Raw genomic sequence first — 55,505 nt, 5'->3', positions numbered from 1 at the left:
GGCGCTCTGGCACGAACGCGACATTTCCCATTCTTCGGTCGAGCGGATGATCGGCCCCGATGCGACGATCACGCTGGATTTCGCGCTGGCGCGCCTCGCCGGCGTCGTCGACAAGCTGCTTGTCTATCCCCAAAACATGCGCAAAAACCTCGACCAGCTCGGCGGCCTCATCCATTCGCAGCGCGTGCTGCTCGCGCTGACCCAGAAGGGCGTTTCGCGCGAGGAGGCCTATAGTCTCGTGCAGCGCAATGCGATGCCGGTCTGGCGCGGCGAAGGAGACTTCCTGACTCTGCTGAAAGCCGACAAGGACGTGATGAAAGCGCTGAGCCCGAGCGAGCTGGAGGGGCTGTTCGACCTTGGCTATCATATGAAGCAGGTCGATTTCATCTTCGGGCGGGTGTTTGGGTGAACGCTTAAGAGCGGGGAATAGGCATGGACCTCAATCTGACGGGCAAGGTTGCGATCGTCACCGGCGGCAGCCGCGGCATCGGCAAGGCGATCGCGCTACAGCTCGCGCGCGAAGGCGCCGAAATCGCCATTGTCGCGCGCGGGAAGGCGGCGCTCGACGAGGCGGGCGCCGATATCGCGCGGCGGACCGGACGCGCGGTCAAGGCGATCGCCGCCGATACGGGCGACGACGCCTCAGTGAAGGCGATGGTCGCGGCGGCGCTGGCGACCTATGGGCGCGTCGACATTCTGGTGAACTGCGCGGCGCAGCCGGCCGGACAGGCCAAGCCGCCGGCGCTGGCCGAAATCACGACCGAGGATTTATGGGCCGACGTCAATGTCAAAGTGATGGGCTATATCCGCACCGCCCGCGAGGTCGCGGGACCAATGGCGGCGCAGGGGAGCGGACGCATCATCAACATCAGCGGACTGGCGGCGCGCGCGACCGGCAGCATCATTGGCTCGATTCGCAATATCAGCGTGGCGGCGCTGACTAAAAACCTCGCCGAGGAACTTGGACCTAAAGGCATTACGGCCGTATGCGTGCATCCCGGCCTCACACGCACGGAAAAGACGCCCGACGTGGTCGCGCGGCGGGCGGCGGCGCAGGGCGTGGCCGCCGCCGAAATCGAGAAGCAGATGGCCGCCATGAATCTGGTCGGCAAATTGATCACGGCCGAGGACATCGCCGATGTGGTCGCCTTTCTCGCCTCGCCGAGGTCAATCGCCATTAACGGAGATGTGATCGCGGCCGGAGGCGGAACGCGCGGGGCGATCTATTATTAGGCGGCTGTCCGCGCCATGATCGCATCGATGCCAACTATTTGTTTCTTAATCGATATTTCTCCTTAGAGGCGGCGCTCGTGAAATGATTGGCGCCCCTCTTGAATGATTCTTGTCACTGCATATGTTCAGTGAACACTGATCGACACACATAGATCATCGATCATAGAACGAAAGAAAAAAAGGAAACTATCATGCGTAAACTCATCCTGCTCGGAAGTACGGGCCTTTTCCTGGCGCTCGGCGCCGTCGGCGCTCATGCGCAGTCGGTCCTCGACCGCCCGACGTCTTCGCCCTACGCCGTAATCAACCAGACGGCGGGCGCCCCCGCTTTCACCGCTTTGACCGAAGGACGCTCCGCTTTCACCGGCGAGGGGCCCAGCAACTTGGTGCAGAACGGCAACGGCGCGCTGAAGAACGCGGCCCCGGTCAGCCAGCAACTGGATACGTTCGGCGGTCGCTGACCGAATTCGAACGAATACAGTTGCACTCATGCTTCGAGAGGCGCCCCACGGCGCCTCTTGCTCTGCGTTTCAAGCCTGTCGGCGGCGTTTTTCGCGGACGATGGGATCGAAAATTGACAAAAAACGTTGAGCATTGACTAGTGCGGCAATCATTGTTCGTCTCGCCCACTCGATAAGAACGCCATGCGAGGGAGCTGAAGCAAAGTTTGAGGAGGGATGAATGAACCAGTCGGCCACCAAACAACTCCCGCCCAAGACCTATGTGATCTCTCTGGAGAACAGGAAGGCGCGCGGCTCCGGCCATGAGCGCCCCGAAGAAATCCTATGCGCCGCGCGCGCCCTCTTTCTCGAGCATGGGGTCGAGAATGTCACGACCCGGCAGATCGCCGCCCGCGTCGGCATCTCGCAAACCGCGCTCTATGTTTATTTCAAGAGCAAGGAAGAGATGTTGGATCGCTTGGTCGACGCCGCGCTCCGTAAGCTTGGCGCCGCGTTGGACGCGGTCAATGCCCGATGCTCGGATCCGATTGATTTTCTGCGCTCGAATTTCCGCGAATACATAAAGTTCGGCCTGGACCATCCGGACGAATATCGTCTCGTTTTCATGCTCCGCGACGGTCGCCGGAAGGCGCAGGCCAACGCGCACCCGCACAACCCCATCGGCGACGCCTTGTTCGACGCCTTGAAGACCCGGATCGAGCAAGGCGTGGCCGCCGGCAAATTGCGATGTCTGAAGACGGGATTAGCGGCCGCCCAATCCGTCTGGGCCGCCATCCATGGTCTGGTCGCGCTGCGGCTGGCCTATCCGGACTTCGAGTGGATTCCCGTCGATGAACTGATCGACGCGCATGTCGACATGCTCCTGCATGGGATTGTCAGGACTGAGGCCGAGGGGCGGCCGAAGATTGCCGACTACGCGACGGCGCAAGAGATCACAAGCGGCTGATATAACACAGTTAATTTCCGGCCATGCTTTGTAGCGCCATATAAATATATAAAAACTGTATTTTTTATATATTTATATGGCGCTCGGCATGCTACGCATGACTTTTCCCCGCGACGGCGCGCCGGATATGGACGCCAGAAAATTCAATCTTCCGATCATGCCCCACGCCATCGATTTGCTCCATTCTATCCCCAAACGCCTCTCGCCCATCCCTGTGCTGGCGCCGCCCCACCTGCGTGAGGATGAAATGGCGAAACCCGATCCAGAACCCCTCGTCGCGCGCGACGAACTTGCCGCCAGCGATTGGGACACGGCGCTCTATCTCAAATTCGAGGACGAACGCACCCAGCCCGCACGCGACCTGCTCGCCCGCGTGCGCTCGAACGCGCGCCGGATCGTCGATCTGGGTTGCGGCCCCGGCACGAGCACCCAGCTTCTGGCTGCGCGCTATCCCGACGCGCAAATCATCGGCGTCGACAATTCCGAACAAATGCTCGGCGCCGCGCGGGCGCGATTGCCCGGAGTCACATTTGAGAAGCACGATATCGGCGGATGGCGGCCTTCGGCCAAGCCGGATTTGATCTTCGCCAATGCGGCGTTGCAATGGCTGCCCAACCATCACGAACTCGTGCCGCGCCTGATGTCGTTCCTTGCCGAGGATGGATGCCTGGCGATCCAAATGCCGGACAATCGGCAGGAACCATCGCATGCTCTGATGCGCATGGTGGCCGCTGACGGACCATGGGCCGATCGCCTCGTGCCCGTCGCCAAGACGCGCGGCCTGATCGGCATTTACTCCGACTATTACGACTGGCTGAAGCCATTGAGCGCGCGCGTCGAAATCTGGCAGACGACTTATGTGCATCCGTTGCCAGGGGTCGGCGCCGTCGTCGACTGGTTCCGCGGCAGCGGCTTGCGCCCTTTCCTCAATCAACTCGACGAATGTGAGCGCGAACAATTCATCGAACGCTATATGAAAGAACTTGCCGACGCCTATCCCGCGGAGCCGGGCGGCGGCCTGTTGTTCCTTTATCCACGCCTGTTCGTCATCGCCACAAAACCAGGCGCGAGGGATTGAAAGAAAAAACCCTTCTTCCGCAAGCGGAAGAAGGGTTCGAATCTTGAGATCCGACCGTTGCTTTACTCAGCGTCGGCGTCGGCATGCTCGTGATGAAGCTCGATATGAGCCTTCGAGGCTTCGCCAGCGTGATGTTCGGCGTGCTTATGATGCGCATGGGCGAGATGCGCGTGATGGGCGCCGGCTTCGTGATCGCCGTCCGCCACATGAGCGGCGGCTTCGCGATGATGCTCTGCGGCATGTTCGTGATGTTTGGCGGCGTGCTCGTGATGATCGGCGGCGTGCTTGGCGTGAGGCATGGTCGTCTCCTCTTTTTTTGCCGCATCTTGCGGACGGCGTTCAATAGCGTCATCTTGCGACAAATCCGCGACAGGCGGCGACGCAACAGGCCTCGCCAAATTCGCTTCCTCGACTCAATATTGGGCTCATGCGCAAGCGCGCCGACGTCATCCTGCTCGAACTTGGCCATTTTCAGAGCCGCGCGCGTGCGCGAGCGGCGATCGAAGCGGGGCTCGTGTCGGTTGACGGAATCCCCTTGCGCAAACCTTCGGAAGAAATCGCGCCCGGCGCGTCTATCCAGGCGCGCGCGCCTCATCCATGGGTTTCGCGCGGCGGCGTCAAACTGAAGGCGGCGATCGACGCCTTCGGCCTTGATCCCAGCGGTCTGGACTGTCTCGATATTGGCGCTTCCACCGGTGGTTTCACCGATGTGCTCCTAACGCATGGCGCGCGCCGTGTTTACGCCGTCGATGTCGGCCACGGCCAGCTCGACGCGCGTCTGCGCGAGAACAGCCAGGTGTTTGTTCATGAAGGCCTCGATGCGCGCAAACTCACGAGCGAACTGTTCGAGACTCGGCCCGCGGCAATTGTATGCGACGTCAGTTTCATTTCGCTGCGCCTGGTCCTGCCGCATGTGTTGCCGCTCGCCGCCGAGCGCGCCTGGCTCGTCGCGCTGATCAAACCGCAATTTGAAGCTGGCCGCGAGAACGTCGTCAAAGGCGCCGTCAAAGATCCCGCCATTCATCGGCAAGTCTGCGACGCTGTCTGCGCGTGTGCGAAAGAACTCGGCTGGTCGAGTCTTGGGATCATCCCCTCGCCAATCCTTGGCGGCGATGGCGCTAAGGAGTTTCTGTTTGGCGCGCGTCATGGATGAGGCGCGGATGCTGGAACTATCGATAGAAAGCCTCGGTCAACGCGGCGAGGGGCTCGTGCGCTCGGTGCGCGGTACGGCCCATATCCCCGGCGCTCTACCCCGCGAGCGCGTGCTTGCCCGGTTGGAGGGGGAACGAGGCAAACTTATAGAAATCCTTGAGGCCAGCCCTGAACGCGTCGCGCCGATCTGTTCCTATTTTGGCGATTGCGGCGGCTGTGCGACGCAGCATCTCGGTCGTGCGCTTTACTCGAGTTGGAAACGGGAAATCCTCGCCGGCGCCCTCGCCGACGCCCACATCGAGGCCCCTTTAGGCGCGTTGATCGACGCCCATGGCGAAGGACGGCGACGCGCGACGTTTCACGCACGATTTGCGACCGAAGGCGCGCATGTCGAGATTGGCTTCATGCAGGCGCGGGCTCACCGCATCGTCGAAATTGAGGCCTGTCCAGTCCTTGCTCCCCCCATGTCGGGGGCGATTGGCGCGGCGCGGGCGCTCGCGGCATGTCTGCGAGGCGTCGGCAAGCCGCTCGACATCAGCGTTACCGCGACACTGAGCGGGCTCGACATCGATATCAGAGGCTGCGGCCCGCTCGAGTTTTCGGCGCGGCAAAAATTGGTCCACGCGGCAGACCGGCTGGATCTCGCGCGCCTGTCCAACCACGGCGAGGCGATCATTGAACGGCGGACGCCGGAAATCCTGATGGGCGCGGCGCGCGTTTCCCCACCGCCCGGCGGATTTTTGCAGGCCACCCTCGAAGGCGAGCGCATTCTCGCGGAATTGGCGCTGAGCGCCGTGCAAGGCGCGCGCCGTGTCGCCGATCTGTTCTGCGGCGTCGGCGCTTTCGCGCTGCGCCTCGCCGCGCGTCACGAGGTGCGCGCCGTTGAAGTCGACCGGCCCGCGCTCACTGCGCTCGCGCGCGCAGCCGGCGCAACGCCCGGCTTGCGCGGCGTCGCGTGCGAAGTCCGCGACCTGTTCCATCGACCGTTGGGGCGCGACGAACTCAAAGCTTTCGACGCGGTCGTATTCGATCCGCCTCGCGCCGGCGCATTGGCGCAATCGCGTGAGCTTGCAGCGAGCGGCGTTCAAACCATTGTCGCCATCTCCTGCAATGCGGCGACCTTCGCACGGGACGTCAGCATTCTTGCAGCGGGCGGTTATCGTCTCGAATCCGTTACGCCGATTGACCAATTTCGCTTCTCGCCCCATATCGAGATTGTCGGCGTCTTGAGAAAGCCGCCGGCCGGGAAGCCGCGAAAGGGTTTGCGGGCGAAGGGATTTCTGGGATGAGCGAAACCTCGCAGCCAAAAGACGTTCTCTCTTCGCTCGCGGCGATTGTCGGCGCGGCCCATGTCGTGAGCGATTTGGATGTGATCGCCGGTCATCTCGTTGAACCGCGCGGACTTTATCGCGGCAAAGCCCTCGCGTTGATTCGTCCGGCCTCTACGCAAGAGACGGCGCGAGCGGTTGCTCTTTGCAACGATTTACGCGTTCCGCTGGTGCCGCAGGGCGGCAACACGGGACTGGTGGGCGGGCAGACGCCCGATTCCAGCGGCGGGGAAGTCATTCTGTCGCTTCAGCGCATGAATCGCGTGCGCGAGATCGACGCAAGCGCCAATGCGATGATTGTGGAAGCAGGCGTCACGCTCGCCAATGCGCAAACGGCGGCGCAGGAAGCCGATCGGCTGTTTCCGTTGTCGCTCGCCTCCGAGGGGACGTGCACCATCGGCGGCAATCTATCAACGAACGCGGGCGGCGTGGCGGTCATCGCCTACGGCAACGCGCGCGATCTCGTGATGGGACTCGAGGTTGTGCTGGCGGACGGGCGCGTGATGAACGGGCTCAGCAAGCTGCGCAAGGACAATACCGGCTATGATCTCAAGAATCTGTTCATCGGAGCGGAAGGCACATTGGGAATCATCACGGCGGCGGCGCTTAAGCTTTTCCCCAATCCGCGCTCTAGAGCGACCGCGTTCATCGGCATCGCCAATCCCGTCAAGGCGCTGCAGCTTCTGAATATCGCGCGTCAATTTGCCGGCGCCGGCGTGACCAGCTTCGAACTCATTCCGCGCATTGGACTCGATTTTGTTCTGGCTCACGCCAATGGGTCGCGCGATCCCCTGGGGTCCAACCACGCATGGTATGCGCTCGTCGAAATCTCCTCGCAAATGGCGGCGGGCATTGATGAAACCATGTCCTCGATACTGGAGGCGGCGCTCGAACAGGGCGTGATCGAAGATGCGAGCATTGCGGCGAGCCATGCGCAGCGTGAGGCATTCTGGTTGTTGCGCGAATCCCTCTCTGAGGTGCAGGGCCTTGAGGGCGGCTCGATCAAGCACGACGTCAGCATACCGATAGGCGCGGCGCCCGATTTCCTGGCGCGCGCGCGTGAGGCCGTGGAGGCTTTCATGCCAGGCGCGCGCGTCGTCGCCTTCGGCCATCTCGGCGACGGCAATATTCATTTCAACGTCTCTCAACCCTTAGGGGCCGATAAGGCGGCGTTTTTGGCGCAATGGAACGCGGTGAACGTGATCGTGCACGACATTGTCGCGCAATTCCATGGTTCGATTTCCGCCGAGCATGGTATTGGTCAATTGAAGCGGGAATTGCTGAAGAAGACGAAAGATCCGGTCGCCCTCGACGTCATGCGGGCGCTCAAATCGACGCTCGATCCCAAGGGAATTTTGAATCCAGGTAAGGTGTTGTAGATTCATCGCGCGCGAGAATCGCGAAGTCAAAAGCACGAGGGCGCGGTCGGTGCGGGACAATTCGATTCGCGATGGGGCTCCCAAAGATTTTGTTATGGCGAGGCTTGTCCTGTGGCGGCCGGGTTCCGCAAGGCAGTTTGCAATATCTTTGGCGCCCACAATTGGCGCGCGCCTGCTCTTGGCGGCAGCGCTGCTGTTATGCGCATGCCCGTTCGCGGCGTACGCTCAGGCGCAATCCCCAGCGCCCTGCGCGCCCATGCGTTTCGAGGACGCCAATTATATTGTCTGCTCGTTCGATGCGCGGCGGGACGATATCCGGGTCTATTGGAAGGGGGCTAATCGCCTATCCTATGGCGGATTCGCCGCTCTTGCGGCCGCGCTCAAGGCGCAAGGGCGCCAGCTTCGTTTCGCCATGAACGGAGGCATGTTTGAAACCGACCTGTCGCCGGTCGGCTTGTTTATTGAAGACGGTCAGCAAAGGCACAGAGCCGACCTGCGCGACGGCGCGAGCAATTTTCATCTGAAGCCGAATGGCGTGTTCTATGCCGGCGACGGCGCGGCCGGCGTCATGGAGACGTCGCGCTTCCTCGCCATCGGTCCCAAAGCGCGCTATGCGACGCAATCGGGCCCGATGCTGGTGATTGACGGACGCATTCACCCGAAAATCCACGCCACTGGCACGTCCGCAAAAATCCGCAACGGTGTTGGCGTGCGCGAGGGCGGGCTAGTTATTTTTGCGATTTCCGAGCAACCCGTCACATTTTATGCTTTTGCGAGATTGTTCCGCGACGCGCTCAATTGTCCCAATGCACTGTTTCTCGACGGCTCGATATCGAGTCTGTTCGCGCCGAACTTGCAACGCGCCGATGCGCTATCGCCGATCGGCCCAATTATCGGCGTGTCGGCGCCATTGGCGCAATGATGCCGGAATAGGCGCCCGAGACGGCGTCCGGAAAGCCGCCCCGATCATCGGTCTCCCCGTCCGCGCTTATGAAGCTGTGAGGCCTTCCATCGACGCCCTCAGGTCTTGATCGAATTCGGACCGGGGGAAGGCTGGGCGACCAGCTTTTTGGCGGAGGTATGTATGCGCGCCGGCCGCGTCATCGCTTCCAGGCCCAATGCGTCCTTCAGTTCGGCTTCTGTCATAAGGCCCTCTTCCAGCACCAGATCCGCCACGCGGCGTCGCTCAGCGAGCGCGCGCCTGGCGATGCGGGAACTGGTCTCATAGCCCAGCGCCGGACCAAGCGCGGTGATGAGCCCGATGCTGTCCTCGACCAAAGCAAGGCAGCGTTCGCGGTCCGCCTCGATCCCCATGATGCAACGCCGGGTCAGGGTGTCGATCGCGGCTGTCAAGGTTCGCAGCGACGTCAAGACGCAATAACCGATCGTCGGTTCGAACGCATTGAGCTGCAATTGCCCGCCCTCGGCGCACATGGTGACGGTCAGATCATGGCCGATCACGAGATAGGCGACTTGACTCACCACTTCGGGAATGACCGGATTGACCTTGCCCGGCATGATGGATGAGCCCGCCTGCACCGCGGGGAGACGGATCTCGCCAAAGCCGGCGCGCGGACCCGACGACAGCAGGCGCAGATCATTGCAGATTTTCGACAGTTTGACGGCGACGCGCTTCAGCACCCCTGAAAACAGGACAAAAGCGCCCATGTCCGATGTCGCCTCGATCAGATTTGAGGCCAGCGCCATCGATTGCCCGGAAGCGCGCGCCAGTTCCTCAACGACGAGCGAGGCGTAGCGGGGGTCGGCGTTGATGCCGGTGCCGATCGCCGTGGCGCCCAGATTGACCTCGCGAAACAGCGCCGCCGCTTCGCCGATCCGCGCAATATCTTCCTTCACTGTCGCGTGAAAGGCGTCGAACTCCTGGCCCAGCGTCATCGGCACGGCGTCCTGCAACTGGGTGCGGCCGATCTTGAGAACGTCAGCGAATTCGACCGCTTTGGCCTTAAAGGCATAAGCGAGTTCTTGCAGCGATTTGACCAGCGGCGCGGTCGCGAAAATGATCGCCAGCCGCAGCGCGGTCGGATAGGCGTCGTTGGTGGACTGAGCCATGTTGACGTCGTCATTGGGATGCAGGCTGGCGTAGTCGCCGCGCGATTTGCCCATCAGCTCTAGCGCGACATTGGCGATGACCTCGTTGGCATTCATATTGGTGGAGGTGCCGGCGCCCCCCTGCACGGCGTCCACGACGAATTGGTCGAGGAAGCGGCCCTCCAGCGCGATCAGATCGCAGGCTCGGTCGATGGCGTCTGCTTTGGCGGGGGACAATTGGCCGAGGCGGCGATTGGCCCGCGCGGCTGCCTGCTTGACCAACGCCAGAGCCCGAACAAGCTCGGGAAAATGTCCGATGGAAACGCCAGTGATCGGAAAATTCGCCACGGCGCGCAGCGTATGCACGCCCCAATAGGCGTCGGCGGGGACGTCGACCTCGCCCAACATGTCGTGCTCGCGCCGCGTCGCCACATCCGCCAGCGCGATCGAGCGGGTCGAGGCGAGAGCAAGCGTTGCATCCGGTTCAGGGACGCTAGGCGAATTGGGATGGCGGGCGCCGCTCTTGCTCGTCGATTTCTTCGTCATGGCTCAATCCTTCCAAAGAACCGATGGGTTGACGAGAACGGGATTCCTGCCGGTTCGAATGATCCCATCCACGATTCAGGAATCGCGCTGCGTCACCCCACCTGCCCGCGATGACGCAGGAAGGCGTCGGCCAGAACGCATGCCATCATCGCCTCGCCGACCGGCACCGCGCGTATGCCGACGCAAGGGTCGTGGCGACCCTTGGTCATGATCTCGGTCTCCGCGCCATCGCGCGTGATGGTTTTGCGCGGCGAAAGGATGGACGAGGTCGGTTTGACGGCAAAGCGCGCGACGATCGGCTGCCCGGTCGATATGCCGCCCAATATGCCGCCGGCGTGGTTGGCGAGAAAAACTGGCCGCCCGTCATTGCCCACACGCATTTCGTCGGCGTTTTCCTCGCCCGAAAGTTCGGCGGCGCCAAAGCCCGCGCCGATTTCGACGCCCTTGACCGCATTGATGCTCATCAGGGCGCTTGCAAGTTCGCTGTCGAGCTTGCCATAGATCGGCGCGCCCCAGCCGGCCGGCGCCCCCTCGGCGACAATCTCGATCACCGCGCCGACGGAAGAGCCAGATTTCCTGATTTCGTCGAGATAGGCTTCAAAAACTGCGACCGCTTTTGCGTCCGGGCAGAAAAATGGGTTGCGGGGAACCTCGTTCCAGTCCCAGTTGGCGCGGTCGATCTTGTGCTTGCCGATCTGCACCAGCGCGCCGCGAATCGCCACGTCCGGGACAATTTTGCGCGCGATGGCGCCGGCGGCGACCCTGGCCGCCGTCTCGCGCGCCGACGAACGTCCGCCGCCGCGATAATCGCGAACGCCATATTTCGCCTCATAGGTGAAATCGGCATGGCCGGGCCGGTATTTGTCTTTGATATCGCTGTAATCTTTGGAGCGCTGGTCGAGATTCTCGATGAACAGGCCGATCGGCGCGCCTGTCGTCACCTGGCGTCCGATTCGCTCATCGACCATCACGCCCGAGAGAATCTTCACTTCGTCCGGCTCGCGGCGCTGGGTCGTAAAACGCGAGGTTCCCGGCCGGCGTCGATCGAGATCCGCCTGAATGTCGGACGCCTCCAGCCCGATCAGCGGCGGGCAGCCGTCGACGACGCAGCCAATACCCGCCCCGTGACTCTCGCCAAAGGTGGTCACGCGAAAAAGATGGCCGAAAACGTTGTGAGACATGGAGGCTGTGTATTAGGGACGCCAAAAGCAGCCGTCAAACCGCGCCGCGACCGCAATGCGCCGGTCTGATTGTTCAAATCGCCCGAATTTGGACATATTAAGTTCCCCGCCGAATTGACGCGGGAGCTGTCGCAGCCATGTTTTTATCAGTGATCTCAATGCGTCGGACGCTGCCGGCGCGGCCGATCGCGGCCTGTTTTCGACGATGCGTTCATCAACAATTCATCTTGGATTCGCCATAAATCGCCCAGCCTCAGACGCTTTGAGCCCTCAGGCCGAAACAACATGGAGAAAACTAATGATGAAGATTCTTGCGGCGATCGGCCTTGGCTCGGCGCTCATGCTTGCTCCCGCTCTCGCGTTTGCCGACGACGCCGCCCCTGCGGCTCCCGCTGCTGACGCCAAAATGGCGCCGGCTCCCAAGCCCATGCATCATCGCCACCATCGTCATGTCGTGGTGCATCATCACGTCGTGCATCATCACGTCGTGCACCATCACATGATGAAGAAGCCGGTTGAGAAGCCCGCTGAAGCGCCCAAGAGCTAATCCATAAAAAACATTCATTGGCCTGGGGCTTTGACCCCAGGCTGCAATCTGGAGACTATAATGATCAGGATTCTTGCGGCGCTTACGCTTGGCGCGTCGCTGCTTCTTACCCCGGTTCTCGCAGAAGCCGCGAAATTGCCGAGGCATCATCACCACCATCGTCATCACCATCACCATCATTGGCGCCATCATCGCCACCACCATCATCGGTGGCATCGCCATCACCATCACCACCACGTGATGGCTCCCGTCGCGCCGAAGTAAACGGCGTCTGTCGGGGCGGCGCGTCAAACGCGCTCTTCCGCATCTAGAAACCGCGTTCTCCAGGCCATTCATAGGCTTGAGTTCGCGGTTTTTTTTGCCCGTCGCCGAACGCAAAACGCCAGGCTTCACCGCCTCAGCCGACCCAGGAAAACGCGCCCTTGTCGAAAATCAGGGCGCGGCCCTGCCATATCTCGGCTTCTGCGGCGATTGAAGGCGCAACGCCGGCGAGGATCGCCATGAAAGCGCGCGCGACGCCGCCATGCGCAACCACGAAGGCGTCGCCGTCGCGCTCGGCAAGCCAGGGTTTTACGCGCTCGACCAGATCCGCATAGCTCTCGCCGTGAGGCGGCGCAAAACCCCATTTGCTGGCCTGGCGCGCCTTGATCCCCTCGGGATCCCTCGCCTCGACCTCATCCCAGTTCAGGCCTTCCCAGTCGCCGAACGACAGCTCCTCCAGCCGCGCGTCGACGCGATAAGGCTGCGGCGGCAATCCCATGGCGACGCGCGCCAGCTCCATCGTCTGGCGCGTGCGTCCCAAAGGCGAAGCCCAGAAGGCGCCGACAGTGTCGAGGCGCACCAATTCCGCGCCCCAATGGTCGCGCAGGAAGCGCCCGACCGCGCCGGCCTGCTCGCGCCCCTTGCCGTTGAGGGGCACGTCGCGCTGCCCCTGCAGGCGGTTTTCGGCATTGTAGGCGGTTTGGCCGTGGCGCACGAAGATGAGTCTATGGGGATAGGACGGCGCCATGGGGGGCTTTCATTTCTGTCTCGCGGGCGGTGCTCCTATGCGCAAGCGCTTGAGTCAAGCCGCGCATCGCGGTAGCCCCTTCTTCGAAGCATCGTCAGACCCGGCGGCGCGCCATATTCAGGAACCAGCCAATGTCAGAGAACGAGCGCATGCGTATTCTGGTCGTCGGCGCGAGCGGCACGCTCGGACGGGCGATCGTCAGCGAGCTTGGCGGCCGCCATGACATTATCGCGGCGGGCTCCAAATCGGGCGACATTCGAATCGATATCGCCGATCCCGCCAGCATTGTCGCGGCCTTTGCCGCGGCGGGGCCGCTCGACGCGGTCGCCTGCGCCGCCGGTGCGGTGAATTTTGCGCCCCTCAGCGCCTTCGCGCCGGCCGGCGTCGCCGGCTCCCTCTACGGCCTCGGCCTCGCCAATAAACTGATGGGGCAGGTCAATCTGGCGCTGGCGGCGCGCGACGCCTTGCGCGATGGCGGTTCGATCACGCTGATCACCGGCATTCTCGCCGATCAGCCGATCGCGCAGGGGTCGTCGGCCAGCATGGTCAATGGCGCAATCGAGGCTTTCGCCCGCGCCGCCGCGATCGAATTGCCGCGCGGCCTGCGCATCAATGTCGTCAGCCCGACCGTGTTTGTGGAATCGATGGAAGGCTATGGCCCGTTTTTCCGCGGCTTCGAGCCCGTCCCCGTCGCCAAGGCGGCGCTCGCCTTCAGCCGCAGCATCGAGGGCCGCCAGACCGGCCAAATCTACCGGGTCTAGGGCATGCGCATCGTTCTCCTCGGCCTCGTCGCCTTGACGCTGGCGACATCGGCCGTCTTCGCGCTCTGGCCTGAGATCGATCTTGAGGTCGCGCGCGCTTTCTATGGCGATGGCGGCTTCATCGGCCATACCTCATGGGAGCGCGCCGCCCGCGCCTTCTTCAACATCACGCCTTTCGTCGTTCTCGCCGCTTTCGCCATCCTCTACGGCTTGCGCCGCTTTGGCGCCGCCGTCCCCTATGCGCCGAGCGGCCGCGCTTTGGCGTTTCTCATCGCCACGATGGCGATCGGGCCCGGCCTTGTCGTCAATCTCGGCCTCAAGGATCACGCCCACCGGCCGCGCCCCATTCAGACCCGGGAATTTGGCGGCCCTTTTGAGTTTCGCCCTTGGTATCGTTTTGATGGCGAATGCCGGCGCAATTGCTCGTTCGTTTCGGGCGAAGGGTCGGAAGCCTTCTGGATGGTCGCGCCCGCCAGCCTCGCCCCGCCGCCGTTCCGCGCTTTGGCGATCGCCGGCGCGCTCGCCTTCGGGGCCCTGACCGGCCTGCTGCGCATGGCGTTCGGCGGCCATTACCTCTCCGACGTTTTGCTCGCCGCGCTGCTCACGCTGATCATCGTGCAGGGCGCGCGGATGCTGCTTTTCCCCAACCGCGATCCCTCGTGACCGGGGTTGCGCGGCGCGGAACTCTCCCTATAGTCGCGCGCCAATCGAAACCTCCCGACCAGAGCCCTTAAAGAAATGTCCAAGACCAAGACCAAAGTGAAGCGCGTCGTCCTCGCCTATTCCGGCGGCCTCGACACGTCCATCATCCTCAAATGGCTGCAGACGACCTATGGCTGCGAAGTCGTCACCTTCACCGCCGACCTCGGCCAGGGCGAGGAACTGGAGCCGGCGCGCAAGAAGGCGGAGCTGCTCGGCGTCAAGCCGGAGAACATTTTCATCGAGGACGTGCGCGAGGAATTCGTGCGCGACTACGTCTTCCCGATGTTTCGCGCCAATGCGCAATATGAGGGGCTCTACCTCCTGGGCACCTCGATCGCGCGGCCGCTGATCGCCAAGCGTCTCGTCGAAATCGCACGCCAGGTCGGCGCCGACGCGATCGCCCATGGCTCGACCGGCAAGGGCAATGACCAGGTGCGCTTCGAGCTTTCCGCCTATGCGCTAGAGCCCGACATCAAGGTGATCGCGCCCTGGCGCGAATGGGAATTCACCTCGCGCAACGCTTTGATCGCCTTCGCCGAGAAGAACCAGATCCCGATCGCCAAGGACAAGCGCGGCGATGCGCCCTTCTCGACCGACGCCAACCTCCTGCACATCTCCTCGGAGGGCAAAGTGCTGGAGGATCCGGCCGAGGAAGTGCCCAATTACGTCTATTCGCGCACGCTCGATCCCGAAAAGGCGCCGGACAAGGCGACCATCGTCGAGATCGCATTCGAGAAGGGCGACCCCGTCGCGATCGACGGCAAGAAACTGTCGCCCGCCGCTTTGCTGACCGCCCTCAATAAGCTTGGCCATGACAATGGCATCGGCCGGCTCGACCTCGTCGAGAACCGCTTCGTCGGCATGAAATCGCGCGGCATGTATGAGACGCCGGGCGGCACCATTCTGCTGGCCGCCCATCGCGGCATTGAATCGATCACGCTCGATCGCGGCGCGGCCCATCTCAAAGACGAGCTGATGCCCAAATACGCCGAGCTGATCTACAACGGCTTCTGGTTTTCGCCCGAGCGCGAAATGCTGCAGGTCCTGATCGACAAGAGCCAGGAATATGTCGCCGGCCGCGTGCGGCTGAAGCTTTATAAGGGCAATGTCATCCTGATCGGCCGCGACAGCCCCTATTCCCTCTACGACCAGGACCTCGTCACCTTCGAGGAAGGCGCCGTCGCCTATGACCACAATGACGCCAGCGGCTTCATCAAGCTGAACGCGCTGCGGCTGCGGACATTGGCCAAGCGCAAGCGGAAGGCGGCGAAGGGTTAGAGGGGGCGCCTTCTCGCGCAAAGCGCAGGCTGTCCGAGGATGCCATGTTGTTTTGGTGCGCGAGAGCGGCCTTTTGAGGCCGCTTCGATCACCAAAACAACGTGGATGCCACTTGCCACGCCGACGAGGCGCAGTCATCCCGAAGGGACCGTAGCGCAGCGGAGGACCGGCGCAGCCGGTTGACGGCGGCTCGGCGGCGTGGCCCTTTCCTCGCGCCGCGACGCGTCCACGCAAACTACCGTCGAGCCGGCCCCTTAGAATCGCAAGATAAGTTTCACGGCCCTCCAACTTCCCGCAAATCTTGCAAGAGTACGCACGTTTAAAATCAACGGCTTGCAAGTGAAAAACCTGTTTTTTAATTTTCCTCCGAACTCCCCCAACGCATATCCTGAAAATCAGAATACCACCATTCCGCCTTGCGTCAAGTTTTTGCCCCAGGCTGCGCCAAAGCCCCTCCCAGTATTACGGTATTACGGTGACATGATATGCATTGCATAATCTGCCGATTTGTGCTGCGTTGAGCCATGGCCCGTCTTTCCCGCATTGTCATTCCCGACGTTCCCCATCACGTCACGCAACGCGGCAACCGGCGGCAGAAGCTGTTCACGGAACCCGGCGATTATGCGCTGTATCGCGATCTGCTCGCCGAGCGGTGCGAGAAGAACGGCGTGTCCTGTTGGGCCTATTGCCTCATGCCCAACCACGCCCATCTCATTCTGACGCCAACGACGCTTGATGGGCTGTCGCGTGCAGTCGGCGAGGCGCACCGGCGTTATACCGCCTTCGTCAACGCCCGCGCGCGCGTCACCGGACATTTGTTTCAGGGCCGGTTCGGCTGCGTCGCGATGGACGAGGCTCATATGCTGAACGCCGTTCGCTACCTCGCCTTCAACCCGGTGCGCGCAAAACTCTGCGCGAAGCCGCGCGAATGGGAATGGTCGAGCGTGCGCGCCCATCTGAGAGGACGCGACGACGCGCTCGTCGCCGTGCGACCCGTTCTCGCCATCGCGCCGCGCTTTGACGCGCTTCTGGAAATGTCGCTGGACGAGCAGCGCGAACTGGCCAGCTTCGAGAGCCTCGGCGGCAATGGCCGCCCCCTCGGCGACGCACTCTTCCTGGCCGCCGCCGAACAAAAGCTCGGCCGCAGCCTACGCAAGGGGAAGCCCGGGCCAAAGCCCAAAGCGGCGGGACGGCGATGATAGGGGATTGCGTATCATGTCCCTATAATCCCCGCGTCGGTTTCGGCCGTGGCGGCTCTCCGCCTCGACGGCTTCACGAGCGCAGCCCACGGACGAATGTGCGGCCTTCGCTTGGCGCTGCCCGCGCCTTATCGTCTGTGTTTGTCACGCCGCGCCGCGTCCGCGCCTCGCGCCAACCGCAACATCATGGTTTAACCATCTCGTTATCTCGCTCTGCGGCGCAGTTCTGAAGAGCACGTGAGCGAGGGCGATGCACGGCCGCGCGGGCGTCGAACGCCTACGCGCCCGGATGTTATCGCTTCATTTGCCAATCGATCACAGAGTTTGCGGAAGATCGTCTTTTCCCAGGCATCTTAAGAATTGCCTTATGTTTGGGCCCGAGGATGCCGATCCGAAGAGAGAGGTTTCCGTGTTCAAAGCCCTCATAGCCCGATGGTCGCGAAATCGCCGCGGCAGCGTCGCGATCATGTTCGCGCTCGCTTTGCCCGTCATGATTTTCGGCATCGGATTTGCGGTCGACTATGGCCTTTACGCGCGCGAGAAGGCCCGGCTCAACATGATGGCCGACGAGGCGGTGCTGGCGGCGGTGTCCAGCACGGCGATGACACAGACAACGGCGCAGGCTCAGACGTTGGCGCAAAACATGTTCACCGCGCAGGCGTCGCAATTGCCGCGGGTCACGTTCGCAGCGGGTCAGCCACACGTCTCGATCAGCATGGACGCGAGCGATGTGATACGCACGGTGAGCGTGACTTACACCGGCACTTACAGCACGATCTTCTCGAGCGTGCTCGGCATTCCCACTCTGCCTGTGAGCGGACAGTCGGTCGCGGAATCGGCGAGCCCGAACGCGCCCAACACCAATTTCTACGTCCTGCTCGACAATCAGGGCTCGATGGCGTTGCCAGCGTCGCAAGCCGGGATCGCGCAGATGCAGACGCTGACGCCGCTGCAACTCTCCGGCGGATGCGCGTTCGCGTGTCACGAAGCCGCTCCGAACAATCCCGCGCCTGGCTTTGCGTCGGACGTACAGGGGAACCCCTGCCAGTCCGGCACGCACGGGTCGAACTGCCCGCAAATCGACAATTATCAGCTCGCGAGAAACAACAATATCCCGCTCAGGTTCGACGAAGTCACCTCGGCGATCAGCGCTCTGATTTCCACCGCCTCGAGCTTACAAGGCGAGATGAGCCCGCAGCCGACCTATCAATTCTCAGTCTATTCGGTCGACTCCCCTTATACCCAGGGCCTGTACAATGTGATGCCTCTCACTGCGCAATATGTGACCAATTGGTCCAACGACTCGTCCAATCTTCAATTGTACACCGTCTATTCCGACGGCGGCGCCTGCGCGACCAGCGGGTCCAATAAATGCGGGACCTATGCCGATACAGCTTCGCAGGTCAGCCCGACGATGATTTTTCAGAACGTCGGTTTCTTCTCTTCGCCGATGGGAACGGAAATGTCGACGTTGGCGAGCGCCATCCCCGCGGCGGGAACCGGAGCTTCTGGCTCCACGCCCAAGGAGGTTCTGCTCGTCGTCACCGACGGCGTGGAAGACACCGTCGTCAGCAACCAGTTGTCGATCACCACGTGGGACAGCAGCGCGCTATCCGCTTGCACAACGATGAAAAACAACGGCGTCAAAATCGCCATTCTCTATACGACCTACTATCCGACCGCTGGATTCTGGTTGTACGATGATTACGTCGCCAATTTCCAATCCAACATCGGACCGACGCTGCAGGGTTGCGCGAGCCCAGGCCTGTTCATGACGGCCGCGGTCGGCGACAATCTGACGACCGACTTCATTACCTTATTCCAGCTCGCCATGCAGAGCTCGCGATTGACACAATGACCATGCGGAGGGCTGCGAAATGGGCGCGCGCGCTCTGGGTGCGCGGATGGCGAGACCGGGCTGGCACGACCGCTACGGAATTCGTCATGATCGCGCCGATTTTCATTTCGGTCATACTCGGCATCGTCCAGGTCGCGATCGTCTGGTTCGCGAAGACCGAACTGCGGTCGGCGACCGAGACCGCGGCGCGACTGGTGCTCACCGGCCAGACGAGTTCCACAGCCTACAACACGGAGGCGAAATTCCTCAGCGCGCTCTGCGCCAATCTCCCTGTCATCTTTCAGTGCAGCCAGGTGATGATCAATCTGGCGCCGCAGGCTTCGATCTCCTCGGTGACGACGGCGACGCCGACGCTCACCTACAATTCCTCCGGGGCCGTGACGAACACGTTCGGCTACAACCCTGGCACCTATGGCCAGGTCATGGTGTTGCAGGTGTTGTATCAATTGCCCGTCGTCGCCGCCCCACTGTTCAATTTCTCGACCCAATCCAACGGCAGCTTGCTGCTGGCCGCCACGGTCGTGTTTGAGAACGAGCCGCAATGAAACAGAACTTCGCTGCAAGGGTCGAAAATCTTCGTTTGGCGCCGCGCCCCGTCAGGGCCTTCGCCCGCAACGCGCGCGGCGTCGCGGCGATTGAATTCGCGCTGATCTTGCCGGTGATGTTGCTGCTGCTCGGGCTTTGCGTCATCGCGGGCGAGGCGCTTGCGATCGGGCAGCAAGTCACGGCCACAGCGCGCACCATCGTCGACATCGTCTCCAAGAACAGCCAGCTATCGACGTCGCAGATGGCGTTGGACCTCGACGCCGCAGCCTATACGATGGCGCCCTACAGCAATGCGAATCTCTCCATGGTCGTCGCCGAGATTCAGACGAATGGCAGCGGCGCCGCGACCGTGAGCTGGAGCACCGCCGCCTTTAACGGGACTGCGCTCGTCAAAGGCGCGCCGTTCACGCTTCCCGCCTCGATGTCGGTGGCCAACGCCACCTACATTTATGGTCAGGCGTCCTACGCCTTTACGCCTCTGGGCATCGGTTTCGCGCTTTCGCAGCCCATCTCGCTGAACGATGTCGCTTATTTCAGCCCGCGCGTTTCAACGACCATCAATTACCCCTATCCGAACTGAAGAACGCGGTTACGGTGACGCCGTATGCGAGACTTAGCTTTAAAGGCGCATGCAGAAATCAAGCGCGCGAATTCACGGCGATCAACTATCGCATAAAGCCGCATCATTCCGTCGCGAGCGCTAAACGGTGACTTTCAACGCCGCGAGCCGCTCTGCAACGCTCAGGGGCTTCTGGACGGCGCCCATCGCCGTAATCCGTCCGTTTGCCAGAAACGAATATTCGGACCAAATTGTCTCACAGCGCCGCCATTGGCCGGATGTCCGTTCGATGGCGTCAGCGACACAAAACCCATGAGGCGAACGCCGAGCCAGGGAGAGCGAGCGCCATGGTCCGAACCATTGCGCCGGCCAAGGCCGCCGCCCCTTTCCGGCGTCTGCTTGCGAGCCTCGCGCTGCTGGTGCCTCTCGTCGCCGCGGCGCGCGCCGAGGACGCGGCGCCGGCCATTCCTGACCTGCCTGTTCCAAAAGCGGAATCCCTGCTCGGCGTCGACATCGATTACGACCATGTGATTTCCTATATGGAGCATGATAAGGGCGCCCGTTCCGGCGATTGGGATCTCAAATACAATCTCGACGATGGCGGCGGCGCCCTCACGCGATCGGCCTCCTCGGCCTCGACGAACACGCATGACGCCCGATTGAACATCGACCATGAATCCAAGACGCGCTGCGATCGTCGCGAGCCTGAAATCTCGGTCACGCTTGGCGAGGCGGACGCCCGCTTCGACGCCGATGCCCTGTCGAAAAAGGGCGGCGACAAGGCTTCCCTATGGATCTTTGCCGGCGACCACGGCGTCTTCGACGCCAAGCCGCAGCGCCGGCAAATGCTCTGGAATCTGGACTCCGGCGACTTGTCTTTCAGCTTGGCGACCGAGGTCTTCCTGAAACACGGCCAGATCGCTTTGTGTCCGACGCCGGTCGCCACCCAGGGGATCGCGTCAGGCTGCTCGCTGTTCAGCCTGAAGGGTTTTTCCGGCGCCTATGATTATGTGTGCGACGCTAAGGAAGCTCGGTAGACGTGTGGCGCCATCGCCGTCATTTTCGGAGCACGTCAGGTCCCCTGATCGCTCCCAACCGGCCATTCCGCCGACGCATCTATTCCAGTTCGAGATTTTGCTTCCGGCGGATGAAAGCCGAATGGACCGGCGCGCCGGGTACGATGCGGCCATCGGCGCCCCATTCCGCCATCCGATTGAAGGGAAGGGTCGCGCGCCCGCTCATGCGCGGCAATTCGGCGCGGAAATCTTCGACGATGGCGCGCAGCCGCGCTTCGATGATCGCCGGATCGGAATAGCGCAATCCCGCCTCGACGCCATAGGCGACAAAGGGCGCGAGCACGTCGTAGCCGACATAGGCCAGCGAGAAGTTCACCGGCCAGAGTATCAGATCGATGTCGCCGCTGCGCCCGTCAAAAGCATAGGTCTCGCGCGATGTGCCGACGGTCACCGACAGCATCGCGCGTTTGCCGACAAAGCGGCCGTTCTCCCAACGCTTCTTGCCGGTATAGGCCTCGCCGTAAGCGAGCACGCGATCGAACCAGCCTTTCAACATCGCGGGCGGCAGGTGCCACCACATCGGATATTGCAGGACCAGCAAGTCCGCGCGATCCATCAGCGCCAGTTCATCGACAATCGCCTGGGGCAGGCTCCCCGTCTCGCTCGCATGACGTTGCTCCGACTGGACGTCGAAACGATCGGGCGCCGCGCGCTTGGAGTAATATTCGGCGCGCTCGCAGGGATCGAACCTCATGGCGTAGAGGTCCGACACCGAAACGGTCCAACCCTCAGCCTCCAGCGCAGCCGCTCCCGAACGAACGAGATGGGCGTTGAAGGATTGCGGCTCGGGATGGGCGAGAACGAAATGGGCGTGCATCGGATGACCTTCGGACTGGCGCGAACTGAATGACGGCGACACATCATCACCGTAGTGCCTTATTGCTTTTGATCCGTCTTGATCTCGCCAACATGCCGGCTCGGCTCCATCCGCTCGTGCAGGACGCGGACGATTTCGACGAGACCCGGTTCGGTCGCCCGGAAGAAGATGATATGCACGGGTTCGGCCACGGGCGCCTCGCGGCTTTCGTTGCGGGCGTGGCGAATATGCAGGCTGCGCAGACCGGGGGAGAGTTCGCTCCGGTCCGATGTGGAGGGCCCAAGCGGATCAGCCGCGACCCGCCGCATCGCCGCTGTCAGAAGCCCGCGATAACGAATGCGCGCCTCGGCGCCGTGTTGCGTCTGGCCGACGCGCAGAACCGCCGCGATATCGGCCTTGGCTGGATCGGAAAGCCGAGTGCGCGCCAAGCTCAGCGCACGCTGGTCGCTGCGAGATCGTCGAGCCACGCGTCGAGATCAGCGTCCTCGACTTCCGTGAATTCCCCGCGCTCAAGCGCCGCGACGCCCGCCTCGACATGGGCTCGCAACGCCGCGAGCTTCAACTCGTCCTGCTGATGGCGAAGTTGCAGCCCGCGCAAGGCGTCACGCACGGCCTCGCTGGCGTTCTGATATTTGCCCGATTTGACCGCCTCTTCGACAAAGGCGTCCTGCTCGACCGTGAGATTGACGTTTCGGGTTGGCATCGCGAGTCTCCCACCATTTCGCAGAAGATAATCATCTTGGCAATCCTTGCCAAGATGATCTTCGCGGCGGCTCGTCGAATCGAGTCCCATCCATAGGCCGGACTAAGTATCGAGGCACGGATCGACGCGATGACAAGCGTAAGTTCAGGCCCCGCCGTCGTCGTAACCGCCTACGCCGCGGGCGCCGGAGCGGGGGGCGGAGCGCCCGGAGTCGGCGGCATCGGGGTTGTCGAGCGAAAAAGATCGTAAGATTTGTCGAGCCGATGCGCGTAATGCGAACAGCCTGCGACATTGCCGTTGAAATCGTAGTGCGCGACCCTGTCGCCCTTGTCGACGAAAACCTTCACCGTGCAATGGAGACCGACCGCATCGCCCGCGAGCGCCGAGCCGTCGCTTGTCGACCAGATATAGACTCTTTCGCCCGCACTTTCAGACGTCTCATTCGGTTCGCCCAACTTCTTGATCACCGCCTGCGCAGGCTGGCCTTTCAAGCCGCCAAGTTGCGCCTCAAGAACGGGAAAGGGCGTCCGGCCGCATCCCGCCAGGACAAGCAAAGCGGCGGCCAGAACAAAGCGCTGTTTCTTCATGACCCACTCCCGTCCGGTTCGGCGCGGATGATATAGCTTTATTTCCAGAGGCGGCCTAGCAGCCCACCGACCCTTTCCCAATCGCAAATCTTAGGCGTCATCCACCGATCGGGGGACGCGAAGCGGTCGATTTGCCGGCACGATGGCCGATAGGGGTTCACTCGCCCGTCATCGATGGGATGGAGGCACAGATGGCAAGATTGCAAACCGGTTTCAGCCTGGCGGCGCTCGTCTCGATTGCCGCGCTTTTGAATTTCGGCCCCGCGTCGGCGCTGCCGCTGGCGTCGATGCCCTCGGCCGGCGCGCCTGTGACACTGGCGGACTGCCAATACAATAGTCCCCATTGCGTGACCGGCCACCAGCCGGACATGTCGCAGGAATATAGAAATGAGGCCGCCATGGGCGTCGAGAACCCAGGGTGCCAGGGCGATTGCAATCAGTTCGGCTTCATTCCCGACGCCAAGCGAGTCGGCTCGAACACGCCGACCACCGGCGCGTCCATGCCCGTCTCGTCAGGAATGCGTCGTCTCCATTGAGCGAAGTTTTGTTTCAGTCGACTGCGGCGCCCTAATTTCATTGCGAGCGGAGCCCAAACGTCTGACGAAAAAAAACCGCCGCTGGCGCAATGCCGGCGGCGGCGTCTTTGGGCGGAGCGGCGCTACCAGTTGCAGACCCGATTGCCCCAGCGGTTTATCCAGCAATGGCGGCGGTGATAGTAACCCGGGCCGTAGTAATTCGGGCCGCCGACGATGCAGCCGCCCAATGGACCGAGCGCCAGACCGGCGGCGCACCACGCCAATTGAATGTCGGGATTTGAATGCGGCGCGGCGGGCGTCGGCGCCATCGCCGCATGGGCGGTCGTCGCGGCCAAAAGCATCGCGCCGGCGCAGGCAAGGGCCGCCAAAGAGCCGCCCATCGTTCTCACTGATCGCATGGATTTCCCCTCCTGATCTAAGGGCGGACGAACAAGCGCCGCCGCGCGCAACATGCGTTTTCCGGGGGTCTTGGCAACGCGCGGACGAATGCCGGGTCATGCCCGCGTGAACCGTGACCATCCGATCGCGGATCAAGTCTGCGCAACCGCGGCGCCTGGCGATCGGCGGCCTTGCCTCGCGGTGACAGCCTCGCGGCCATAGGCGGCCAGAAACACGCGGACGCCGCCTTCGACGAGCGCGTCCACCTCGCGTTTGGTTGGCGCGCCCAGCGAGAGCGTCCAGTTGAGAGGCAGTTCGCCGCGCACAAGGGCGAGAAACTGCGTCGCAGCAAGGTCAATGTCGGGGACGATCAGGAGATCTTGCTCAACCGCCGCCCTGATGAAGGCGGCCACCTGCCCGTGAAGTTTCTTGGGGCCCGCCGCATAAAAGAATCGGCCGACTTCGGGGAAGCGGGAGGCTTGCGCGATCATCAGACGATGCAGGCCGAAGCCTTCGCCGCTCAGGAAAAAAGCGGTGAAGCGCTTGGCGATGCGGCGCAGCGTCGCCTCGACATCCAGAGGCCCGGGCTCAGGCTCCCAAAAGCCGCCGGGCGCTTTGGTCCGCATTTCATCCTCGACCAAAGCAAGGAGAAGCGCCTCCTTGCTCACAAAATGCGCGTAGAGGGTCGCTTTCGACACGCCGGCCGTGCGGGCGATCAGATCGGTGCTGGACCCGTCATAGCCCTGTTCCAAGAACACCTTGCGCGCCGCTTCGACGATCAGGCGGGCCTTTCGATTCTCCCCGCCGGCCGTCGCCGCGCCGGCGGCCGGCTCGGACGCCCGCGCCTGCCGCATTTTCCCGCTCGCCGCCATCTTCAGCCTCCCGAACGAAAAACCGAACCGTTCAGTTTCCTCTTGACTCCAGCTTAGAAGATCGTGTTATGAAAAGCAACAAGACTGAACGGTTCAGTTTTATCGGGCAACCATCATGAGTTTGACGCCAGCGCGCCGCAGCTCCGCATCGGCGCGGCTCAGTCCTCTTGCGGCGGCCGTCCTGCTGCTCGGCGGCTGCACGGTCGGACCCGATTTCAAAACGCCCGATGCGCCCGCGGTCGCCGGCTATACGGTCGAACCCGCCCTGAAGGCGACCAGCGCGACGGCCGCCGCCGGCGGGACGTCGCAATCCTTCGTCAAGGGGCGGGACATTCCGGCGGAATGGTGGACGCTGTTCCGCTCCAGGCAAATCAGCGCCCTTGTCGAAGAGGCGATCCGCAACCATCCCGACGTCCAGGCGGCGCAGTTCGCGCTTCGGTCGGCGCGCGAAAACGTTCGTTCCGAGCAGGGTTCGCTGTTTCCGCAGGTGAGCGCCGACGGTTCGGCGACGCGCGAGCAGTCCTCGCTGGCTTCAGCCGGCGAAGCCGGGCCGGCGACGTTGTATAACCTTTACAGCGCGTCCGTCAGCGTCTCCTACACGCCCGATATTTTCGGCGGAACGCGGCGACAGATCGAATCGTTGCAGGCGCAGGCCGACTATCAGCGCTTCCAACTTGAGGCGACCTATCTCGCTCTGACGGCCAATGTGGTCACGGCTGCGATCACCGACGCATCGCTGCGCGCGCAGATCGCAGCGACGCAAGACATCATCAAGGCGGAGACCGACCAGCTCGCCCGCATTCGCGGCCAGTTCGAACTCGGCGGCGTCGCCCAATCCGACGTGCTCTCCCAGCAGTCGACACTGCTGGCGACCCAAGCGACTCTGCCGCCGCTGCAAAAGCAGCTCGCCCAGCAACGCGACCAGTTGATGGCCTATCTCGGACGGTTGCCGAGCGAGGACCGCGGCGAAAGCGTCGACCTCTCCGCCCTGCGCCTGCCGCGCGCTTTGCCGGTCAGCCTGCCCTCAGCGCTGGTGCGCCAGCGCCCCGATATTCGCCAGGCCGAAGCGACCCTGCATCAGGCGACCGCCAATGTCGGCGTCGCCATCGCCGACATGCTGCCGCAGGTCACGCTGTCGGGCAGCTACGGCAGCAGCGCGCTATCCGCCGACAAATTGTTTTCTCCGCAAACGATCGCCTGGAGCGTCGCCTCGAGCGTGTCGCAGAAGATTTTCGACGGCGGCGCGCTCTTTCACACGAAGGAAGCGGATGTCGCGACCTACCAGCAGGATCTCGCCAAATACAAAAGCGCGGTCATTACCGCGTTCCAGAACGTCGCCGATTCCTTGCGCGCCGTGCAGTCGGACGCCGATACGCTGAAGGCCGATTCCGCGTCGGAGAAGGTCGCGCTCGACAGCCTGACCATGGCCGAGCTGCAATATAAGGCCGGCGCCGTCGCCTATTCGACGATTGTCGCCGACCAGCAGACCTACCAAAACGCGGTCATCTCGCGGGTCAAGGCGCAGGCGACGCGTTTCGCCGATACGGCGGCTTTGTTCCAGGCCCTCGGCGGCGGCTGGTGGAACCGCGTCGACGAGACGCCCGACGCGGCCCCGCGCGTCGCGCCCAACTATCTGGCCGGCCCCGAACAACAGGCGCATGCGACAACCAAGGAGAGTGCGCAATGATCAAGCGCATGGCGATCATGCTCGTGGCGGTGGGAATCGTCGGCGGCGGTCTCTACGGCTTCCAGACCTTCAAGGCCGGGATGATCAAGAAATTCCTGGCCAGCGCAGCCAATCCGCCGCAAACGATCTCGGCGATCGTCGCCGCGACCGATAGCTGGCAGCCGAAAATCGAAGCCATTGGCACGCTGCGCGCCGGCAGCGGCGCGGATCTCGCGCTCCAGGCCTCCGGCATCGTCCAGACCATCAGCTTCAAATCGGGCGACAATGTTCAGCAGGGGCAGACGCTGCTGCAGCTCAACGCCGATGACGACATCGCCAAGCTGGTCTCCCTGCAGGTGACGGCCGATAATTTCGCGGTCACGCTCAAGCGCGATCAGGAACAGTTCAAGATCCACGCGGTGAGTCAGGCGACGCTCGACACCGACAGCGCCAACTTCAGAAATGATCAGGCGCTGGTGGATCAGCAGAAAGCGACGGTCGAGCAGAAGACTCTCAAAGCGCCAATCGGCGGCCGGCTCGGCATCCGCCAGATCGACATCGGCCAATATCTGAGCGCGGGAACGACGATCGTCACGCTGCAGAAGCTTGATCCGATGATCGCCGACTTCTACCTGCCGCAGCAGGCGCTGAGCCAGATCAAGGTCGGCCAGCCGGTCGCGGTCACGATCGACGCCTATCCCGGAAAAACGTTCCCCGGCGAGATCCAGGCGGTCAACGCCAAGGTCGATTCGAGCAGCCGCAATGTCGAGGTATGGGCCCTCATGAAGAATCCCGACGGCCAGCTCATGCCGGGCATGTTCGCCAAAGTGGTCGTCGCCGTCGGCGAGCCCGAGCAATGGGTGACGTTGCCGCAGACGGCGATCGTCAACAATTCCTATGGCGACAGCGTCTTCCTCGTCGATAAGAAGGACGATGGCCTCGTCGCGCGCCAGTCCTTCGTCAAGACCGGGCTCGTGCGCGGCGACCAGGTCGCGGTGACGCAAGGCGTCAGGCAAGGCGACAAGGTCGTCGTCGCCGGCCAGATCAAGCTGCGCAACGGCAGCCCCGTATTGGTCGACAACGACCATGTCCCCGTCGCCGAGTCTTCGCCGTCCATCGTGGATAAGTGAGCCGGAGGTTTCGCGATGCGCTTCACCGATCTTTTCGTCCGCCGTCCGGTTCTCGCATTGGTCGTCAGCGCGCTGATCCTGACGCTCGGACTGCGGTCCCTGGCGACATTGCCGATCCTGCAATATCCGCGGACCCAGAACGCGGTCGTGACGGTGACGACCAATTATGTCGGCGCCGATTCCGACATCATCGCCGGCTTCATCACCACGCCATTGGAGAATGCGATCGCCCAGGCCGACGGCATCGACTACATGACCTCGACGAGCAAGACGGGCGCGAGCACGATCACCGTCAACCTCCGGCTCAATTACGATTCCGGCAAGGCGCTCACCCAGATCAACACCAAGGTCAATTCCGTTCTCAACCAATTGCCCGCAAGCGCGCAGCAGCCGGCTCTGACGCTCAAGGTCGGCCAGACCATCGACGCGATGTTCATCGGCTTTTCCAGCAATGTTCTGGCGGCCAACCAGGTGACCGACTATATCACGCGCGTCGTGCAGCCGCGGCTGCAGGCGGTGCAGGGCGTGCAGACGGCGGAAATTCTCGGCGGCAAGAACTTCGCGTTGCGCGCCTGGCTCGATCCGGCCAAGCTCGCCGCCTATGGGATGACCGCCAGCGACGTCAGCGCGGCCCTGACCGGCAACGACTATATCGCCGGCCTCGGCGCGACCAAGGGCCAGCTCGTCCAGGTCAATCTGGCGGCGTCGACCAATTTGCATTCGCTGACGGACTATCAGAATTTGATCGTCAAGCAGACGTCCAATGCGATCATCAGGCTTCAGGACGTCGCCAATGTCACGCTCGGCGACGACGATTATGATTCGGCCGTGCGATTCGACGGCAAGACCGCCGTCTTTATCGGCATCCAGGTCGTGCCCGCCGCCAACCTGCTTGACGTGATCAAGGGCGTGCGCGCCCAATTGCCCGATATCGAGGCGCAAATGCCGAGCGGCCTGACCGCCCAGGTGGTCTACGATTCGACCAGCTTCGTGAACTCTTCGATTGACGAAGTGGTCCGCACCCTCGCCGAAGCCGGCCTCATCGTGACCTTCGTGGTGTTCGCCTTCCTCGGTTCATGGCGATCGGTGCTGATTCCAGTCGTCGCCATTCCGCTTTCGTTGATCGGCACGTTCGGGCTGATGCTGCTGTTCGGGTTTTCAATCAATCTGCTGACCTTGCTCGCTCTTGTCCTCGCCATCGGCATGGTGGTGGACGATGCGATCATCGTCGTCGAGAGCGTCAATCGTCACATGGAGCAGGGCGCAAAACCGTTCGACGCCGCGATCCAGGCGGCGCGCGAACTCGCCGGCCCGATCATCGCGATGACGATCGTCCTGATCGCAGTCTATGTGCCGATCGGCTTCCAGGGCGGCCTGACCGGCGCGCTGTTCACGGAATTCGCCTTCACGCTTGCCGGCGCCGTCACGGTCTCGGCGGTGATCGCGCTGACCCTTTCGCCGATGACCTGCGCTTATCTGCTCAAGCCGCACGACCGCAACGGCGGCGGGTTCGAGGCGCGCCTCGTGCGCGCGATCGACCGGACGATGGACCGCTTGACGCGCGGCTACCGGCGTTGGCTCCGGGGCGCGCTCAATTCCATGCCGGTCGTCGTCGTCTTCGCCGCCCTGGTCCTGTCGAGCCTCGCCTGGCTCTACACGAGCGCGTCGACCGAACTCGCCCCCGCCGAAGACCAGGGGATCATTCTGCTGTCGTCGACGGCGGCCGCCAATTCGACGCTCAATCAACGCCAGTTTTACGCGGACCAGACCTCTCACATTCTCTCTGGGCATCCGGAGACGATGGGCGTCTTCCAGTTGGACGTGCCGGGTCAAATCATCGGCGGCTGGCTCTTGAAACCGTGGGATCAGCGCGTGGCGAAGGCGTCAGCGCTGCAGCCGCTCATCCAGAAAGAGCTCGGCGCCGTCGCCGGCGAGCGCGTCGCGGCCTTTCAACTGCCGCCGCTGCCGGGCAGTAGCGGCCTGCCGATCCAGTTCGTCATCAGCACGACCAATGCCTTCGCCCAGCTCGACGACGTGGCGAAAAAATTCCTGGGCGACGCGCAGAAGAGCGGACAGTTCATCTTTCTCGACAGCGATCTCAAGATCGACCAGCCGCAATCGACCGTCGTCATCGACCGCGACAAGACCTCGCAGCTCGGCTTGAAGATGAGCGATGTCGGCGGCGCGCTGGCGAGCATGCTGGGCGGCAATTACACCGGCTATTTCAGTCTCGACGGCCGCTCCTACAAAGTCATCCCGCAGGTTCAGCAGATGTGGCGCCTCAACGCCGACCAGGCGCTGAATTATTACATCAAAAACAACAGCAGCAGCGGATCGACGATCGCACCGAGCGTGCCGCTCTCGACGCTGGCGCATATCGAGACCAAGACGACGCCGGAATCGCTCAATCACTTCCAACAGCTCAACGCCGCCACCATTTCCGGCGTCGCCATACCGGGCGTGGCGAGCGGCGAGGCGCTTGCGACGCTGAAAACGCTTGCCGCGCAGACGCTGCCGGCCGGCTATACCGTCGATTTCGGCGGGCCGTCGCGCCAGACCGAACAGGAATCGGGCGGTTTCGTCACGACTTTCGCTTTCGCGCTGATCATCATCTTTCTCTCGCTCGCCGCGCTGTTCAATAGCTTCCGCGATCCGATCGTCATTCTTGTCTCGGTGCCGATGTCGCTCGCCGGCGCGCTGGTCTTCATCAGCTTCGGCATCGGCGGCGCCAGCATCAACATTTATACGCAGGTCGGCCTCGTCACATTGATGGGCCTGATCAGCAAGCACGGCATCCTGATGGTGGAAGTGGCGAACGAGCAGCGGACGCAGGGCAAGTCGAAACGCGAGGCGATCCTGGAGGCGGCGTCGATCCGGCTGCGGCCGATCCTGATGACCACCGCGGCGATGGTGCTCGGCGTCGCGCCGTTGCTCGCCGCGAGCGGCGCCGGCGCCGCCTCGCGCTTCAACATGGGCCTGGTCATCGCCAGCGGGCTCGCCTTCGGCACGCTGTTCACGCTGTTTGTCGTGCCGGCCGCCTATGTGCTGATCGCCAAGGGCGCGAAGACGAGAGAAGCCGTCGCCGAAGCGCCGCTCGCCGGCGCCGTGACATCGGCCTGAACGGATTAAGTTCTGATGAGGATGGGCGCGGAATAAGGATCGCGTTACGCATTATAGCGCCGCTGCTTCATGGTTTGGGCAGTTCGAGCTTCATCGGGATTGCGCAGAGCGTCACCAGGCGGCCGGTCTTGATGTCGATATGATTTTGTTGGCACGCGCCTGATTCAATCGCCTTTTGCAGCGCATCGATTTGAGCGGCGGCGCCTTCCTGCAACGTCGGTCCGGTCATGGCGACGACATAGGAAGCGGCGATCAGCGCGGATGCGCCGAGAATGACATATCTGGCCTCATAGCCGCTCTTGACCAAATGAATCATGACGCCGACCGTCCCGATCACCGATCCGATTTCGATGCTGCGTCGAACGCCTTCCAGAATGGGGTAGGCGGCAATGTCGAACCGCAGGAAGGACAGCACGTTGAAGAGCGCTTCCACGGTGAGAAAGAACGCGAAAAACTGCATGAAGACGTCGGCGCCCCAATGCATCCATATCCGCGTGGCCTCTCCCTCCTCTTCGTGTTCGGTCGCCTCGATCCGGGCGGTTTGCACGAGCAGGAAGGCGGTCAATAAGGTCGCCGCGCCGACGAGCGCCGTTGCGACCACCACCGGACGCCGCCATGCGTCGGTCCAGGGCTTCACCGGATAGAATTCCCAAATCCCCAGCCAGAGCCCCGTCCATAGGGCCTCCGCCGCGATGAACAGCGCCGTCAGCTTTCGCATGCGCCCGTCCCCCCTGCCTTGATCCCCTGCTCGGCTAGCGGGAAGAGACTGCCGCCTTCAATCAGGGGGATCAAGCGGCTGCATTTGACCGCGCCCCGAAGATTGGTCTCCGCCTCAGCCGCGGCTGACATCGTGGGTTGGGCGCCGCTCCGATATCTCCTAGGATGATGGAGACATCTCGAAAGCGCGAGGCGCGAGATCAGTCCGGCATGGGGGGCATGCAATGTATCTTACGATCATCATCCTGCTGATGGGCGTCCTGCCCGTCGGTTCGATTCTCATTGAATTCGCCCTGCTGCATCACAGCGCCGATCTTTTGTTCCTGGTCGGCAAATGGTTCGTCTTCTGGGCGGTCGGCGTCCGGCTGCTGCTGGCGGGCGCGCGGCAGGTCGCCAATCCCGCTTTCACCGCCGAGACGATCTTCGACGTCAAGGAAAAGGCGGCCCTGACGATCGTCCAGGAGCTCGGCTTCGGCAATCTCTCGATCGGGCTGCTCGGCGCGCTGACGCTTCTTCATAGCGGCTGGATCGTACCCGCGGCGATCGTCGGCGGCCTGTTTTATGGATTGGCGGGGCTCCAGCATTTCCTGAAGGGCGGGCGGAATTCCATCGAAAATATCGCGATGGTCTCCGACCTCTTCATCTTCGTCGTGCTCGCGATCGATCTCGCGCTGGTCGCGCTCCGCTCGGCCTCGTGAGCCCTCGACCGCGCCGCGCCCAGCCTCGCGTCAAACCTTCACGGTCGAGGCCCGGTAGATCTCGTCGATGGATTGGGCCAACGCCGCGTCAAACGCCGCCTCGCTCATCCCGTGCTTGAGATCTTCCGCCAAAGCCCGCGAGAAGCTCGCGATCATGCGGTGATTGGCGGACAGGCGTTTGCAGGCGTCGGCGCGCGTATAGCCGCCCGAAAGCGCGACGACCCTGGCGACGCGCTTATGGTTCGTCAGCGCCAAATAGAAATCGGGAACATCCGGGATCGTCAGCTTCAGCATCACCTGGCGGCCCTCGGGCAAGGCGTCGAGCTTACTCGTTAATTCCGCGAGAAGAATCGCCTCCGCGCCGCCCTTATCCGGGCTCTTGATCGAGACTTCCGGCTCGATGATGGGCATCAGCGCATGCCCGGCGATCTGCGCGGCGATATCGAACTGCTGCGCCACAATGGCGGCGATGCCGGCCTTCGAGGGCAGGTTGATCACCGAGCGCATCTTGGTGCCGAAGATTCCAAGCTTGACCGCCCGAGCGAGAAGAGCATCGAGCGCGGGCATCGGCTTCATCAGGCTGACGCCGTCATTCTCGGCCTCGAGCCCTTTGTCGACCTTCAGAAAAGGAATGATTCCCCGCTGCTCCCACAGGAAAGCCGGAACGGGCTTATCCTGCGCCTGGCCGTCCATCGTCGCTTCGAACAGGATCGCGGCGAGAACCTTGGCGCCGGTGAAGGCCGGCGCGGTCATGATGCGCACGCGCATCTCATGCACGAGCCTGAACATTTCGGCGTCGCCGCTATAGGCGCTGTCGGGAATGCCATAGAGGCGAAGGGCCCCGGGCGTCGAGCCGCCGCTCTGGTCAAGCGCGGCGATGAAGCCATCCTTCCCGGTGATTTGCACCATCATCTTGTCATTGGCCATAATGTTCATCCTCCCGCGAGACCTTTGCGCTCAGGGGAGCGCGCCTAGCCTCGACCAACCGCCCCCGAGCCCGCGGACATTGCCACAGCGTTCGCGGTCGGCGCAATCTTCGCTTTCCGCCGGCCTAAAGGGGGTCGTCGCGGGTCGGCGTCGCGCGCGGTCAATCAGCGGCTTGCGACGCCAATCGCCGTCTGGACCCGCCAAGTTACCGCGACGGCGCGCTTCATTGTATTGTGGCGCGACACGCGCTGGACGGCCCATGAGGTTGCGCCTTTGGGCCGCCTTCACGATTCCGGGATCAATCGCCGATGGAAAGACTCCGCATCCTTGGCCTGCACGGTTATCGCGGCAGCGCGCAAATCCTGCGTCGACAATTGGCCCCGCTCGCCGACGGCCTCAATGACCTTGCGGAATTTGTCTCGATCGACGCGCCATCTCTCGCCGGCGGCGATTTCGGCTGGTGGCGCGCCACGGCCATCGAAGGCGCCGCGGCGGAGGCGGACGCGCGTGTCGGAATGGGCGTCAAGCGCTATCAGGGCTGGCGAACAACCGTCGATGCGATCGTGGCGGCCTTCGCGCGGCAGGGTCCTTTCGATGGATTGTTCGGCTTCAGCCAGGGCGCAGCCCTCGCTGCGCTGCTCGTAGGATTGCGCACGCGCGACGGCTCGCCGGGGAGCGGGGCGAAATCGCTCGCCTTCGACTTCGCCATTATGGTCGGCGGCTTCGTCAGCGCCGACGCCGACCTCGCCAGGCTCTATGGCGAGAGAGCGAACTACGACCTCCCCTCCGCGCATATCATGGGCCGTTCGGACGCCATCGTGCCCGGAGAGGCCTCCTCGGCGCTCGCATCCAAGTTCAGGAACCCGCTGATCCTGGAGCACGACGGCGGCCATGTCATCGCCAACGCGCCGCAAATCCGCCAAGGCTTGCGGACCTTTCTTGAACAAATGCGCCACGCGCGCGCGATATAGCTGGCGTCGCGCGCTTCAAAGGCGCGACGATCGCCGCGAAATGTTTGCGTTTATCGGAGATACCGCTCGGCCATATGACGCGAGCGGCAGAGACAAGACCCAACGAAGGGAGCGTTGACGCGCCCTGGCTGTCTGGATCTAACGATCGAGACGGCCCGCCTCGTTCGCCAATGCGGGGCGCGGGCTGAGCACGCCTCCGGCGATCTGCATATCCATGCAAACCTGTCGCGCAAAGGAGCGAAGGGTTTCGTCGGTTTCACGCGGGCCGTTCTCGGATGCGCGAAGATGCGGCGGAAGCGTCTTGAGATCGATTGTATTGGGCGTGAGGCCTTCAAACTGAAGGCGGAGGGCCGCCCCTGTATCAGCGAGAATAGATACGAGCGACATAAGAACTTTCTGAATGATGCGCCGTCCATCGTTGGAGGGGTGGCGACAGATGCGAAGCGGGATCGCCTGCGGTTCCGATCGACCTAGCGAGAGGCGCCTTCCGGCGCCTCTCGTTGGCTGAGAGAACTTGCAAAACTCCCGGTGATCGATGGCCAGACGCCGATCGATCGATCAGGTCTTCAGCGACCGCGCGAATAATAGTTCCTCTCTTCCGGGGTGACCGTCTGCGGCGCGGGATCGACGTAGCTGGAGGAATAGCCGGCATTGTCGCCCGTAAAGGCGGCGCGGCCCTCGGAAATGGACGGAGACGCGAGCGTCTGCGGCGCCAAAATCGCGTAGGGCGACTGTTCGGGAGTGAGGTTCGGGCTCGTCGCATAGGCGGCGCTGGCGCCGATGGCGAGAGCGACAGTAGTCGTTGCAAGCAAGATGATCTTGCGCATGATATTTTCCTTTTTTTGATTGTTTTATTTCCCCGATAGCCGATGTTCGGCTGGGGGGTTGCGCCGGATCGCGATGACCCGTCGCATGGGCTTGAGATAGGTCTGCGCCCGAGCGCCTGATGTGGCGTTTGTCACATCGCGCGCGCATCGGCCCGTCACGCGCCAGACAACAGGCCATCGCGTTCGCCGGCATGGCCGAACCGCGGCCGATGTCGCGCCGCGAGCGCCAACGAGCGTGCGCTAACCCGCCGCTTCCCGCAGGGCGTCATTTCCTGAACCGCGATCGATGCTTGCTTTGCGCAGGCGCCCAAGCTCAATGAGCGAGATGGCGCTCCGCGGGCGTGCGATCAGACCCGTGACGACGGACTTGAGTAGGGATATCAGCCGTCCGCGTTGAGTTTGAATCCAGCGCCGCGAATGTTCCTGATCAGCGACGGTTTGCCGCGCGCGTCGATCTTGCGGCGAAGCTTGCCGATATGGACGTCGATGACGTTGGTTTGCGGCCCAACCCGGTGGCGCCACACTTCTTCGAGCAACATCGCCCGCGTGACGATCTGGCCGGGGTGCTGCATAAAATATTCGAGGAGCTTGAACTCAGTCGGCAGCAGATTGATCAATGTCTTGCCGCGTCTCACGGTCTGCTCGATCAGGTCCATTTCGAGACTGCCGGCGCGCAGCTTGATTGTCGGCGCATCGCCTAGGCGCCGCGCCATCACCTCGACGCGCGCCACCAGTTCCGCCATCGCGAACGGCTTGACGAGATAATCGTCGCCGCCAGCCTTCAACACGCGGATGCGCTCGTCAACCGAGGAAAGCGTCGATATCACGAGCACAGGCGTCGTGACGCCTTCCGCGCGCAGCGTCTGGATCATCGACACGCCATCGGAGCCGTGCAGCAAACGATCGGCGATCATAATCGCCGCATCGCCGTCGCGGGCCGCACGCAGCCCCCCCTCGATCGTGTCAGCATGGCTCACGGGATAGCCGAGGCCGCGAAGTTCGGCGCTGATTTCGTCGACTAGTCCCTTTTCGTCTTCAATCAGAAGCACCGGCGGGTGCTTGATGGCCCCTTCAAAAGACATCGACACCGCTGCGCTCCGCTCCCGTCAAGAGATTCGGGCGAATCCCGGCCGCCGGCGCCGCGCCGGTCCGCCAAGGACGGCCGGACGCGAACGGGGTCGGAAGCATGACCGCCCGAACCAGGTGGAAAAGACGTGACATTGGAATCTCTCGGAATAACATGACGCGGGGAACGCGATCCAAGAAAACGGCACGGTTCCGTTTCCATATGGGGTCTGGGGCGAGGAGATCAAGATGAGATCGAGAGTGGTCCCGATAATGTGATGACGAATCGAATGGATAGGCGCGGCTGTGGGGGACGCCCGAAAACCTCAGAATTAGAACAACGCGAGGAGCATATTCTTCGCGTTGCCGGGGAAACGTTTTTGCACTTCGGCTTCGAGGGCACGACGATGGACGCAGTCGCCGAAGCGGCCCGAATATCGAAGCGCACCCTTTATGCACGCTATGTCGACAAGACAGCCTTGTTCAACGCAATTTTGCGTGACCTGATCAATCGTTGGCTGATCCCGCTCGATCAATTTCAATCCGAGCAAGGCGAGTTGAAAGAGACCTTGCTTGCGCTCGCACGCTACCTGACGACGTTTGCGTTGACCCCGCAATCCATCAACGTCAACCGCATGATTATCTCTGAGGCGCAGCGTCGGCCTGAATTCGGGCGATTGGTGGACGAGGTGGGAAGAAGGCCCGCCATTCACGCGATAGCGACGATCCTGCGCGGGCGCCGCGCCGAACTTCGGCAGATAAATCTGGATACGGCGGCCGAGCAATTCATGAGTCTTGCGGTCGATCGCAATCTGCGCCTGGCGTATTTGGGAATTCGCGTCAACGCCGAACAGATCGAAACATGGGTGCGCGCATCGGTCGAATTATTCTTGGCGGGCGTGATGCGCCAGAATCCTGTCGTGGCTGAGCGCGTGGGCGAATCCAACAGCGCCGAAACATAAAGCGCGTGTCGAATCTCTTGCCGATATTGAAGCGCCCCCTGTCTTGAAAGAGTGCGGCCGGCCCTCGTGCATGAAGGGCCGACCGCGAGCGCGGCCGCTGGGGGAAAATCAGGTCGGCCGTACGCGAGTCCGATCTTGGAGGAAACCGGACCCGCATTCGAGGCGCGGCGCCGTCGGCGCCGCGCGATAGCGATCAGAAGTTGCGGGTGATGTAGAAGCGGCCAGCCACGCCGTCGGTGTTGTTCTTGAAGCTCGACGCAACGCCATCGATCGTTCCGGTCGTGCCCCAGTTGAGGGGGGTCGACTGATGGGTGTTCTGGTACATCAACTCGAAAGAGAAATCGAGAAGCGGGACCGGATCCCAGTGCGCCACGGCGCCGACGATCCAGCTCTCCGAGTTGGATGACAGCTCGCCAAGCGAACCGCTCCAATGCAATTGCGCATAGGAGGCCTGCGGATCGATCGAGAAGACCGGCGAGAAGTGATGCTCGAAAGTGCCTCCGATCGACCATGCGGTCGGCGTCGACCACACGGCGTTTCCAGCGGCGTCGGTGCCGGCGAAATAGGTGTCGCCGGCCGTCATGGCGAGACCATTGCCATTGACCGCGCCGTTTTCACCCCACATGCCGTCCGGAATGCCCGAATACCAGAAGGCGTTCTTGGAGTAGACGCCCTGGAGCTGGACGTTGTCGCCAGCGCCAAACGACGGAAGGTTGAACTTCACGCCGCCGTCGATGGCCCAGCCCCACTTGTTCTCGCTGAAAGTGGCGACACCCGGACCAGGCGTTGCGCCCGCTTCATAGACATGCACCTGATGGACGACGCCCGACAATTGCGCCGAACCCCAGCTCTGATCGACGCGGACGTTGGCGACGATATCGGGCGTGCTCTGCCCGTAGTTCGTCGTGTCGACATTCTGGTTCGTGCCGCCGCCGCTAGAGCTGTTATTCGTAAGACCGGTCGCGGAGAAGGAATTCGGGCCCTGGCTCTGGATGGCGATCGTCGCCGAGAAGCCGCCCCCGAACGTGGCGGTGTAAGCCAACACGTCAGGCTGGTTGAAGCCCTGCTGATCGGGCGAGAAAATGTTCGCCCAGCCTTCGCCGCCGCCAAAGAAGGAGAAGAACGAAGGAGCCTTACCAGCCGTGATGCCCGCCCATTGAACGTAAGCGAGATTGATATAGGAGCCGGTGCCGTCAGTATCGAAGCCGTTGCCGTTTTCGACCTGCAGTTCAACATAGCCGCGCAACACGCCGTAAGACGTGTTCTGGCGAGCGTCCAAAGAGATATTGGCGCGGGTCGTGAAGCCAAAGTCGGGATGCAGGCTGGCGGGCGTCGAAACCAACGCAGAGCCGCTATGCGATCCGGCGGGCCCACCGGCAACCGGGGCCCAAGTATAACCCTTGGTCGTGTTGCCCGCTTCGATCTGCGCGGTGATGTAGCCGCCGATCTTCAAGCAGGTGTCGCTGCCCGGGATGATGAAGCCGGCCATACCGCCGACGTTGCAAATCTTGACGTATTCGGCAGGAGCGGCCTTCCTTGTGGGAAGATCGGCAGCCTGGGCGCTGGCGACCGCCACAATGCCGGCAGCTGAACTGAGTAGAACTAGTTTCATATAAGTCATTTATAGGCTCCATTACCTGCGGGAGCTGATCAGGATCTCATTTGAGACCCCGAGGATCGCGACGACGACACATCGAAGTGTCAGCGCGCCCCCTCCCCCCTTGTTGAACAATTGCTTCCGCGTCGCGCTTTCATCTCCGGCTGGCGGCGCTTCGAATCAACCTTGCGCCCAGGCGCCACCTGACGACGCCGGGCAAATCTGTCACAGTATGGCGCCCCCACAACTAAATTATGATTTAGATACGCCACAATTGGCGAAGATTAAAAAATAATTTAAGTACGCGATTAGCCTGAATATAAAATATAATTTAGTGACGTTGCCAGACGCTAATTTCGGAAACGCTTCTTTCTCACAGGCTTTTGCCTAGGCAAGAAAAACAGTACAATAAACTAAAATTTAGAATCATTTTTTCTCGCAACGCCCAGATATCATTTGATTAATCTGGATGACATCGCCTGCGACATCTTCGCCGCGCCCGAGGCGCTTATGGGCGTCGCCTGAAAGAGCGCGGCGGTCTGCGGCGGCCGCGGCCAATCCGATCGATATCCGCCGCGGACGCGGAATTAGCCGCCAGCGACCGCCGAAATTGGCTCTGACCGTTTGTGTCCGCGCACCTTCTTTTGGCCATTCCTGTGGCCAGAACGCAACACATGAGGGCCATGGATGGAAGGGACTGGCGCGATCAAAACGATCGGCGGCGATCCGATTTGACGATAAGCCGCAAATCGCCACACGCAGATCTCCGCGATGCAGGAGAGCGCCTGTCGCAAATGTTCCGACGATTGATACCGGTGATTTCAGCGACGAACGCCTGCGAGAAGTCTTGGGCTGGAACGCGGAGCCGATCGGGCTGTTACGCCGGGACGAATCTCTCGTCGAATAGGACAGCCAATTGAATTCTCGCCTCGCTCCATTCGCGCGGCGGCATTTTCGATTCGCCCGCGGCGCTGCGCAGGACGAGGAAAAGGGCGGCCTCGTCGCTCGAAAAATGACTCCGCGCGCGCGCCGCACGGCGCAATTTTTCGTTGAGCGCTTCAATCGTCTTTCTGGCGTAGATGATCCGCCGCACGGCCTCGGGCAACGCGAAAAACGGGACGACTTGCGCCCAGTTCCGTCGCCAATTCTGCGCAATGGCCGGGTATTTCTCTCCCCAGGGGCCGGCGGCGAAGGCGTCGAGCGCGGCCTCGGCGGCGCCGGCGTCCCGCGCCTCATAAATCGTCTGCAATGCGCCTGCGAGGATTTTGCGTTCCGCCCAGTTGGGAAAATCGAGGGAATGACGAATGAGATGGACGATGCCGGCCTGAACGACGGTCCGGGGAAAGAGGGCGTTGATTGCTTCGGGAATGCCCTTCAAGCCGTCCACGACGGCGATCAGCACGTCGCGGACGCCTCGGCTCCTCAATTCATTCATCGCCCTCGGCCAGAAACCGGCGTCTTCGGCGTTCTCGATCCATAAACCCAGAATATCCTTGGCGCCGTCCGTCTGGATGCCGAGCGCGATGCAGACCACCTTGCTGCGCACAAACCCCTCTTCGCGAATTTTCACGCGCAGGGAGTCGAAAAACACCAGCGGGTAAGCCGCCTCCAAAGGGCGGGCCTGCCATTCGGCGATCATTCCCGGAACGGCGCCCATCGCCATCGCGATCGTGTCTTGCGAGAAATCGATCCCGTAGAGTTCGAAAAGATGGCTTTGAATTTCCCGCGCCGACATGCCACGCGCATACATCGACAATATCTTCTCATGAACGCCCGGGAACCTGCCGGGATCGCTCACCGACAGTTCGCGACTGGAAGCGTCCTGTCGGCCGCGCGGCGTCCGGGCGTAGGACTGCGGGGCCTGAGCGAAGGCGCTCTTGTTGGGATAGAGATTGCGGCGGCCGCGCCTTTTTTCGTGCGCTTGGCGAACGAGGCGCTCTTCGATCTCGGTTTCCACGCTGGTCTTGACAAGCGCCTTCTTCAGCAGATCGAACGATCCATCCCCGTTGAAAATCTTCCGCGGATCGTCATTGACCAGCAATTGACCCGGCGCGTTCTTCTCAATTCTCACGCGCGCTCCCATTGGCGTCGTCGCGGCCCGGCGTCGCGAAATTGAAGCGGCGGCCGCGGTTCACGTCGATGGCGCCTGGCGACACGAATGCGAACGCGAAATCGTCGCGAGCGCCGCCATTTGGCGAAAAACCAATGAATCGCTCTCGCATGCGGTGGGCGTCCCGACGGCTTCGCCCAAATCTCCCGTAATTCGTCGCGCAATCAACTAAATAATGCTTTAGTTTTGCCTGATACAAGAAACATAAAATATTATTTAATCTTAGATATATTATATAATATTGGATGAATTGAATGCTATATCCAATAAATATGTATTTAATACTATGAACCCAGACCGCAACGGACATAAGCAGGAGCAAGTCGTCAAGTTAAGTTACTGTCGTCGATATCCACCCATGGTTCATCCATCGCTTCTTCGCGGCGCCCGCGATTCGAAAAGCTTCGTTCGGACGCCATCGCGACAAGAGACGATCTCCATAACCGTCGCGAGAAGCGCCGCGCGGCGCCCAATATTGGCGAGGGCCCGCGCGTTGCGACGCGGACGGCTCACGCTCTTGTGATCCCTCGTCCATGAGGGCGCGCGTCCGATCGCATCGGCAACCGGCTCGGACCGTCCCGTAACCCATCGCCGTCAACAGATCGCGGCGCCGAACCGGCGAGCCGCTCAAAACGTGGAGACGAAGTCATGCGCACATCCCTCAAGAATACGATCGCGGCTTCGCTCGCCGCTCTGACCCTCGGCCTCGCGGTCGTCAGCTCGACGCCCGCTTCGGCGAACCCCTGGCCGCATCACTTCCATGGCCATCACGGCTTCTATGGTCCGGGCCTCGCGCTCGGCGTATTCGGCCTCGCCGCGGGCGCCATCGCCGCCTCGGCCGCCTCGGAGGACAATTGCGTCGAATATCGCCCGACCTACGATCGTTGGGGCAATTATATGGGCCGCCAGCCAGTCAATGTCTGTCAGTGACCGCTGAGATCATGGCGTCCTCCGCATCGACTGCGTGGGGACGCCTGATCTTTTGGAGAAGCGAGACCCTCACGGAAGCTCGGTCCGCAAGGCGTATGATCGCCCGATCCGATTTCCCGAGCGTGCATTGTGGGCGAAGGACGGCATTGCAGACCTTCGGCAACCAGTTTAGCTAGATTGACTAAGTCATGTTGATTAGCTAACTTGGCGGCGCGCTTGAGGCTGATCGAAATGCAAGTCACTATCCACGCGGCGAAGACCAATCTTTCGAAACTGATCGAAGCGGCGCTCGCCGGCGAGGAAGTCATTATCGCCAGAGGCAGCAAGCCGGTTGTTAAACTCGTGGCCATCGCCAAACCCACGTTCGAAATCGGCATTCTGGCCGGTCAATTGTCCGGCCCGGCGCCTGATTTCTTCGAGCCGATGAGCGAGGAGGAGCTCGCCGCTTGGGAAGGCGCGTGAGGGGCGTTCTGCTCGACACCCATGCTTGGGCGTGGAGTATGCTTGGCGACAAATCCTTGTCCGAAAAAGCGCAAGCCGCCATCCACAGCGCGGAGACCGTGTTCGTCAGCCCGATTTCGTTTTTTGAAATCGCCCAAAAAGCGCGTATCGGCAAATGGCCGCAAATAGAGCCGTTGATAGAACGGCTACCTGACATTTTGCGGAGACAAGGGGGTTCCGTTGCAAGCCTGGGGCCTGAAATAGCGTTGAACGCCGGCGCTATGCCCTGGAGCCATCGCGACCCCTTCGACCGCTTTCTGGCGGCCACCGCCATGCATTACGGATTGCCTCTCGTCTCCGCCGACACAATATTCGACGGCTTGATCGCACGCATCTGGTGAGGCGCTTCACCCCTCCCTTCCCTTCCCCATTATTTTCGTGTATTGCACCGCACAAATCGAACGGGGCAGCGGGAATCGCCGGCGCGCCGTCGCATTCCCGTAACCACCGCCTCAAGTGAATTCGCGCGGCTCGCCGCGCCAGTCAACACGCGCCGCCTCGAAAGCCCCGACCTATGAAACTCCGCAATATCGCCATCATCGCCCACGTCGATCATGGCAAGACCACGCTCGTCGACCGCCTGCTCCAGCAATCGGGGGCCTTCCGCGAAAACCAGCGCGTCGCTGAACGCGTGATGGATTCCAACGATCTAGAGCGCGAGCGCGGCATCACCATTCTGGCCAAGGCGACCTCGGTCGTCTGGAAGAATGTGCGCATCAACATCGTCGACACGCCCGGCCATGCCGATTTTGGCGGCGAGGTCGAGCGCATCCTGTCGATGGTCGACGGCGCCATTGTGCTTGTCGATGCTTCCGAAGGCCCGATGCCGCAGACCAAATTCGTGGTCGGCAAGGCGCTCAAGATCGGCCTGAAGCCCATCGTCTGCATCAACAAGGTCGACAAGCCCGACGCGCGCGTCACCGAAGTCGTCAATGAATGTTTCGACCTGTTCGCCGCGCTCGACGCTACCGACGAGCAGCTCGACTTTCCGATCATCTACGGCTCGGCCAAACAGGCCTGGATGGCCGATTCTCCCGATGGTCCCAAGGAGAATATGGGTCCGCTGTTCGATCTCGTTCTCAAACATGTCGAGGAGCCGAAAATCATCGAGGGCGGCTTTCGCATGCTGGGCACTTTGCTCGAAGCCAATCCCTATCTCGGCCGCGTCGTCACGGGCCGCATCTTCTCGGGCTCCATCAAGGCCAATGCCCCGGTCAAAGTGCTCGACCGTCTGGGCAATCTGGTCGAGCAGGGACGCGTTTCGAAAATCCTCGCTTTCCGCGGCATCGAGCGCACCCCGATCGACGAGGCGGAAGCGGGCGATATCGTCGCCATCGCCGGCCTCGAAAAATTCAACGTCGCCGACACCTTGGCCGCGATCGACGTCACCGAGCCGCTGCAGGCGCAGCCGATCGATCCGCCCACTTTGTCGATGACATTCCTCGTCAACGACAGCCCACTCGCCGGCACCGAGGGCGACAAGGTGACGAGCCGCGTCATCCGCGATCGTCTGTTCAAAGAAGCTGAGGGCAATGTCGCGCTGAAAGTCGAATCGGCGGCCAATGCCGACGCCTATATCGTCTCGGGCCGCGGCGAATTGCAGCTCGCCATTCTGATCGAGACGATGCGCCGCGAAGGCTTCGAGCTTGGCGTTTCGCGTCCCAAGGTTCTCTTTTCGCGCGACGAGGCGGGCGAATTGCTCGAGCCGATCGAGGAGGTCGTGATCGACGTCGACGAGGAGCATTCGGGCGTCGTCGTGCAGAAAATGTCCGAGCGCAAGGGCGAGATGATCGAAATGCGCCCCTCGGGCGGCGATCGCCTGCGGCTGGTCTTCCATGCGCCGACGCGCGGCCTCATCGGCTATCTCGGCGAGTTGCTCACCGACACGCGCGGCACGGCGATCATGAACCGCCTGTTCCACGCCTGGGGCCCCTGGAAGGGGGAGATCGCCGGGCGGCGCAACGGCGTGCTCATTTCCAACGAAAAGGGCGAAGCGGTCGCCTACGCCATGTGGAACCTCGAAGATCGCGGCCCGATGATGATCGAGCCCGGCTGGAAGGTCTATCAGGGCATGATCGTCGGCCAGCACAGCAGAGACAACGATCTCGAAGTGAACGTGTTGAAGGGCAAGAAGCTCACCAACATCCGCACTCATTCCAAAGATGAGGCGGTGCGCCTGACGCCGCCCATCCAGATGACGCTGGAAAAGGCGCTCGCCTATATCCAGGACGACGAGCTGGTCGAAGTCACGCCAAAATCCGTCCGTCTGCGCAAGACGTTCCTCGACCCCAACGAGCGCAAGCGGGCGGAGCGGGCGAAGAGCGTGGAAGCTTAGGACTGACGAGAAGGCAGCATTCGGCGCGCATCACTGTTGTCAGCCACGTGCGTTTATTGGCGGGGAGCGATTGCAACTTATCGCTCAGAGAATCTTAGTCGACTTCATGCGCTAAGTTCGAAGATGAGCCCCTCAGATTTTTTCGTCTGCGAACATCTCGCGGACAAATGCCGGAGGGTCCGTCTGTGGCGGCGTACGAACGTGAGCGAAATAGCGCCCGGCGTCTGGACCCCGGACCCCAGTCGAAGTACAACCCATGACCGAGTCGGCTGAACTCTTTGTAATTCTCAGGCGTAATTTCGAGGTTTACTGTAAATAGCAGCCGAGAACGATGCGCTCCAACCTCGGTAACGAAGACTTCCAAAACATACTGTCCGGTTGAGAATTGAAAGAAGGTTCCGTCCGCCGGCAATAGAAAATGGTGATTGGCTGCTAAGCCAGTTTCGGGGACGAATATACCGCTCCCTCTGCTTAGATTTTTGTCGCCATACACCCAAACATTGAAGTTCTGCCGCGTTTCTCCGCGATGCACCCGCAGAAACATATTTTCGATAATATGTCCTCGTTTGCCGGTCGAGAAAAGCAAAGTGCGGAGAAATACCTTCGAAGGCGCCCGGTCGGCTTTGGAGCCGCCGTCAGGGCCAAAATATATCACTGTAGGCTGCGTCATCCGAATCTCACCTTTTCGCAACAAGGTGAGCCAGGCCGTGAGTGCCGAGAGGCCGAGCGCGAGAAATGCGACTAACAGCGCTAACAGCGAAACTGTCGAGCTAAACACGTCTGTCATTTCGGATATGGAGAATGCGCCAACCCGGCGGCTTATTCAAATGCTTAGAATCCCGATTCTGCGCTGGAGCAATCATCGATAGCACAAACTGCGCAATTTATGCTATCGTGGCCTGTGTCCCAAGAGGAGGAGCAGCCATGAATGTTTCGATCGGGGATCGTTGGCAGGGGTTCGTTGACCGCGTGGTGAAAGACGGACGCTACGGCTCCGCCAGCGAGGTCGTCCGCGAGGGATTGCGCCTCGTCGAGGAACGCGAAGCCAAACTCGTCGCTTTGCGCGCGACGCTGGACGCCTCGATTGCGCTTGGCGGCGAAGTGACCGACGCAGAGCTTGACGCGGCCATCGCCGCCAAGAGCGCCGAATTGAGGAGCAAGGGGCATGGCGCGTGAGACGGGCGACGTTCCTTGCTTCTGTTCGCGCCGATTTTCTTTCAATTTTGACCTATCTTGCCGACGCCAGCGGAAGCGTTTCCGTTGGCGAAGCCTTTGTGCGGAAACTCCGCTCTAAGTGCCATGAGTTGGCGGCGCTCGACAGCACGATCGGCCGCGCCCGCCCCGAGCTTCGCGCGGACATCAGAAGCTTTCCCTACAAGGGGTCATCGTGGAATCTGTTCCAAAACGCACCCTAAGGGTTTCAAGGAAGTCGGGTCACGCTTTGACCTTTGCCGACGCCTTGCAGACCGAAGATATTGGTTTTTGAGCTCGGCGGGGTTCCCTCGCGGTTGTTCTCCTTGGCTCTGCCAAGAGCGCCGCTGCCGCTTCGGCTTCAACACAATTCGTCGCTCAAGCGAATATCTTGATCTCTGATATTTCACCGTTGGCCGTTTTTACAAGAAATTTCGACCCCTCTTGGTCCTGCTCCAGGACGTATTCATAAAGTCGCAGAGCGTCTTTCATTACTTCCGTGTAAGAAGCCGCTTCCGACATATCTTTTACGCGGTTAAGTCGATCGAATGAATTTTGGCTTAGGTCCATCTGAACCCGCTTATTCTTCTCGATCTTTTCTGTTGCTACTGTCATAATTTACAAACACCTACCTTTTTCGATGAGCGTTGAAAAAGTATGCCGCAATACCCCCGTATGCGGGACCCACCACGCTCCAAACGCTACCAAGCGCGCCGAATTGACCTTCTCGGAGCCCAAGAAGGGTCGCGCCAAAAAGGAAAATGGCACCCATAGCAAAAACGAACCACACGATCTGCGTTCGTGTTGTCGCGTCCTGACTCTCGGGAGATGCTGGCCCGATGGTAGCTTTGGCGTCGAAGGCTTTACCCACCGCGACTCGCCGCGGCTTTTTCTTCGATATGCTGGGTTTCGGATCGTCTTCGATCTTCACCTCAATATCGAATTCTTTTCCAACGTTCATCCGGCGGCTCATTTCGCGTGCCCTTTAAGGGTAGCGAGCCGTCTGATCCTGTATCTGCTCTACAACTCTCCTGTGAAGTGACCCGACAAGCTCACCAACTTGTGGTTTCACTCACTTTTTCTAACGAAGAGCAGACACTCTTCACAGGAGAGACACCGACGATCGCGCCGAAGCCGGCGGATGCGATGGCGACCGGGGCGTAGCCGACGCCGTTCCAAGCGACGGGAGGTCCGGCGCAAACAACGGCGAAGACAAATCCACAGTCTATAGATGCGATATCCATCTTTCTCTCCTATGACCCAGCAATCACATTGCCGGTCCCGCCTCCACATACGACGCGCCTCGGTATTTGTCAATATCCCACTCGCAATTTCCTCAAAATGTCCTCACGATGTCCTCATAAGAAAAAACAGCCATCCCTGAACAGTTCGAAATCCTACAACTTAAGTCGCACTGAGAAACTCAGCGCGCGGATTTCGTAATGGCCTGAAGGCGTCTCCGAGCGACCCCGCCGGCCAGACATAATCGCCGTTGAAGGCGATATGCTCCCAACCGAGCGGGGCTGCGTGAGCAAGAAGCTCGTCGGGAATGGCTTCGCCGCGCGAGCGCAGCTCTTCGATGGCGCGGCCGAAATAGACCGTGTTCCAGAGGATGATGGCGGCGACGGCGAGATTGAGGCCGGAAGCGCGATTGCGCTGGTTCTCGAAAGTCCGATCGCGGATTTCGCCGAGGCGATGAAAGAACACGGCGCGCTTGAGGGCGTGGTGCGCCTCACCCTTGTTGAGCCCGGCATTGGTTCGCCGACGCAAAGCCGGGTCGCTGATCCAGTCGAGCGTGAACAGTGTGCGTTCCAGACGGCCGATTTCCTTGAGCGCCTTGGCGAGCGCGTTCTGACGTGGATAAGCCGCCAGACGGCGCATGATCGCCGAAGGCGCGACAGTGCCGGCCTTGATTGAAGCCGTCAGGCGCAGGATTTCGTCCCAGTTTTCGGCGATGACGCGCAGATCGATCGTTCCTCCGATCAGAGGGTCGAGCGCTTTGTAAGCGTCACGGGCGCTCACGACATAGAGCCTGCGGTCGGCGAGATCGCGGATGCGCGGCGCGAAGCGGAACCCTAACAGGTGGCAAAGGCCGAACACGTGATCGATCGCGCCAGCGGTGTCGGTGTAGTGCTCGCGAACGTCGATCGAGCTTTCATGATGCATCAGCCCGTCGAGAACGTGGGCGGCTTCGCTGGCGTTGGCGGCGATGACCTTGGAATAGAACGGCGCGTAGCGATCGGAGACATGGGTGTAGAATTTGACGCCCGGCTCAGAGCCGTATTTGGCGTTGTAATCGGCGCGCGCCTCGCCATGGCCGCCGGCGCGGAAGAACTGGCCATCCGACGATGACGTGTCGCCGTCGCCCCAAACGCCCGTGAACGGCTGCGCGTGAATGGCCTCGACGATACAGGCGAGCGCGGCCTGATAGGTTTCGTCGCGTACATGCCATTCGGCGATCCACAACAGCCGGGAATGGCTGAATTCGCCGGCGCTGCGCGCCATGCGCGTCAAGCCGAGATTGGTGGCGTCGGCGAGCACGGCCGTCATCAAGGCGCGCGCATCGTCCGGCGGCGCGCCGGTGCGCAGATGCGCGAAACAATCGGCAAAGCCCGTCCAGCCATGGACTTCCGCCAAAAGCTCGGTGATGCGCAAGCGCGGCAGCATCGCGTAGAGCCGGCGGACAAGCCCGTCCGCCGCCTCGTTTTCGACCTTACGAATCGGGCTGATTGACAACCCCTCTTCCGTAAGCGAGGCCTCGGTCAATTCGCCGGCGGCGGCGAGCGCATCGACCTCGCGCAGGCGTGTTTCCAGACGCTTGGTTTTCTCTTCGCGCCAACCCTCGAAACGATCGGGAACGGCGAGGCCCAATTCGCCCGCGCTTCTACGGTTCTGGAAAGCGTCGCTCGGCAACAGAAAGTCGTCGAAGGCGCGGAAGGCGCGGCTGCCTTCAACCCAAACATCGCCCGATTGCAGCCGCTCGCGCAATGCAGTCATGACCGCGACTTCATAGGCCCTGCGGTCGACGCCGGCGTCCGTCTTGACGAGCTTGCGCCACACCGGCCGTAGAAAACCTGTCGGCGGATGCGGCCGGAGTTTCTTCGCATCGTTCGCATGAAGCTCGCGCACGACATCGAGCGCGGCGAGCAACGGATCGTTGTCTTTCCACGATCGGAACGCAAAAGCGCCGAGCACGACGGGCGACATGCGCCGCACGCTTGCATAGCGCTCGACGATCTCGCGGAGATTATCGGGGCGCGTATCGGCAATCGCTCCATCGGCCTCGGACACCAGGGTTTTCAGGCGGTCCCATCCGAGTGCGGTTTCGACGGCGTCGATTTGATCCTGTCCGGATTCTTTGGCCGCGAGCATAGCCTTGGCCATGCCGAGCAGGGAGCGCGCCGATGCGTCGAGCGTTTTTTGCGCGATCGACCACATTGTCCTTGTGGGCACGATCGGCGCGCCGGAAGACAGAGCCGAGCATCTTGTCGAACATGACGAGCGCGGCATCGCTGAGAACGGCCTCCATCTCGCGTGCGAACACGACCAGGGTCGCCAGACGACGCGGCGCGTCGAAACGCGAAATGTCGCGGGGGACGAGGATGGCGATTTCCCGCGCGATTGCAGCGTAGCGCGCGCGGTGAATGCGTTTCTCGCGGTCAGCGCCGATACCGAGCTTGCGAACGGCCTCAAGCCGTTTGACGAGCGCGACGAGATTTCTCTGGCGCGGCGCTTCCGGCCATTCCCGCAGCCAAGCAAGCGGCGTGCGGTCTTCGCCATCGGCGACGGCGAGCAACGCTTCCAATCCTGCAATCATGTCTGGCGACAGACCTTCGGCGAGGCTCCTGTGGGCACGCTTGCGGGCGAGGGCGCGCGCCGCCAAGGCGATCTTTTCCAAGGTGACGGCGGCGGGAAGCAGAACATGCCGCTCGCGCAAATATTCGATCATCGCGGATACGATCGCGTCGCCGCGATCCGAACCTATGGCTTGGTCGAGGGCGACATGAGCCACCGCGCGTTTGTCATCGCGATCAAAGGAGCGGACTGCGAGATAGGTCTGAAGTTCGCCCAGATGCGCGCGGCGAGTTTGCTGCCGTTGCGCGTAGTCTTCGAACGCCTTGGCGTCGTCTCCCAACTGCGCCGCGATGAAAGCCAACATATCAGGTGGCGGCATTTCATCGACTCCGATGACGCGGCCTGGAAATTTCAAGAAGGCGAGATGGATCGCGAACCCGAGCCGGTTGGCGGCGCGACGACGTTCGCGAATCAATGCCAAGTCTTCGGGCGAGAGTGTGTAGTGGCGCACGATCGCCGTCGGCTCAGTCGGCGGATCGAATAGCGCGGCGCGCGCCTGTGGCGAGAGGATATGGCGAGGAGGCATGGCGTTTTTGTCTTTACGGATACGACCATAAACTATAGTTTTAGGCCATGCAGCAATCACGCGCGAAAAGCCCCGCAAACACGGGACTTTCGCCGCTTCGATTTGGAGGGGTTTTTGGCCAGGGTCGAAACCGAGCAAGTCGCCATCTACGCCAGGGTGTCGACCCACGATCAGCAAACACTGCCCATGCAGCTCGAAGCGATGCGCGCCTATGCCGGACGCAAGGGCTGGACGATCGCGCTAACAGTCGAGGAAGTCGGCTCCGGCGCAAAGACCCGTCCGCGCCGCGAAGAATTGCTGCGCGCCGCCCGTCGGAAGGAAATCGACGTCATCGTCGTATGGCGGCTCGATCGCTGGGGCCGCTCGCTCGTCGACCTCATCGCCACCTTGGAGGAACTGACGACCCTCAAAGTTGGGTTCGTCTCGCTGAGCGAGGCGCTCGACCTAACGACGCCGAGCGGACGGGCGTTCGCCGGCATGCTGGCGGTGTTCGCCGAATTCGAGCGCGACATTCTCCGGGACCGGGTGAAAGCCGGAATCGCCCAAGCCCGCAAAGAAGGCCGCCCTCACGGCAGGCCCGCTAAACTCGTCGCCAAAGCCCACGAAATCCGCGAACTCGCACGAAACGGTCTGAGCAAATCTGCCATTTCCAAACAGCTCAATATCGGACGCACTTCTGTCCGACGACTACTCGCCGACGGTTTGAGCCCGCGCTCAATTCCTTAGAGTGCGTTTTGGAACAGATTCCACGATGGCCCCTACAAGGGCTATGTGATTTTCTTTCGCTATGTCGCCGACCGATTCGAGGTCGTGAACATTCTCGAAGGGCATAGAGACATCGAGTCTCATTTCGGCGAGCGAGAAGAGCCTTGATTCACGACAGCCCATTCGGTCGCGAAAGGTGAGATATCAATCGCCCTTTTGACGCCGCAGTGTGATGTTCAATATAGTGGCGTAATGGCTTTGATGCGGGAACGGCGGGGAATGTTGGCGATGAGGTCGGTTCTTCTTGCCGCGCTTTTGGCGCTCGGCTCGGCCGCGCAGGCGGCCGATTCGACGACCCAGACCCTCCCTTCGCTCGCTGTCGACCCGCAGGCCTCTTTCGCTATGACGCCGCAGGAGCCGCCGCCTTCCGTCTGGAAGGGGCTCTATGTCGGCAGCGATATTTTCTTTTCCACGGGCGGCAAAGGCTCCAAAGGGCTCGTCGGCGGCGGCGCCTATGTCGGATACGATCGCCATTTCGACAATAATCTGGTGCTGGGCGTCCAGGCGTCGACGGGTTTCGCGCCATTCTCGATCCAGCATAGCCCCTTCAAGGGCTATGATTATGCCGAAGTGAGCGCCAAGGTCGGCTACGAAATGGGGCGCTTCACGCCCTATGTGACGACGGGCATCGCTTTGGCCAAACCCAATGCGAACCCGGGCGCCGGGTATTTGAGCGCGACCGATTCGGCCAATAATCTTTTCAACGGCGGAACGAATCTGAGCGCCAGCGGCGTCATCGGCGCGGGCGTCGATTATGCGGTCACCAATAATCTCACGGTCGGGGTCGCCGCTGTCGTCGGGACGGGGCGAGGGTTCGTCCCGCCGCCCTGAGGACGGGCGGCGCCCGCAAACAAAAGTCGCTCCCTCGCGCCGGCCGCGATAGTCCATTCATCCTCTCTCAATCGACCGGATCCCATGCAGGACATCAATCGACGCACGCTGCTCGCCGGAATTGTCGCCGCTTCGAGCGGGCTTGCGCCGGCCATGGCCCAGCAGAGCGCCGATCCCGCCAAGGCGCCCCCTTCGTTCGGCTATGAGGATGTCGTCAAGCGCGCGCGCGATCTGGCCGGCGCGCCATTCGACGCCCAGATTCCCGCGCTTCCCGACAGCCTGGCCCACCTCGATTTCGACGCCTGGCGCGACATTCGCTTCAAGTCCGACAAGCCCCTGCTGGAGGCGGGCGGCCCGTTCCGGCTCGAACTGTTCCATCTTGGCCATCTCTATAAACGGCCGGTGACGGTCAATATTTTGCGCGACGGACTGGCTTTGCCCGTGCCTTACGCGGCCAATCTGTTCGACTACGGACATAACAAGATCGAAGGCGCGCTGCCGATCAATCTGGGCTTTGCCGGCTTTCGCCTGCATTACCCGCTGAACGCCCCTCATGTCATGGACGAGGTGATCGCCTTCCTTGGCGCGAGCTATTTCCGGTTTCTCGGCCGCGGCCAGCGTTACGGGCTTTCCGCGCGGGGGCTCGCCATCAACGCGGGCGGGCAGGAAGAATTTCCATTCTTTCGCGAATTCTGGATCGAGACGCCGGCGGCTGGCGCCGAGCGCGCCGTCGTTCACGGCCTGCTGGACGGCGAATCGGCGACCGGCGCCTTCCGTTTCGAGATTTATCCCGGCATGGACACAAGCGTCGAGGTCACCGCGACGCTATTCGCCCGCCGCGCCATCGCGACACTCGGCATGGCGCCGCTCTCCTCGATGTTTCTGGCCGGAAAGAACGATCGTCGCTTCGATGACGACTTCCGCACCGAACTGCATGATTCGGACGGGCTGCTGATCCATGCGGGCTCGGGCGAATGGATCTGGCGCCCGCTCAGCAATCCCGCCCAGCCGGCGGTCTCGACCTTTCTCGACAAGGATGCGCGCGGCTTCGGCCTCCTCCAGCGCGATCGCAGTTTCGAGCATTATCAGGATCTCGATCTCGCCTATGAGTTGCGGCCAAGCTATTGGGTCGAGCCGCGCGAGGGCTGGGGCGATGGCCAGATCAGCCTTGTCGAACTGCCCACCAGCGACGAGACCAACGACAATATCGTGGCGTCCTGGACGCCCAAGGAAACGGTGGCGCCCGGCCGCATGCTGACCTACGGCTACCGGATTACGGCGCTGATGAACGACGCCCGCCTGACGCCGGGCGCGCGCGCGATCAGCACCTACCGTACGCACCCGCATGCGCTGGGCTCGGCCGAAGTGCTGGCGCCGGGCGCAACGCGCTTCCTGATCGATTTCTCGGGCGGCGACCTCGCCTACTTCCTCAGCGACCCCACGCTGGTCGAGATCGTGCCGACCACGTCGGCCGGGCGCATCACACGCTCATTCCTCGCCCCGAACGCCCATGTGCGCGGTTTTCGCGCCGCCATCGACGTGCAAATCGATCCCGGCCAGTCCTGCGACCTGCGCGTGTTTCTCAAAGGCGCCAACCGCGCTCTCACGGAGACCTGGACTTTCCCCTGGCGGGCTTGAGGGTGCGAACGCCGCCTATGGGCGCAGCGCCTGGTCAAGATCGCGCCAGAGATCCTCCACATCCTCGATGCCCGCCGACAGCCGCAACAGATCCGGCGGGCATGGCGAGGTCGGGCCTTCGACGGAAGCGCGGTGCTCGATCAGCGCTTCGACGCCGCCGAGCGACGTCGCGCGCTTCCACAGACGCACGCGCGCCGCCGTCGCGATCGCCGCGGCTTCGCCGTCGCGAACGCGCACCGACAACATGCCGCCAAATCCCCCGACCATCTGGCGCCGCGCGATTTCGTGATTGGGATGGTGAGGCAGGCCTGGATAAAGAACCGCGCTGACAGCGGAATGGTTCGAGAGCCGCTGGGCGAGTTCAAAGGCGCTCGCCGCCGCGGCGCGAACGCGCAAATCCAGCGTGCGCATGCCCCTGATCAACAGATAGGCCTCAAAGGGCCCGAGGATCATGCCATGCGCCGCGCGGATTTGCCGGATTCGCGCCGCCAGGGAATCGTCGCTGGCGAAGGCCAATGCGCCAGCGAGGACGTCGGAATGGCCGTTGAGATATTTGGTCGCCGAATGCATCACGACATCGGCGCCGAGCGCAAGCGGCTTGGTGAAGACCGGCGTCGCGCAAGTCGAATCGACGGCGAGCTTCGCGCCGACGCCATGCGCCAAACGCGCCGCGCCGGCGATGTCGCTGACGCCCCAAAGCGGATTGCTCGGCGTCTCCAGCCAGATCAGCTTTGTTCGGCCCGGCTTTATCGCGGCGGCGATCGCGTTGAGGTCGTCGGCGTCGGCGAGATCGACCGCGACGCCATGGGCGGGCGCCTCATTGACCAGCCAATTGCGCAGCGACCAATACATGACCTTGGGCGCCACGACATGCGCGCCTGGGCCAAGCCCGAGAAACAGCGCGATCGCCGCCGACATGCCCGAGCCGAACAGCAGCGCGGACGGTGCGCCTTCCAGGGCGGCGACGATCGCTTCGCCCTCGCGCACCGTCTCATTGTCGGCGCGGCCATAAATATTGCCGCTGCGATAGAGATTGTCGGGATCGCGAATGAATGTTGTCGCGACATGCAGCGGCGGCACGATCGCGCGTGTCTTTTCGTCGATGCGGCCCAGGGCTTGCGCGGCGAGCGTGCGCGCGCTCCATTCGGCTTTGTCTTCCACGTGTCAAAACTCCAGTCAGATGGCAAGCCCGCGCAGCAGGTTCGGCGCCGCGCCGCGCGCGCCGCCCGCCTCTTCGATGAAAGCGCGTTTGAGCGCCGGCGAGCGGTCGACGAGCCGCAACCCGAAATCGCGCATCGCGCGCAAAGGCGCGACATCGTTCGAAAAAAGCCTGTTCATCGCATCCATACCGAGCCCGCTCGCTGCGACATCGAAGCGCCGCGCCCGCTCGAATTCGGCGAGAATCTCCGGCCCGCCCGGATCGAGGCCAAGCCGCATCGGCCGGGCGACGATCTCCGCCAGCGCCGCCACGTCGCGGAGTCCGAGGTTGAGGCCCTGTCCGGCCAGGGGATGAACGAGATGAGCCGCGTCGCCAACCAGCGCCAGGCGAGGGCCGACGAAGCGGCGCGCGACGCGAAAGCCTAAGGGGAAAGAGCGCAGGCGCGAGACCGGTTCGATCTCGCCGAGCCGATGCATGAACCGATATTCGAGTTCGCGCTTGAAATCGCCGGGCTCAAGGGCGATCAGCATTTTGGCTTCCTCGCTCGCCTCATTCCAGACGATGCTGGAGCGGCGCCCGCGCAACGGCAGCATGGCGAAAGGACCAGCGGGCAGAAAATGCTGTTCGGCGCGCCCGTGATGGTCGCGCTCATGGGCGATGGTGGCGACGATAGCCGACTGGCCATAGTCCCAGCCGACCGTGCCTATTTCGGCGAAGGTCCGCAGCGGCGAGCGCGCGCCATCGGCCGCTATCAGCAGGCGCGCCAACGCCGAGGGCGCGCCGTCGATCAGCGTTTCGAGAGCGTAGCGGCGCGGCGCAAAGCCGGCGATCGACGCCCGAACGCATTCGACGCCGAGGCGCTGGCACAAATTCAGCAGGCCGGCGACGACATCGTCGTTCATCGCCATATGGGCGAGCGGCTCGCCGTCCATTTCATCGAAACGCATCTGGACGGGACGCACCGCGTCGCGCACGCCCCCGTCCATGACGGCCATTTGCAGGATCGGTTCGGCGAGCGGCGCGATCGCCTCCCACGCGCCGATCCGCTCGAACATGCGGCGCGACCCCGGCGCGATGGCGCTGGCGCGCTCGCGGCCCTCCCGCTCGCCCATGCCGGGATCGACGACCAGAATATTCGCGCCGCGGCCCAAGGCCTGTTTCAGCGCGGCGGCGAGCGAAAGCCCCGCGACGCCGGCGCCAGCG

The 55,505-nt window shown here is 62.1% G+C and carries 55 protein-coding genes and 1 pseudogene (1 of these 56 running past the window's edge); 32 read left to right on the top strand and 24 right to left on the bottom strand.

The annotated features are described in order from the left end of the window. From purB to tam, 5 genes are all read left to right on the top strand, one after another. Positions 1 to 409, top strand: partial view of an adenylosuccinate lyase gene (purB, locus tag GSQ90_RS06880; protein WP_158814013.1) — the 3' end only. It extends 893 nt beyond the left edge of the window; only the last 409 of its 1,302 coding nucleotides appear in the window; the start codon falls outside the window, past its left edge; it ends in the stop codon at positions 407 to 409. Positions 410 to 432: 23 nt separating this feature from the next. Then, on the top strand, positions 433 to 1,233 hold the full coding sequence (locus tag GSQ90_RS06875; RefSeq protein WP_158814012.1) for an SDR family NAD(P)-dependent oxidoreductase: 801 nt from the start codon (positions 433 to 435) through the stop codon (positions 1,231 to 1,233). Between the two features lie 191 nt (positions 1,234 to 1,424). Continuing rightward, positions 1,425 to 1,694: a hypothetical protein gene (locus GSQ90_RS06870; protein WP_158814011.1), complete on the top strand. Its 270-nt coding sequence runs from the start codon at positions 1,425 to 1,427 to the stop codon at positions 1,692 to 1,694. A 220-nt stretch (positions 1,695 to 1,914) separates the two neighbouring features. Beyond that, entirely contained in the window at positions 1,915 to 2,640 is a 726-nt protein-coding gene (locus GSQ90_RS06865; RefSeq protein ID WP_158814010.1) for a TetR/AcrR family transcriptional regulator, read from the top strand. 247 nt (positions 2,641 to 2,887) lie between these two features. After that, the gene (gene tam / locus GSQ90_RS06860; RefSeq protein ID WP_158814272.1) at positions 2,888 to 3,718 is read left to right on the top strand and encodes a trans-aconitate 2-methyltransferase; all 831 of its coding nucleotides are present in this window, start codon (positions 2,888 to 2,890) and stop codon (positions 3,716 to 3,718) included. A gap of 62 nt (positions 3,719 to 3,780) precedes the next feature. Here the strand turns inward: tam and GSQ90_RS06855 are convergent, their stop codons facing one another. Next, on the bottom strand, positions 3,781 to 4,017 hold the full coding sequence (locus GSQ90_RS06855) for a hypothetical protein (RefSeq protein ID WP_158814009.1): 237 nt from the start codon (positions 4,015 to 4,017) through the stop codon (positions 3,781 to 3,783). A 128-nt stretch (positions 4,018 to 4,145) separates the two neighbouring features. Here GSQ90_RS06855 and GSQ90_RS06850 point away from each other — a divergent pair, with 128 nt between their 5' ends. From GSQ90_RS06850 to GSQ90_RS06835, 4 genes are all read left to right on the top strand, one after another. After that, positions 4,146 to 4,871 (top strand): TlyA family RNA methyltransferase, encoded by a 726-nt coding sequence (locus GSQ90_RS06850; RefSeq protein WP_174247450.1) that lies wholly within the window; start codon positions 4,146 to 4,148, stop codon positions 4,869 to 4,871. A 7-nt stretch (positions 4,872 to 4,878) separates the two neighbouring features. Continuing rightward, positions 4,879 to 6,159: a class I SAM-dependent RNA methyltransferase gene (locus GSQ90_RS06845; RefSeq protein WP_174247449.1), complete on the top strand. Its 1,281-nt coding sequence runs from the start codon at positions 4,879 to 4,881 to the stop codon at positions 6,157 to 6,159. Then, positions 6,156 to 7,577 carry an FAD-binding oxidoreductase gene (locus GSQ90_RS06840; protein ID WP_158814008.1) on the top strand — a complete coding sequence of 474 codons (1,422 nt, stop codon included), beginning with the start codon at positions 6,156 to 6,158 and terminating at the stop codon, positions 7,575 to 7,577. The genes GSQ90_RS06845 and GSQ90_RS06840 overlap by 4 nt, the downstream gene beginning before the upstream one ends. 256 nt (positions 7,578 to 7,833) lie before the next feature. After that, the gene (locus GSQ90_RS06835) at positions 7,834 to 8,499 is read left to right on the top strand and encodes a phosphodiester glycosidase family protein (protein WP_246731435.1); all 666 of its coding nucleotides are present in this window, start codon (positions 7,834 to 7,836) and stop codon (positions 8,497 to 8,499) included. A 98-nt stretch (positions 8,500 to 8,597) separates the two neighbouring features. Here GSQ90_RS06835 and GSQ90_RS06830 read toward each other — a convergent pair whose 3' ends face one another. The 4 genes from GSQ90_RS06830 to GSQ90_RS06815 form a co-directional block, all read right to left on the bottom strand. Next, entirely contained in the window at positions 8,598 to 10,172 is a 1,575-nt protein-coding gene (locus tag GSQ90_RS06830; RefSeq protein ID WP_158814006.1) for an aspartate ammonia-lyase, read from the bottom strand. 92 nt (positions 10,173 to 10,264) lie between these two features. Continuing rightward, the gene (gene aroC / locus GSQ90_RS06825; RefSeq protein WP_158814005.1) at positions 10,265 to 11,353 is read right to left on the bottom strand and encodes a chorismate synthase; all 1,089 of its coding nucleotides are present in this window, start codon (positions 11,351 to 11,353) and stop codon (positions 10,265 to 10,267) included. Positions 11,354 to 11,648: 295 nt separating this feature from the next. Then, positions 11,649 to 12,278, bottom strand: a complete 630-nt coding sequence (locus GSQ90_RS06820; RefSeq protein WP_158814004.1) for a hypothetical protein — start codon at positions 12,276 to 12,278, stop codon at positions 11,649 to 11,651. 19 nt (positions 12,279 to 12,297) lie between these two features. Then, positions 12,298 to 12,909: a histidine phosphatase family protein gene (locus tag GSQ90_RS06815; protein ID WP_158814003.1), complete on the bottom strand. Its 612-nt coding sequence runs from the start codon at positions 12,907 to 12,909 to the stop codon at positions 12,298 to 12,300. Between the two features lie 131 nt (positions 12,910 to 13,040). Between GSQ90_RS06815 and GSQ90_RS06810 the strand changes: the two genes are divergently transcribed. The 8 genes from GSQ90_RS06810 to GSQ90_RS06775 all read left to right on the top strand — a co-directional run bounded on the left by GSQ90_RS06810 (position 13,041) and on the right by GSQ90_RS06775 (position 20,849). Continuing rightward, complete coding sequence (locus GSQ90_RS06810) at positions 13,041 to 13,670, top strand: short chain dehydrogenase (protein WP_210254834.1); 630 nt, start codon at positions 13,041 to 13,043, stop codon at positions 13,668 to 13,670. A 3-nt stretch (positions 13,671 to 13,673) separates the two neighbouring features. Then, the gene (locus tag GSQ90_RS06805; RefSeq protein WP_158814002.1) at positions 13,674 to 14,333 is read left to right on the top strand and encodes a phosphatase PAP2 family protein; all 660 of its coding nucleotides are present in this window, start codon (positions 13,674 to 13,676) and stop codon (positions 14,331 to 14,333) included. 75 nt (positions 14,334 to 14,408) lie between these two features. Then, a complete protein-coding gene (locus tag GSQ90_RS06800; protein ID WP_158814001.1) occupies positions 14,409 to 15,650 on the top strand; it encodes an argininosuccinate synthase in 1,242 nt (413 codons plus the stop codon). A 524-nt stretch (positions 15,651 to 16,174) separates the two neighbouring features. Further along, positions 16,175 to 16,849, top strand: coding sequence for a transposase (locus GSQ90_RS06795; protein WP_158814000.1), 675 nt, complete (start codon positions 16,175 to 16,177; stop codon positions 16,847 to 16,849). A gap of 409 nt (positions 16,850 to 17,258) precedes the next feature. Continuing rightward, the gene (locus GSQ90_RS06790; protein WP_158813999.1) at positions 17,259 to 18,707 is read left to right on the top strand and encodes a TadE/TadG family type IV pilus assembly protein; all 1,449 of its coding nucleotides are present in this window, start codon (positions 17,259 to 17,261) and stop codon (positions 18,705 to 18,707) included. Then, positions 18,704 to 19,252, top strand: a complete 549-nt coding sequence (locus GSQ90_RS06785) for a TadE/TadG family type IV pilus assembly protein (protein ID WP_158813998.1) — start codon at positions 18,704 to 18,706, stop codon at positions 19,250 to 19,252. Before GSQ90_RS06790 ends, GSQ90_RS06785 begins: the two co-directional genes overlap by 4 nt. Next, complete coding sequence (locus GSQ90_RS06780) at positions 19,249 to 19,833, top strand: TadE/TadG family type IV pilus assembly protein (RefSeq protein WP_158813997.1); 585 nt, start codon at positions 19,249 to 19,251, stop codon at positions 19,831 to 19,833. The genes GSQ90_RS06785 and GSQ90_RS06780 overlap by 4 nt, the downstream gene beginning before the upstream one ends. A gap of 326 nt (positions 19,834 to 20,159) precedes the next feature. Next, complete coding sequence (locus GSQ90_RS06775; RefSeq protein WP_158813996.1) at positions 20,160 to 20,849, top strand: hypothetical protein; 690 nt, start codon at positions 20,160 to 20,162, stop codon at positions 20,847 to 20,849. A gap of 79 nt (positions 20,850 to 20,928) precedes the next feature. Here GSQ90_RS06775 and GSQ90_RS06770 read toward each other — a convergent pair whose 3' ends face one another. The 4 genes from GSQ90_RS06770 to GSQ90_RS06755 form a co-directional block, all read right to left on the bottom strand. Next, positions 20,929 to 21,705, bottom strand: coding sequence for an NAD(P)H-dependent oxidoreductase (locus GSQ90_RS06770; RefSeq protein WP_158813995.1), 777 nt, complete (start codon positions 21,703 to 21,705; stop codon positions 20,929 to 20,931). 59 nt (positions 21,706 to 21,764) lie between these two features. Further along, positions 21,765 to 22,133, bottom strand: a complete 369-nt coding sequence (locus GSQ90_RS06765) for a type II toxin-antitoxin system RelE/ParE family toxin (protein WP_158813994.1) — start codon at positions 22,131 to 22,133, stop codon at positions 21,765 to 21,767. Between the two features lie 2 nt (positions 22,134 to 22,135). Next, the gene (locus tag GSQ90_RS06760; protein WP_158813993.1) at positions 22,136 to 22,408 is read right to left on the bottom strand and encodes a type II toxin-antitoxin system ParD family antitoxin; all 273 of its coding nucleotides are present in this window, start codon (positions 22,406 to 22,408) and stop codon (positions 22,136 to 22,138) included. A 170-nt stretch (positions 22,409 to 22,578) separates the two neighbouring features. Beyond that, positions 22,579 to 22,995: a hypothetical protein gene (locus GSQ90_RS06755; protein ID WP_158813992.1), complete on the bottom strand. Its 417-nt coding sequence runs from the start codon at positions 22,993 to 22,995 to the stop codon at positions 22,579 to 22,581. Positions 22,996 to 23,186: 191 nt separating this feature from the next. Here GSQ90_RS06755 and GSQ90_RS06750 point away from each other — a divergent pair, with 191 nt between their 5' ends. Then, a complete protein-coding gene (locus GSQ90_RS06750) occupies positions 23,187 to 23,531 on the top strand; it encodes a hypothetical protein (RefSeq protein ID WP_158813991.1) in 345 nt (114 codons plus the stop codon). Positions 23,532 to 23,653: 122 nt separating this feature from the next. Here GSQ90_RS06750 and GSQ90_RS06745 read toward each other — a convergent pair whose 3' ends face one another. Both GSQ90_RS06745 and GSQ90_RS06740 read right to left on the bottom strand, forming a co-directional pair. After that, entirely contained in the window at positions 23,654 to 23,929 is a 276-nt protein-coding gene (locus tag GSQ90_RS06745; protein WP_158813990.1) for a hypothetical protein, read from the bottom strand. Positions 23,930 to 24,061: 132 nt separating this feature from the next. Further along, positions 24,062 to 24,781 (bottom strand): TetR/AcrR family transcriptional regulator, encoded by a 720-nt coding sequence (locus GSQ90_RS06740; RefSeq protein ID WP_246731434.1) that lies wholly within the window; start codon positions 24,779 to 24,781, stop codon positions 24,062 to 24,064. 115 nt (positions 24,782 to 24,896) lie between these two features. On the opposite strand from GSQ90_RS06740, the gene GSQ90_RS06735 reads away from it, so the two are divergent. Genes GSQ90_RS06735 through GSQ90_RS06725 form a run of 3 tightly spaced genes read left to right on the top strand, consistent with a single transcriptional unit; the run spans position 24,897 to position 30,697 of the window. Next, entirely contained in the window at positions 24,897 to 26,468 is a 1,572-nt protein-coding gene (locus GSQ90_RS06735; protein WP_158813989.1) for an efflux transporter outer membrane subunit, read from the top strand. Then, positions 26,465 to 27,577, top strand: coding sequence for an efflux RND transporter periplasmic adaptor subunit (locus GSQ90_RS06730; RefSeq protein ID WP_158813988.1), 1,113 nt, complete (start codon positions 26,465 to 26,467; stop codon positions 27,575 to 27,577). Before GSQ90_RS06735 ends, GSQ90_RS06730 begins: the two co-directional genes overlap by 4 nt. 15 nt (positions 27,578 to 27,592) lie before the next feature. After that, a complete protein-coding gene (locus GSQ90_RS06725) occupies positions 27,593 to 30,697 on the top strand; it encodes an efflux RND transporter permease subunit (RefSeq protein ID WP_158813987.1) in 3,105 nt (1,034 codons plus the stop codon). Positions 30,698 to 30,764: 67 nt separating this feature from the next. On the opposite strand, the gene GSQ90_RS06720 is transcribed toward GSQ90_RS06725, so the two are convergent. Further along, complete coding sequence (locus GSQ90_RS06720) at positions 30,765 to 31,415, bottom strand: hypothetical protein (RefSeq protein WP_158813986.1); 651 nt, start codon at positions 31,413 to 31,415, stop codon at positions 30,765 to 30,767. Positions 31,416 to 31,638: 223 nt separating this feature from the next. Here GSQ90_RS06720 and GSQ90_RS06715 point away from each other — a divergent pair, with 223 nt between their 5' ends. Next, positions 31,639 to 32,112: a hypothetical protein gene (locus GSQ90_RS06715; RefSeq protein WP_158813985.1), complete on the top strand. Its 474-nt coding sequence runs from the start codon at positions 31,639 to 31,641 to the stop codon at positions 32,110 to 32,112. Positions 32,113 to 32,142: 30 nt separating this feature from the next. Here GSQ90_RS06715 and GSQ90_RS06710 read toward each other — a convergent pair whose 3' ends face one another. Next, complete coding sequence (locus tag GSQ90_RS06710; RefSeq protein WP_158813984.1) at positions 32,143 to 33,039, bottom strand: fructose bisphosphate aldolase; 897 nt, start codon at positions 33,037 to 33,039, stop codon at positions 32,143 to 32,145. Between the two features lie 308 nt (positions 33,040 to 33,347). On the opposite strand from GSQ90_RS06710, the gene GSQ90_RS06705 reads away from it, so the two are divergent. Beyond that, entirely contained in the window at positions 33,348 to 34,010 is a 663-nt protein-coding gene (locus GSQ90_RS06705; RefSeq protein WP_158813983.1) for a hypothetical protein, read from the top strand. Between the two features lie 138 nt (positions 34,011 to 34,148). On the opposite strand, the gene GSQ90_RS06700 is transcribed toward GSQ90_RS06705, so the two are convergent. The 3 genes from GSQ90_RS06700 to GSQ90_RS06690 all read right to left on the bottom strand — a co-directional run bounded on the left by GSQ90_RS06700 (position 34,149) and on the right by GSQ90_RS06690 (position 35,919). Continuing rightward, complete coding sequence (locus GSQ90_RS06700; RefSeq protein WP_158813982.1) at positions 34,149 to 34,397, bottom strand: hypothetical protein; 249 nt, start codon at positions 34,395 to 34,397, stop codon at positions 34,149 to 34,151. A gap of 179 nt (positions 34,398 to 34,576) precedes the next feature. Next, positions 34,577 to 34,837 carry a hypothetical protein gene (locus GSQ90_RS06695; protein ID WP_158813981.1) on the bottom strand — a complete coding sequence of 87 codons (261 nt, stop codon included), beginning with the start codon at positions 34,835 to 34,837 and terminating at the stop codon, positions 34,577 to 34,579. Positions 34,838 to 35,217: 380 nt separating this feature from the next. Then, on the bottom strand, positions 35,218 to 35,919 hold the full coding sequence (locus GSQ90_RS06690) for a response regulator transcription factor (protein WP_158814267.1): 702 nt from the start codon (positions 35,917 to 35,919) through the stop codon (positions 35,218 to 35,220). Between the two features lie 273 nt (positions 35,920 to 36,192). Between GSQ90_RS06690 and GSQ90_RS06685 the strand changes: the two genes are divergently transcribed. Further along, on the top strand, positions 36,193 to 36,864 hold the full coding sequence (locus tag GSQ90_RS06685) for a TetR/AcrR family transcriptional regulator (RefSeq protein ID WP_158813980.1): 672 nt from the start codon (positions 36,193 to 36,195) through the stop codon (positions 36,862 to 36,864). Between the two features lie 193 nt (positions 36,865 to 37,057). On the opposite strand, the gene GSQ90_RS06680 is transcribed toward GSQ90_RS06685, so the two are convergent. Further along, positions 37,058 to 38,485: a porin gene (locus tag GSQ90_RS06680; RefSeq protein WP_158813979.1), complete on the bottom strand. Its 1,428-nt coding sequence runs from the start codon at positions 38,483 to 38,485 to the stop codon at positions 37,058 to 37,060. Positions 38,486 to 39,338: 853 nt separating this feature from the next. Beyond that, complete coding sequence (locus GSQ90_RS06675) at positions 39,339 to 40,544, bottom strand: IS256 family transposase (protein ID WP_158813978.1); 1,206 nt, start codon at positions 40,542 to 40,544, stop codon at positions 39,339 to 39,341. Between the two features lie 675 nt (positions 40,545 to 41,219). Between GSQ90_RS06675 and GSQ90_RS06670 the strand changes: the two genes are divergently transcribed. The 5 genes from GSQ90_RS06670 to GSQ90_RS06650 all read left to right on the top strand — a co-directional run bounded on the left by GSQ90_RS06670 (position 41,220) and on the right by GSQ90_RS06650 (position 45,513). Further along, positions 41,220 to 41,501, top strand: a complete 282-nt coding sequence (locus tag GSQ90_RS06670; protein WP_158813977.1) for a hypothetical protein — start codon at positions 41,220 to 41,222, stop codon at positions 41,499 to 41,501. 231 nt (positions 41,502 to 41,732) lie between these two features. Then, positions 41,733 to 41,963: a type II toxin-antitoxin system Phd/YefM family antitoxin gene (locus GSQ90_RS06665; protein WP_158813976.1), complete on the top strand. Its 231-nt coding sequence runs from the start codon at positions 41,733 to 41,735 to the stop codon at positions 41,961 to 41,963. Beyond that, positions 41,960 to 42,343, top strand: coding sequence for a type II toxin-antitoxin system VapC family toxin (locus tag GSQ90_RS06660; protein ID WP_158813975.1), 384 nt, complete (start codon positions 41,960 to 41,962; stop codon positions 42,341 to 42,343). Before GSQ90_RS06665 ends, GSQ90_RS06660 begins: the two co-directional genes overlap by 4 nt. Positions 42,344 to 42,516: 173 nt before the next feature. Next, a complete protein-coding gene (gene typA / locus GSQ90_RS06655; protein WP_158813974.1) occupies positions 42,517 to 44,337 on the top strand; it encodes a translational GTPase TypA in 1,821 nt (606 codons plus the stop codon). A gap of 924 nt (positions 44,338 to 45,261) precedes the next feature. Continuing rightward, positions 45,262 to 45,513, top strand: coding sequence for a type II toxin-antitoxin system ParD family antitoxin (locus GSQ90_RS06650; protein WP_158813973.1), 252 nt, complete (start codon positions 45,262 to 45,264; stop codon positions 45,511 to 45,513). 643 nt (positions 45,514 to 46,156) lie between these two features. On the opposite strand, the gene GSQ90_RS06640 is transcribed toward GSQ90_RS06650, so the two are convergent. The 4 genes and pseudogenes from GSQ90_RS06640 to GSQ90_RS32310 form a co-directional block, all read right to left on the bottom strand. Further along, positions 46,157 to 46,489 carry a hypothetical protein gene (locus GSQ90_RS06640; protein WP_158813971.1) on the bottom strand — a complete coding sequence of 111 codons (333 nt, stop codon included), beginning with the start codon at positions 46,487 to 46,489 and terminating at the stop codon, positions 46,157 to 46,159. 91 nt (positions 46,490 to 46,580) lie between these two features. Beyond that, positions 46,581 to 46,772, bottom strand: a complete 192-nt coding sequence (locus GSQ90_RS06635) for a hypothetical protein (RefSeq protein ID WP_158813970.1) — start codon at positions 46,770 to 46,772, stop codon at positions 46,581 to 46,583. Positions 46,773 to 46,932: 160 nt separating this feature from the next. After that, positions 46,933 to 48,900, bottom strand: coding sequence for a Tn3 family transposase (locus GSQ90_RS06630; protein WP_246731467.1), 1,968 nt, complete (start codon positions 48,898 to 48,900; stop codon positions 46,933 to 46,935). Between the two features lie 565 nt (positions 48,901 to 49,465). After that, positions 49,466 to 49,909 (bottom strand): annotated as a pseudogene (locus tag GSQ90_RS32310) (DUF4158 domain-containing protein); the annotation flags it as partial. A 114-nt stretch (positions 49,910 to 50,023) separates the two neighbouring features. Here GSQ90_RS32310 and GSQ90_RS06625 point away from each other — a divergent pair. From GSQ90_RS06625 to GSQ90_RS06615, 3 genes are all read left to right on the top strand, one after another. Further along, a complete protein-coding gene (locus GSQ90_RS06625; RefSeq protein WP_210254832.1) occupies positions 50,024 to 50,635 on the top strand; it encodes a recombinase family protein in 612 nt (203 codons plus the stop codon). A 267-nt stretch (positions 50,636 to 50,902) separates the two neighbouring features. Next, on the top strand, positions 50,903 to 51,505 hold the full coding sequence (locus GSQ90_RS06620) for an outer membrane protein (RefSeq protein ID WP_158813968.1): 603 nt from the start codon (positions 50,903 to 50,905) through the stop codon (positions 51,503 to 51,505). A gap of 84 nt (positions 51,506 to 51,589) precedes the next feature. Then, the gene (locus tag GSQ90_RS06615) at positions 51,590 to 53,143 is read left to right on the top strand and encodes a glucan biosynthesis protein (protein ID WP_158813967.1); all 1,554 of its coding nucleotides are present in this window, start codon (positions 51,590 to 51,592) and stop codon (positions 53,141 to 53,143) included. A gap of 15 nt (positions 53,144 to 53,158) precedes the next feature. On the opposite strand, the gene GSQ90_RS06610 is transcribed toward GSQ90_RS06615, so the two are convergent. Both GSQ90_RS06610 and GSQ90_RS06605 read right to left on the bottom strand, forming a co-directional pair. Beyond that, positions 53,159 to 54,304: a PLP-dependent aspartate aminotransferase family protein gene (locus GSQ90_RS06610; RefSeq protein ID WP_158813966.1), complete on the bottom strand. Its 1,146-nt coding sequence runs from the start codon at positions 54,302 to 54,304 to the stop codon at positions 53,159 to 53,161. Positions 54,305 to 54,319: 15 nt separating this feature from the next. Beyond that, positions 54,320 to 55,505: FAD-dependent monooxygenase (locus GSQ90_RS06605; RefSeq protein ID WP_158813965.1), on the bottom strand; the 1,186-nt coding region annotated here is incomplete at its 5' end.

The organism is Methylocapsa sp. S129 (genome assembly GCF_009765995.1).
Taxonomy (GTDB): domain Bacteria; phylum Pseudomonadota; class Alphaproteobacteria; order Rhizobiales; family Beijerinckiaceae; genus Roseiarcus.
Note: the sequence above shows the minus strand (reverse complement) of the source record. Positions and strands in the feature narration are given on the sequence as shown.

What these genes read in the sequence shown, in the direction of transcription:
- GSQ90_RS06845 (WP_174247449.1), top strand. Translation starts at nt 4,879, where the DNA reads ATGCTGGAACTATCGATAGAAAGCCTCGGTCAACGCGGCGAGGGGCTC.
- GSQ90_RS06785 (WP_158813998.1), top strand. Translation starts at nt 18,704, where the DNA reads ATGACCATGCGGAGGGCTGCGAAATGGGCGCGCGCGCTCTGGGTGCGC.
- GSQ90_RS06640 (WP_158813971.1), bottom strand. Translation starts at nt 46,489, where the DNA reads ATGAACGTTGGAAAAGAATTCGATATTGAGGTGAAGATCGAAGACGAT.
- GSQ90_RS06670 (WP_158813977.1), top strand. Translation starts at nt 41,220, where the DNA reads ATGCGCACATCCCTCAAGAATACGATCGCGGCTTCGCTCGCCGCTCTG.
- GSQ90_RS06620 (WP_158813968.1), top strand. Translation starts at nt 50,903, where the DNA reads ATGAGGTCGGTTCTTCTTGCCGCGCTTTTGGCGCTCGGCTCGGCCGCG.
- GSQ90_RS06715 (WP_158813985.1), top strand. Translation starts at nt 31,639, where the DNA reads ATGTATCTTACGATCATCATCCTGCTGATGGGCGTCCTGCCCGTCGGT.
- GSQ90_RS06730 (WP_158813988.1), top strand. Translation starts at nt 26,465, where the DNA reads ATGATCAAGCGCATGGCGATCATGCTCGTGGCGGTGGGAATCGTCGGC.
- GSQ90_RS06750 (WP_158813991.1), top strand. Translation starts at nt 23,187, where the DNA reads ATGGCAAGATTGCAAACCGGTTTCAGCCTGGCGGCGCTCGTCTCGATT.
- GSQ90_RS06735 (WP_158813989.1), top strand. Translation starts at nt 24,897, where the DNA reads ATGAGTTTGACGCCAGCGCGCCGCAGCTCCGCATCGGCGCGGCTCAGT.
- GSQ90_RS06840 (WP_158814008.1), top strand. Translation starts at nt 6,156, where the DNA reads ATGAGCGAAACCTCGCAGCCAAAAGACGTTCTCTCTTCGCTCGCGGCG.
- GSQ90_RS06850 (WP_174247450.1), top strand. Translation starts at nt 4,146, where the DNA reads ATGCGCAAGCGCGCCGACGTCATCCTGCTCGAACTTGGCCATTTTCAG.
- GSQ90_RS06775 (WP_158813996.1), top strand. Translation starts at nt 20,160, where the DNA reads ATGGTCCGAACCATTGCGCCGGCCAAGGCCGCCGCCCCTTTCCGGCGT.
- GSQ90_RS06780 (WP_158813997.1), top strand. Translation starts at nt 19,249, where the DNA reads ATGAAACAGAACTTCGCTGCAAGGGTCGAAAATCTTCGTTTGGCGCCG.
- GSQ90_RS06805 (WP_158814002.1), top strand. Translation starts at nt 13,674, where the DNA reads ATGCGCATCGTTCTCCTCGGCCTCGTCGCCTTGACGCTGGCGACATCG.
- GSQ90_RS06700 (WP_158813982.1), bottom strand. Translation starts at nt 34,397, where the DNA reads ATGTCGCTCGTATCTATTCTCGCTGATACAGGGGCGGCCCTCCGCCTT.
- GSQ90_RS06875 (WP_158814012.1), top strand. Translation starts at nt 433, where the DNA reads ATGGACCTCAATCTGACGGGCAAGGTTGCGATCGTCACCGGCGGCAGC.
- GSQ90_RS06650 (WP_158813973.1), top strand. Translation starts at nt 45,262, where the DNA reads ATGAATGTTTCGATCGGGGATCGTTGGCAGGGGTTCGTTGACCGCGTG.
- GSQ90_RS06630 (WP_246731467.1), bottom strand. Translation starts at nt 48,900, where the DNA reads ATGCTCGCGGCCAAAGAATCCGGACAGGATCAAATCGACGCCGTCGAA.
- GSQ90_RS06680 (WP_158813979.1), bottom strand. Translation starts at nt 38,485, where the DNA reads ATGACTTATATGAAACTAGTTCTACTCAGTTCAGCTGCCGGCATTGTG.
- GSQ90_RS06665 (WP_158813976.1), top strand. Translation starts at nt 41,733, where the DNA reads ATGCAAGTCACTATCCACGCGGCGAAGACCAATCTTTCGAAACTGATC.
- typA (WP_158813974.1), top strand. Translation starts at nt 42,517, where the DNA reads ATGAAACTCCGCAATATCGCCATCATCGCCCACGTCGATCATGGCAAG.
- GSQ90_RS06865 (WP_158814010.1), top strand. Translation starts at nt 1,915, where the DNA reads ATGAACCAGTCGGCCACCAAACAACTCCCGCCCAAGACCTATGTGATC.
- GSQ90_RS06795 (WP_158814000.1), top strand. Translation starts at nt 16,175, where the DNA reads ATGGCCCGTCTTTCCCGCATTGTCATTCCCGACGTTCCCCATCACGTC.
- aroC (WP_158814005.1), bottom strand. Translation starts at nt 11,353, where the DNA reads ATGTCTCACAACGTTTTCGGCCATCTTTTTCGCGTGACCACCTTTGGC.
- GSQ90_RS06685 (WP_158813980.1), top strand. Translation starts at nt 36,193, where the DNA reads ATGGATAGGCGCGGCTGTGGGGGACGCCCGAAAACCTCAGAATTAGAA.
- GSQ90_RS06710 (WP_158813984.1), bottom strand. Translation starts at nt 33,039, where the DNA reads ATGGCCAATGACAAGATGATGGTGCAAATCACCGGGAAGGATGGCTTC.
- GSQ90_RS06705 (WP_158813983.1), top strand. Translation starts at nt 33,348, where the DNA reads ATGGAAAGACTCCGCATCCTTGGCCTGCACGGTTATCGCGGCAGCGCG.
- GSQ90_RS06690 (WP_158814267.1), bottom strand. Translation starts at nt 35,919, where the DNA reads ATGTCTTTTGAAGGGGCCATCAAGCACCCGCCGGTGCTTCTGATTGAA.
- GSQ90_RS06745 (WP_158813990.1), bottom strand. Translation starts at nt 23,929, where the DNA reads ATGCGATCAGTGAGAACGATGGGCGGCTCTTTGGCGGCCCTTGCCTGC.
- GSQ90_RS06870 (WP_158814011.1), top strand. Translation starts at nt 1,425, where the DNA reads ATGCGTAAACTCATCCTGCTCGGAAGTACGGGCCTTTTCCTGGCGCTC.
- GSQ90_RS06815 (WP_158814003.1), bottom strand. Translation starts at nt 12,909, where the DNA reads ATGGCGCCGTCCTATCCCCATAGACTCATCTTCGTGCGCCACGGCCAA.
- GSQ90_RS06810 (WP_210254834.1), top strand. Translation starts at nt 13,041, where the DNA reads ATGTCAGAGAACGAGCGCATGCGTATTCTGGTCGTCGGCGCGAGCGGC.
- GSQ90_RS06800 (WP_158814001.1), top strand. Translation starts at nt 14,409, where the DNA reads ATGTCCAAGACCAAGACCAAAGTGAAGCGCGTCGTCCTCGCCTATTCC.
- GSQ90_RS06695 (WP_158813981.1), bottom strand. Translation starts at nt 34,837, where the DNA reads ATGCGCAAGATCATCTTGCTTGCAACGACTACTGTCGCTCTCGCCATC.
- GSQ90_RS06635 (WP_158813970.1), bottom strand. Translation starts at nt 46,772, where the DNA reads ATGGATATCGCATCTATAGACTGTGGATTTGTCTTCGCCGTTGTTTGC.
- GSQ90_RS06720 (WP_158813986.1), bottom strand. Translation starts at nt 31,415, where the DNA reads ATGCGAAAGCTGACGGCGCTGTTCATCGCGGCGGAGGCCCTATGGACG.
- tam (WP_158814272.1), top strand. Translation starts at nt 2,888, where the DNA reads ATGGCGAAACCCGATCCAGAACCCCTCGTCGCGCGCGACGAACTTGCC.
- GSQ90_RS06675 (WP_158813978.1), bottom strand. Translation starts at nt 40,544, where the DNA reads ATGGGAGCGCGCGTGAGAATTGAGAAGAACGCGCCGGGTCAATTGCTG.
- GSQ90_RS06760 (WP_158813993.1), bottom strand. Translation starts at nt 22,408, where the DNA reads ATGCCAACCCGAAACGTCAATCTCACGGTCGAGCAGGACGCCTTTGTC.
- GSQ90_RS06755 (WP_158813992.1), bottom strand. Translation starts at nt 22,995, where the DNA reads ATGAAGAAACAGCGCTTTGTTCTGGCCGCCGCTTTGCTTGTCCTGGCG.
- GSQ90_RS06740 (WP_246731434.1), bottom strand. Translation starts at nt 24,781, where the DNA reads ATGGCGGCGAGCGGGAAAATGCGGCAGGCGCGGGCGTCCGAGCCGGCC.
- GSQ90_RS06615 (WP_158813967.1), top strand. Translation starts at nt 51,590, where the DNA reads ATGCAGGACATCAATCGACGCACGCTGCTCGCCGGAATTGTCGCCGCT.
- GSQ90_RS06770 (WP_158813995.1), bottom strand. Translation starts at nt 21,705, where the DNA reads ATGCACGCCCATTTCGTTCTCGCCCATCCCGAGCCGCAATCCTTCAAC.
- GSQ90_RS06830 (WP_158814006.1), bottom strand. Translation starts at nt 10,172, where the DNA reads ATGACGAAGAAATCGACGAGCAAGAGCGGCGCCCGCCATCCCAATTCG.
- GSQ90_RS06855 (WP_158814009.1), bottom strand. Translation starts at nt 4,017, where the DNA reads ATGCCTCACGCCAAGCACGCCGCCGATCATCACGAGCACGCCGCCAAA.
- GSQ90_RS06725 (WP_158813987.1), top strand. Translation starts at nt 27,593, where the DNA reads ATGCGCTTCACCGATCTTTTCGTCCGCCGTCCGGTTCTCGCATTGGTC.
- GSQ90_RS06835 (WP_246731435.1), top strand. Translation starts at nt 7,834, where the DNA reads ATGCGTTTCGAGGACGCCAATTATATTGTCTGCTCGTTCGATGCGCGG.